Source organism: Microbacterium sp. Leaf288, assembly GCF_001422925.1.
In the GTDB taxonomy this organism is placed as follows: Bacteria; Actinomycetota; Actinomycetes; order Actinomycetales; family Microbacteriaceae; genus Microbacterium.
Window position 1 is genome coordinate 338028 of the sequence record NZ_LMNI01000010.1, and the last position, 57671, is coordinate 395698.

The window sequence follows — 57671 nt, forward strand, 5'->3', positions numbered from 1 at the left end:
GCTTGGGGATCGCGAGGCGGAGGATGTCGCCCGCCGACCCTGCCGCCCGGTCCGCGGCGCGCCGGGCGAGCGCGTAAAGCGGCGGCGTCAGCACCGGCACGGGCGACACGACGGCCTCGAGCTGCGAGAGCGGGCGGTCCGAGGCATCCGGCTCCCCCACCTCGACGAGGAGCGCGTCGACCACTCGCCCGGCGCTGCGCAGGGGCACGCGCACGCGGACGCCCGGCACGGCGTCGGCGACGAGCTCGGCGGGGATCTCGTAGTCGAAGAGGCGGTCGAGCTGCGGCAGGGGCGAGTCGATCAGCACGCGCGCGACGCGCCGCGGGCGCCGCGGCCGATCGCCGGCGCTCGGCTCGTCGTCGTGCACCGCGGTCACGCGGCCGGTGTCAGAGCCCGGCTGCGGCGCGCAGCGCGTCGGCGCGGTCGGTGCGCTCCCACGTGAAGTCGGGCAGCTCGCGGCCGAAGTGGCCGTACGCCGCGGTCTGCGCGTAGATCGGCCGAAGCAGGTCGAGCTGGTCGATGATCGCCTTGGGGCGCAGGTCGAACACGTCGAGGATGGCCTGGGTGATCACGTCGTCGGCCACGCGGCCGGTGCCGAACGTCTCGACGTAGAGCCCGACGGGCTTGGCCTTGCCGATGGCGTACGCGACCTGCACCTCGAGGCGGTCGGCGAGTCCGGCGGCGACGGCGTTCTTCGCGACCCACCGCATCGCGTACGCGGCCGAGCGGTCGACCTTCGACGGGTCCTTGCCGCTGAACGCGCCGCCGCCGTGGCGGGATGCCCCGCCGTACGTGTCGATGATGATCTTGCGGCCGGTGAGGCCGGCGTCGCCCTTCGGGCCGCCGATGACGAACGGCCCCGCCGGGTTGATGTAGTACTTCACGTCGGGCAGCTCGAGCCCGGTCGCCTCGAGCACCGGGTCGATGACCTCGGCACGGACGGCGGCGCGCAGCGCCTTCTGCGAGATGTCGGGGTGGTGCTGCGTCGACAGCACCACGGACTCGACCGTCTTCGGAGTGTGGCCGTCGTACCCGAGCGTCACCTGCGTCTTGCCGTCGGGGCGCAGGAAAGGCAGCTCGCCCGAGCGGCGCACCTCGGCGAGCCGCTCGGCCATGCGGTGCGCCGTCCATGCGGCCATCGGCATGAGCTGCGGCGTCTCGGTCGTCGCGTAGCCGAACATGATGCCCTGGTCGCCCGCGCCCTGCAGGTCATGCGGGTCTTCCGAGCCGTCCTCGCGGCGCTCGAACGCCTTGTCGACGCCGGCGGCGATGTCGGAGGACTGCGCCCCGATCGAGACGCTCACGCCGCATGAGTCGCCGTCGAAGCCGGTGTCGCTCGAGGTGTAGCCGATGCGGTTGACGACGCCGCGCACGATGGCCGGGATCTCGACGTACGCGGAGGTCGAGACCTCACCGGCGACGTGGACGAGCCCGGTGGTGACGAGGGTCTCGACGGCGACGCGCCCGTTCGGGTCGGCGTCCAGGATCGCATCGAGGATCGAGTCCGAGATCTGGTCGCAGATCTTGTCGGGGTGTCCCTCGGTGACGGATTCGGACGTGAACAGACGCAGGTCGGTCATCGGTACTCCAGTTGTCGTGGCTCCGGTCATCGTGGCGTCCGGGCGCCGAGGGCGCGGACACCAGTATGCCCCCGACGACGGACAGGGCCGTCGTCGGGGGCATCGAGGATGTGACGGATTACTCCGCGCGGCGCAGGCGCAGCTTGTCCTCGTGGATCTCGTGCATCGCGATGGTGAGCGGCTTGTCCTCGACGGTCGAGTCGACGAGCGGGCCCACGTTGTCGAACAGGTTCCCCTCGTGGAGGTCGGAGTAGTAGTCGTTGATCTGGCGCGCGCGCTTGGACGCGAAGATCACGAGCTGGTACTTCGAGTCGACCTTCTCGAGGAGGCTGTCGATGGGGGGCTCGATGATGCCCTGGTTCGTTCCGGCCATGGCGAAACCTCCTGGATCGGATGAAAGGAATAGTCGATGGAGCCTCGGGGTGCCGAGGCATCCCACCATTCTACGTGACGGAATGCTCTCAGCGCGCGAGGCGGGCGACCTCGTCGGCCGCGTGGGCGACGTCGTCGTTCACGACCCGGTAGTCGAACTCGCCCTGCGAGGCCAGTTCGGTCTTCGCGGTGCGCAGGCGCCGGGCGCGCTCTGCGGCATCCTCGGTGCCGCGGCCGACGAGGCGCTGCACGAGCTCGTCCCAGCTCGGCGGCAGCAGGAAGACGAGGGTGGCCGACGGGTCGGCCTCGCGCACCTGACGGGCACCCTGCAGATCGATCTCGAGGAGTACGGTGCGCCCCTCGGCGAGGGCCTTCTCGATGGGGCCGCGCGGCGTGCCGTAGCGGTAGGCGTTGTGCACGGTCGCGTGCTCGAGCAGCTCGCCGTCGGCGATCATGCGGTCGAACTCCGCGTCATCGACGAAGAAGTAGTGCTCGCCGTCGACCTCGCCGGGGCGGGGCGCACGCGTCGTCGCCGACACCGACAGCATGATCTCGGGGTGGTGGTCCTTGATGTGGGCGGCCACGGTGCCCTTGCCCACCGCGGTGGGACCGGCGAGGACGACCAGGCGGCTGCGGCCGGCACGGGGCTCGGCCTCGGGCCACCGGCTGTCGAGGAACTGGCGCAGGTCCTCGCGCTGGCGCGAGCCGAGGCCGCCCAGACGCTTGACCGGCGAGATCTCGAGGTCCTGGAGGATGCGGTCGCGCTTGCCCTCGCCGATCGCCGGGATCGCGGTCAGGAACTCGGGCACGCGCATCGCGCCCGCGGGCGACGTGGGCTCGGCGAGGGCGCGCCGCAGGAGCTCCTGCGGCGTGATCACGCGCATCGCGACGTCCTTCTTGAGGGCGGCGCGTTCGCGGCGGGCGGCGACGGCGCGCCGCGAGGCGGCGACGCGGTCGACCTCGGGGGGCCTCCCCTGCGCGCCAGGGACGTGGGGCGGGGCTTCATCAGGGGTTTCCTGAAAAAGGGTGCGCGAATCGGACATATCAATCACCACGGTAGAGAAGGGCGCGCTCGGATATGCGCGCGGCGAGCCGGTCGGGTCCGGCAGCCAGGATGCTGCGGCTCTCAGACGCTACCACCGCTTCCTGCAGGACGCCGAAGCGCTCACCGAGATGACGTGGTTCCGCACCCTGGTGACCGAAGCCCGGGCCGAGGATCGGCGCGACCGGCGCGAACGGCCGGAGGCCGGCATCCGTCCAGTCCACGGTGCCGCCGATGACGAATCCGAGACTCCCCCACTCGCCGTCGGGCGTGGTGCGGGCATTGCGCTCGGAGACCTCGCGGACGATCCCGGCCGAGACCGTGTCGCCGTCCGCGTGGCGTGCGCGCTGCAGTCCGAGCGCCTCGGGGTTGCTGGTCGCGGCGAGGACGAACACGCCCTTGCCGTGGCGCAGGGCGAGGTCGAACGTTCCGTCCAGCGCACCCACGCCGAGGTACGGGCTCACGGTGAGCGCATCGGCCTCGAGCGGCGAGCCGGGCGCGAGCCAGGCCTGTGCGTACGCGTCCATCGTGGTGCCGATGTCGCCGCGCTTGGCGTCCGCGATCACGAGGAGTCCGGCGTCGCGCGCCGCCGCGAGCACGTCCTCCAGCGCGGCGAAGCCCGCCGAGCCGTGCACCTCGAAGAACGAGACCTGCGGCTTGACGACGGCGACCCGGCCCGCGGCGGCCTCGACCACGCGCAGGCCGAACTCGCGCACACCGGCGGCGGAGGCATCCATTCCCCACTCCGCGAGGAGGTGGGCATGCGGATCGATGCCGACGCACAGCTGACCGTGCGTCGCCATCCCCGCGCGGATGCGCTCACCGAATGAGGTCATGCGCCCGCCCGATCGGCTGCGTACTCCTGCAGGCTCTTGACCTTGAAGCCCTCGCGCAGCACCGGCAGGGCGCTGACGGCGGCGCCGAGCACGGCCATCGTGGTGAACAGTGCCTTGTCGCCCGCGACGGCGGCCGCGCGGATCTCGTAGCCGTCGGCGCGGGCGGCGCCGCCGGACGGGGTGTTCACGACGATGTCGATCTCGCCCGCGTTGATCAGGTCGACGATGTTGGTCTCGCCCGAGTCCTGCGTCTCGGAGTACTTGCCCACCACCCGCACGTCGATGCCGTTGCGCGAGAGGATCTCGGCCGTGCCCTCGGTCGCGACGAGATCGAAGCCGAGCTCCTGCAGGCGGTGCGCCGGGAGGATGACGGCGCGCTTGTCGGCGTCGGCGACCGAGATGAACACGGTGCCCGACTGCGGCATGCCGCCGTACGCGGCCTCCTGCGACTTCGCGAACGCGGTCGGGAAGTCGCGGTCGATGCCCATGACCTCACCCGTCGAGCGCATCTCGGGGCCGAGCACCGAGTCGACGGTCTGGCCGTCGCGCGTGCGGAACCGCTTGAACGGCAGCACGGCCTCCTTGACGGCGACGGGGGCGTCCAGCGGGACGCGCGATCCGTCCTGCTCGGGCAGCAGCCCCTCCGCCTTCAGCTCGGCGATGGTGGCACCGGCCATGATGCGCGACGCCGCCTTCGCGAGCGGGATGCCGAGGGCCTTGGAGACGAAGGGCACCGTGCGGCTCGCGCGGGGGTTGGCCTCGATCACGTACAGGACTCCGGCCGAGATCGCGAACTGCACGTTCAGGAGTCCGCGCACCCCGACGCCCTCGGCGATCGCGTGCGTGGCGATGCGGACGCGATCGATGTCGGTGCGACCGAGGCTCACCGGCGGCAGCGTGCACGACGAGTCGCCGGAGTGGATGCCGGCCTCCTCGAGGTGCTCCATGACGCCGCCGATGTACAGCTCGTCGCCGTCGTACAGCGCGTCCACGTCGAGCTCGATCGCGTCGTCGAGGAAGCGGTCCACCAGCAGCGGCAGGCCGGGGCCGATGATCGCCTCGCCGGCGACGCGCACGAAGTAGTCGCGCAGCGCCTCGGTCGAGTACACGATCTCCATGCCACGGCCGCCCAGCACGAAGCTCGGGCGCACCAGGACGGGGTAGCCGATCTCCTCGGCCACCGCGACGGCGCCGTCGACGTCGATCGCGGTGCCGTTGCGCGGTGCGACGAGTCCGGCGTCGTCGAGCAGGCGCGAGAAGAGCTCGCGCTCCTCCGCCAGGTCGATCGCGGCGGGCTTGGTGCCGAGGATCGTGTAGCCGGCCTCCTCGATGCCCTTCGCGAGCCCGAGCGGGGTCTGGCCGCCGAGCTGGCAGATGACGCCCAGGATCTTCCCTGACTGCGCCTCGGCGTGCAGCACCTCGAGGACGTCCTCGAGGGTCAGGGGCTCGAAGTACAGGCGGTCGGACGTGTCGTAGTCCGTCGACACGGTCTCGGGGTTGCAGTTGACCATGACCGTCTCGTAGCCCGCGTCCGACAGCGCGAACGACGCGTGCACGCAGGAGTAGTCGAACTCGACGCCCTGGCCGATGCGGTTCGGGCCCGAGCCGATGATGACGACCTTCGTGCGCTCGGACGGCGTGACCTCGGTCTCGAAGTCGTAGCTCGAGTAGTGGTAGGGCGTCAGCGCCGGGAACTCCCCCGCGCACGTGTCGACCGTCTTGTAGACGGGACGGATGCCCAGACCGTGACGGATGCCGCGCACCTGGGTCTCGCTGTCACCGCGGAGCTCTGCGATCTGGGCGTCGCTGAAGCCGTGCTCCTTCGCGATGCGGAGGGTGGCGGCATCCAGCTCACCCGCCTGGGCGACGAAATCGGCGACCTCGTTGATGAGGACGATCTGGTCGAGGAACCACGGGTCGATCTTGGTGGCCTCGAAGGCCTGCTCCACCGTGGCGCCCTTGCGGAGCGCCTGCTGCAGGACGACGATGCGTCCGTCGGTCGGGGTCTTCGCGATCTCGAGGAGCTCGTCCACCGAACGGGGCTCGTCGCCCCAGTGGAAGCTCGAGCCGCGCTTCTCGAGCGAGCGCAGCGCCTTCTGCAGCGCGGTCGCGTAGTTGCGGCCGATCGCCATCGCCTCGCCGACCGACTTCATGGTGGTCGTCAGCGTGGTGTCGGCAGCCGGGAACTTCTCGAAGTTGAAGCGCGGCACCTTGACGACGATGTAGTCGAGCGTGGGCTCGAAGCTCGCCGGCGTCACCTTGGTGATGTCGTTCGGGATCTCGTCGAGGCGGTAGCCGATCGCGAGCTTCGCGGCGATCTTCGCGATCGGGAAGCCGGTGGCCTTCGACGCCAGCGCCGACGAGCGCGACACGCGCGGGTTCATCTCGATCACGATGATGCGGCCCGTCTTCGGGTCGACCGCGAACTGGATGTTGCAGCCGCCGGTGTCGACGCCGACCGCGCGGATGATGTCGATGCCGATGTCGCGCAGCTTCTGGTACTCGCGGTCGGTGAGTGTGAGCGCCGGGGCGACGGTGATCGAGTCGCCGGTGTGGACGCCCACCGGGTCGACGTTCTCGATCGAGCAGACGACGACCGTGTTGTCGGCGGTGTCGCGCATGAGCTCGAGCTCGTACTCCTTCCACCCGAGGATCGACTCCTCGAGCAGCACCTCGTTGGTCGGCGAGTCGTGCAGACCGGCGCCGCCGATGCGGCGGAGGTCCTCCTCGTCGTACGCGAAGCCCGAGCCGAGGCCGCCCATGGTGAAGGACGGGCGCACGACGAGCGGGTAGCCGAGCTTCTCGGCGCCGGCGAGCAGCTCGTCCATCGTGTGGCAGATCACCGAGTCGGCGACGTCGGCGCCGGCGTCCAGCACCAGCTGCTTGAAGATCTGGCGGTCCTCACCCTTGTTGATGGCCTCGAAGTCGGCACCGATGAGCTCGACGTCGTACTTCTCGAGGATGCCGTGCTTGTGCAGGTCGATCGCGGCGTTGAGCGCCGTCTGACCGCCCAGGGTCGGCAGGATCGCGTCGGGCTTCTCCTTCGCGATGATCGTCTCGATCACACGCCAGTTGATGGGCTCGATGTAGGTCGCGTCGGCGAAGTCCGGATCGGTCATGATCGTCGCCGGGTTGGAGTTCACGAGGATGACGCGGACGCCCTCGTCACGGAGCACGCGGCAGGCCTGCGTGCCGGAGTAGTCGAACTCGCACGCCTGACCGATGACGATCGGGCCGGAGCCGATGACGAGGACGGAGTTGATGTCGTCGCGCTTGGGCATTACTTCGCGGCCTTCTTCTCGAGGTTCGCGACGACCAGGTCGCGGAAGCGGTCGAACAGGTAGTTGGCGTCGTGGGGTCCCGCGGCGGCCTCGGGGTGGTACTGCACCGAGAACGCCGGGATGTCGAGCGCACGCAGGCCCTCGACCACCTGGTCGTTGAGGCCGACGTGGCTGACCTCGACCTTGCCGTAGCCGTTCGGGCTGTCGAACGAGCCCTCGACGGGCGCGTCGACGGCGAAGCCGTGGTTGTGCGCGGTGATCTCGACGCGGCCGGTGGCCTTGTCGAGGACCGGCTGGTTGATGCCGCGGTGGCCGAACGGGAGCTTGTACGTGCCCAGGCCGAGCGCGCGGCCGAGCAGCTGGTTGCCGAAGCAGATGCCGAAGAACGGCAGGCCGTCGTCGAGCACGCCGCGCAGCAGGTCGACGTGGTCGCCCGATGCCGCAGGGTCGCCGGGGCCGTTCGAGTAGAACACCGCGACCGGGTCGATCGCGCGGATGCCGTCGATCGTGACGTCCTGCGGGAGCACGTGCACCTCGAAGCCGCGGGCGGCGAGGTTGTCGACCGTCGCCTGCTTCACGCCCAGGTCGAGCACGGCGAGGTTGCCGATGCGCTCGCCCTGCGCCGGCGTGATCTCGGCCGCGGCCACCGAGACCTGCGCCGAGAGGTTCCGGCCGGCCATCTCGGGGGCCTCGCGCACCAGCCGCAGCTGCTCGTCCGGGTCGATCGTCGCGGCCTCGCCGGAGAAGATCGCGCCGCGCATGCTGCCGGCCGAGCGGATGTGACGCGTGATCGCGCGCGTGTCGATGCCGCTGATGCCGATCACGCCGTCGTTCACGAGCGCGTCGTCGAGCGACTCGTCGGCACGCCAGTTCGACACCACGCGGGAGGGGTCGCGGACGATGTAGCCCGACACCCAGATGCGACGCGACTCGGGGTCCTCGTCGTTCATGCCGGTGTTACCGATGTGGGGTGCGGTCTGGAGCACGATCTGGCCCGCGTACGAGGGATCGGTCAGCGTCTCCTGGTATCCGGTCATGCCGGTGGCGAAGACCACTTCGCCGATGGTCGTGCCGAGGGCGCCGTAGGCGCGTCCGACGTGGCGGGTCCCGTCCTCGAGCACGAGGACGGCCGGGTCGGTCTGGAACAGGGAGGTCATGCGTCGGTTCCCGTCTGGGTCGGGGGAAGGATGCCGGCCACGGCGTCCGCGAGGGCACGGGCCGAGGCATCCTGGGGTCGGAGATAGGAGTCGACGACGGTGCCGTCGTCGAGGCGCCACGCGAGGCGCACGAGGCCGTCGGGCTCGACGACGCGGTCGATCGCGACCGTGGCCTGTGCGACGTCCTCGATGCGCTCGGACGCCAGGAACACGCGGGGCTTGCCGGTGAGATCGAGGGCGACGCCGGCATCGGTGACCGTCACGTCGGAGCGCGAGCGGAAGGCGAGGCCGCCGATGGCGAGACGCTCGAGCGGCTCGCCGTGACGCGTCGTCGCGACGTAGAGCGTCGGGAACGCCGAGAGCGTCGCGGCGCCCGCGGGGATCTCGCCGACGGGCGCGACCAGCGCGGCGTCGCGCCGCGTTCGTCGCCACCAGGCCCACACCAGCACGCCGAGCAGCGCGATGGTGACCGCGACCATGACGCCGAGCGCGGCCTCGCGGGTCATGCGCGCACCCCCGGAGTGTCGAGCAGCGCGCCGTCGGCGACCGTGACGGTGCCCTGGTGCAGGGTCCACCGCACGTCGCCGGGCAGCTCGCGTCCGAGGTACGGCGAGTTCGTGCTGCGGCCGCGCAGGTCGTCGGTCGTGAAGGTGCGGCGCGGCGACGGGTCGTAGAACGCCAGGGACGCCGGCTGGCCCTCTGTGAGCGGGGTGCCGTGGCCGGTGAGCAGGCCGATGCGGGCGGGCTCGCGCGACATGACGCGTGCGACGTCGCCCCAGGTGATGAGGCCCGTGTCGAGCATCGACTGCTGCACGACGCGCAGCGCGCTCTCGAGGCCGACCATGCCGTTCGCGGCCGCGTGCCACTCGCACGCCTTGGCCTCGGCGGGGTGCGGCGCGTGGTCGGTCGCGACGATGTCGATCGTGCCGTCGGCGAGACCCTCGCGCACGGCGAGCACGTCCTCCTCGCGGCGCAGCGGCGGGTTGACCTTGAAGCGGGCGTCGTAGTCGCGCACGAGCTCGTCGGTGAGGAGCAGGTGGTGGGGGGTGACCTCCGCCGTGACGTTCACGCCGCGGCGCTTGGCCCAGCGGATGATCTCGACCGACCCGGCGGTCGAGAGGTGGCACACGTGCAGGCGCGAGCCGACGTGCTCGGCCAGGAGCACGTCGCGCGCGATGATCGACTCCTCCGCGACCGCAGGCCAGCCGGCCAGGCCGAGCTCGGCCGACACGGCGCCTTCGTTCATCTGCGCGCCCTCGGTGAGGCGGGGGTCCTGGGCGTGCTGCGCGATGACGCCGTCGAACGCCTTCACGTACTCCAGCGCTCGCCGCATGATCAGCGGGTCCCACACGCAGAAGCCGTCGTCGCTGAAGACGCGGACCCGCGCGCGCGAGTCGGCCATGGCGCCGAGCTCGGCGAGCCGCTCGCCCTTCTGGCCCACGGTGACGGCGCCGATCGGCTGCACCGTCACGAACCCGGCGGCCTCGCCCAGCGCGAGCTCCTGCTCGACGACGCCTGCGGTGTCGGCGACCGGGGAGGTGTTCGGCATCGCGAACACGGCGGTGTACCCGCCGGCCGCGGCGGCGCGGGAGCCGGTGAGGATCGTCTCGGATGCCTCGTACCCGGGCTCGCGCAGGTGCGTGTGGAGATCGACCAGACCGGGCAGCAGAACCAGGCCGTCGACGTCGATCTCGGTGGCGCCGGCGCGGCTGATGCCGCCGCCGATGGCGGCGATGACGCCGTCCTCGACGAGGACGTCGGCGGCGGTCGATCCTTCGACCAGCGCCCCGCGGAAGAGAAGGGTCTCGCTCATCGGGTGTTCTCCTTCGCTGTGCCGTCCGCGGCGGCGGCATCCGCCGTGGACGTGGTCTCGGCCGGGGTGCGCTCCGCGCCCGCCAGCAGCAGGTAGAGCGCGGCCATGCGCACCGAGACGCCGTTGGCGACCTGCTCGAGCACGGTCGAGCGCGGCGAGTCAGCGGCTTCTGCGGAGATCTCCAGGCCCCGGTTCATGGGTCCGGGGTGCATGACAATGCTATCCGCTCCCAGTCCCTGAAGTCGGCGTGCGTCGAGGCCCCAGCGGCGCGAATACTCCCGTTCAGTGGGGAAATACGCCGCATTCATGCGCTCCAGCTGGATGCGCAGCATCATGAGCGCGTCGGGGCCGGCGGCGATGGCCTCGTCGAGGTCGTACAGCACCTCGACCGGCCAGCCCGACATGTCCTGGGGCACGAGCGTGGGCGGCGACACCAGGGTGACGCTGGCGCCGAGCGTGCTCAGCAGCCACACGTTCGAGCGCGCGACCCGCGAGTGCAGCACGTCGCCGACGATCGTGACCTTGACGCCGGCAAGGTCACGCCCGCGGCTGTCGTCGCGGAAACGGCGCTTGCGGATGGTGAACGCGTCGAGCAGGGCCTGCGTCGGGTGCTCATGCGTCCCGTCGCCGGCGTTGACGACGCCCGCACTGATCCAGCCGCTGGTGGCGAGGGTGCGCGGCGCACCGGAGGCGCCGTGGCGGATGACGACGGCATCCGCGCCCATCGCCTGCAGCGTCTGCGCGGTGTCCTGGAGGGACTCGCCCTTCGAGACGCTCGAGCCCTTCGCGGAGAAGTTGATGACGTCGGCCGACAGGCGCTTCGCGGCCGCCTCGAACGAGATGCGCGTGCGCGTGGAGTCCTCGAAGAACAGGTTGACGACGGTCTTGCCGCGCAGCGTCGGGAGCTTCTTGACCTCGCGCTGCTGCGTGTCGGCCATGTCCTCCGCGACGTCGAGGATGCGCAGGGCGTCCTCGCGGGAGAGGGTCTGGGTGTCGAGCAGGTGCCTCATGACTCGATCGTCACCTCCTCGACGCCGTCGGTCTCGGCGAGGCGCACGTTCACGCGCTCGTCGCGCGAGCTCGGCAGGTTCTTGCCGACGAAGTCCGGTCGGATGGGCAGTTCGCGGTGGCCGCGGTCGACCAGCGTCGCCAACCGGACGGCGGCGGGGCGGCCGATGTCCTGCAGGGCGTCGAGGGCGGCACGGATGCTGCGGCCCGAGAAGAGCACGTCGTCCACGAGGACGACGACCTTCCCGTCGATGCCGCCGGCCGGGATCTGCGTCGGCTGCGGCGCGCGGGTCGGATTGCGGTGCAGGTCGTCGCGGTACATCGTGACGTCGAGCGATCCGACCGGGATGGGGGCGCCGCCGAACTCGGCGACGAGCGCGCCGACGCGGTGGGCGAGGGTGACGCCGCGGGTGGGGATGCCGAGGAGGACCAGTCCTTCGGGGCCCTTGTTGGACTCGAGGATCTCGTGGGAGATCCGAGTCAGGGCCCGGGCGATGTCGGCCTCGTGCAGCACGGTGCGCGTGCTCATCCGCCGCTCCCTTCTCCGCCTCACGGGACGGTGTTAAAGGTTGCTGTGATCGCCGTCCAGTCTACGACACGGCGAAGGCCGGGCCCGAATCGGGTCCGGCCTTCGCCGAGTCGTGCGCGGCGGGTCAGCGGCGCGCGGGTCCGCGCAGCACGCGGGAGGCCACGACGAGCGCTGCCGCGATCAGCACCACGTTCTTGAAGATGTACTGGCCGGTGAGCGTCGGGCCGACCGGGCCGAAGACCTCTGCCGGCAGCAGCACGATCGGCGACAGGATGCCCACGAATGCGAGCGCGAGGACGACGAGGCCGACGCGGGCGAAGGCGCCGCCGGCGATGAGGAGCGCACCTGCGGCGACCTCGATGACCGCCGTGGCGACGAGCGCGGCCTGCCCGTTCACCAGGCCGAACGTGAGCTTCTCCCACGTGCGGCTGACGAGGGCCTCGACCGGGCTCGCGCCGGGGAAGAGCTTGAGGGCCCCGAAGACGAGGAACACCGCGCCGAGGGCGACGCGCAGCGCCGGGATGCTCCAGCGCTGCAGCGAGGCCTTCACGGCGGCCTCGGCGCGGGCCTCCCACTCGAGGAGGGAGTTGAGCGGGTTCGGGCGAGCGGTGGACGCGGGGACGACGCCGCCGGCGCCGTGGATGGGAACGGTGGTCATGGCGTGATTCCTTCGGGTTCTGATCGCCCGCGATCGCGGGCACGGTGATCAGGACCCGCCGCAGACACGGGGTGATACGAACCGGCGCAGATCAGCGCCCACCCCACACAAGACCCGACGGGAGAACGCCGGCCCGTTGTAGAGGATCTACAACGAGCCGGCGTTGCGGGTTCGTCAGGCCGCGGGGGTCGTCGCCGCGCGGTACAGGTCGTCCTCGACCTGGGACGCCCGGATCGGGTGCCCCTGGCTCGTCAGGCACTTCCCGCTCGCGAGGTCCCACTTCCAGTCGTGCAGCGAGCACGTGAGCACGCCGTCCTCGATCTTCCCCGTCTTGGTGAGATCGGCGCGCAGGTGCGGACAGCGGCGCTGCACGATCCAGTCGCCGAGCTGGGCGTCCTCGGTCTGGTCGGTCTGCTCGGCGTACCAGTTCTCGACGTACTCGATGCGGTCCCGCGAGAGGCACTTGAGGAAGGTGGTGAGGAACTCGTTGAACTTGCCGCTGCGGCCGACGGCGAACTGCATCGACAGGAAGATCGAGTTGGACCAGTCGATCTCGTGGTCGGCGATGTTGGTCGAGACCAGATCTGCGGGGATCGTGTACCAGTAGATGCACTCGTCGCCGTCGGCGTACTCGCGCACCTTGGCCTTCGGAAAGTCCACGACCATGTCGAGCTCGCCGATGCGGAAGCGCACCACACCGCCCACGCCGCTGCGGATCGTGCGGGCGCGGCGCAGCAGCGGCTCCCACCACTCCTTGATCGCGGCGAGCATCTCGTCGGGCGCGAGCACGGCCGCGCGCGAGGCCTCCTCAGCGCGGATCTCATCCTGGCGGGAGTCGCGCTGCTCGGCCAGGTACGCCCACTTGTCGTCGAAGATGCGATCGATCTCGGCCTGCGTGTAGAGCGTCTGCGTGACCGAGATCTCGCCGCCGTTCAGCTCCACGACCGTGCCCGGCACGAACTCGTAGCCCTTCTGCTCGGGACGCAGCTGCGCCATGTGCGCGAGGAACTGCCGCTGGTCGGTGAAGATCGAGTCGTCGTCGATGCCGTAGCCGTTGTACTTGAAGAGCTCTTCGCGCAGGAACATCGGCGGCCCCGCCATCGGGAAGACGTGCTCGGCGTCGACCTTCTCGATGTAGTACATCGCGCGCTTGTTCTGCGCGTCGCGCTTGAGCTTGGCGAAGTTCTGCTTGGCGTCCTGAGGGAGGTCGTAGACCATCGGCCACCAGATCGCGCCCGACACCTGCGTGAAGTACGCCTCGGGCTTGGAGAACGACATCAGCTTCTCGAGGTCGAGCGGATGCGAGTCGTTCTGGTTCAGGATGCTGGCGGTGCCGTCGTCGACCGACAGCGACGAATCGCCGATCGGCCCGTCGCTCGGCGCCCGCAGCGGCGTGACCATGACCTTGAGGTCGCCGAACTCCAGCGGCACGCCGGCCTGCGTGTAGACGATGTTGTCGTAGCCGAGGCGGCGAAGATCCTGCTCGAGGTCGTCCGTCGGGTAGTCCGGCAGCAGCACTTTGATGGTCTTCGGCACATGCTTCTGCATGAGCGCCGGGTCGAAGTGGTCGCGGTGGCGGTGGGAGATGTAGAGGAAGTCGGCCTTGCCGTAGGTCGACCAGTCGAGCGCCCGGTTGTCGGGGAACGGGAACCACGACCCGAAGAAGGTCGGCCCGATGACGGGGTCGCAGAGAATGCTTCCTCCCGCCGTCTCGATGAACATTCCGGCGTGGCCGAGGCCCGTGATGCGCATGGGGTTGCCCTCCTGTCGAACCAGACGAGTCTAGGTGAGGCTCGCGGGGCGTACCGGATCGCCCGCCGTGCAAAACCGGATCCGGCCCCGCGGGGGCGGTGCAGGATCAGTCGTCGAAGAGCCCGCGGATGTCGTCGGCGGTGAGCGCCTGCCCGAACAGCGCGTCGTCGTCCATCACCGAGCGGAACAGCCGCGCCTTGCGCTGCTGCAGCGCCATGACCTTCTCCTCGATCGTGCCGTTCGCGATGAGCCGGTACACCATCACGCTGCGGCGCTGGCCGATGCGGTGCGCGCGGCCTGTGGCCTGCGCCTCGGCGGCGGGGTTCCACCACGGGTCGAGCAGGAACACGTAGTCCGCCTCGGTCAGCGTCAGACCGAACCCGCCGGCCTTGAGGCTGATGAGGAACACCGGCGCCTCTCCCCCGCGGAACGCGGCGACGGCGGCGTCGCGGTCGCGCGTCGATCCGTCGAGGTACGCGTACGGGATGCCGCGTGCCTCGAGTTCCTTGGCGACCAGGCCCAGGAACGACGTGAACTGGCTGAAGACGAGGGCGCGGTGCCCCTCGGCCAGTGCCTCGTCGAGCTGTTCGAAGAGCGCGGCGAGCTTGCTCGGGGCGATGCTCGCGTGCGCCGGGTCGACGAGCTCGGGTGCCAGGCTCAGCATGCGCAGGAGCGTCAGGGATCGGAAGACGATGAACCGGTTGCGGTCGAGGTCGTCGAGGAGTCCGAGCACCTTCTGGCGTTCGCGCTGCAGCACGGTGTCGTACAGGGCGCGATGGGCGGCGCCCAGCTCGATGCGCACCTCCTGCTCCTGCTTGGCGGGGAGGTCGGCGGCGACGAGCTCCTTCGTGCGCCGCAGCACGAGCGGACGGATGCGGCGCCGCAGTCGCGCCAGGCGACCGGCGCGGTACTCGCCTCCCTCCTGGTTCTCGGGGACCTTGCCCTTCTCGATCGGCCCCACGTACTCCTCGCGGAACCGCCGGCTCGAGGCGAACAGCCCCGGCGCCGTGAGCGACAGCAGCGCCCACAGCTCGGTGAGGCTGTTCTCGAGCGGCGTGCCGGTCACGGCGAACACGACGTCCGCGGACAGATCCCGCGCGGCGCGATACGCCTTGGTCTGGCTGTTCTTCACGAACTGCGCCTCGTCGAGGATGAGACCCGCCCACGGCACCGCGGCGAACTCGCGCTCGTCGAGGCGGAGCAGGGCGTACGACGTGACGACGATGTCGGCCGAGGCCGCGGCATCCGTCACCGTCGTTCCGCGCTTCGCGCGCGTCGCGTCGACGACCGCGACCCGCAGATCGGGCGTGAAGCGGGCAGCCTCGCTGCGCCAGGTCGAGAGCACCGACGTCGGCGCCACGACGAGGAACGGCCGCGCCTCGCCGGACTCTCGGGCATGGGCGATCAGGGCGAGCAGCTGGAGCGTCTTGCCGAGTCCCATGTCGTCGGCGAGGATGCCGCCCAGGCGGTGCTCCCAGAGGAAGGCGAGCCAGTCGTACCCCGCCCGCTGGTAGGGGCGCAGCTCGGCGTGGAGCGCCGACGGCAGAGGGGTTGCGGGCACACCGTCGGCGTCGCGCAGCGCCTCCACCGTCGCGCGCCAGGACACCGCAGGCTGGGCCTCGTCGGCGAGGTCTTCGAAGTCCGCCCAGAGTGCCGTCTGGTAGCGGCTGATGCGCGGCCCGGTCTCCCACTCCTCGAGCTCGCCGGCTTCGTCGATGAGGTCGCGCAGGCGCTGCAGCGAGGGATGTGAGAGCGAGAAATACGCGCCGTCGCTCAGCAGGATCTTCTTGCGCCCCCGCGACAGCGCTGTGAACAGCGTGCCGAACGGGATGCGGCGGCCGTCGATCGTCACCACGACACCCAGGTCGAACCAGTCCGGATCGTTCGTCTCGACCGTCGTCACGTCGATGCGCGGGTCGCCGGCGAGCTCCCGGTACTGCGGCCGCTCCCCCGAGATCTCGACGCTCACGTCGGCGTCCGCTTCGAGGAGCGGCAACAGGCGCGCCGCGAACTCCGCCGCGTCGAGGCCCGTCAGCGTGTCGGCGGAGGCGAAGTCGGCGGGCGCGTGCCCCTGCCACAGCGACTCGACGCGGCCGCGGATCGCCGTCTCGGCCGCGGCGTCACGATCCGCTCCGGTCGAGTCGAGTCCGAGGAGATCGCCGTCGCCGTACCGCCATGAGAGCGTGTAGACGAGCCGGTGGTTCGGCTCGAAATGCACACGTGCGACGAGCCGCGGCCGAGGCGGCGGGGCGATGTCGAGGCCGGGCGCATCGATCTCGACCCGGCGCGCGATCCGCGGCAGATGGTCGCGGACGAACTCCTCGGCCTCCGGCCCCGGCACGACGACGGCTTCACGCGCCGTGAGGAGCGCGGGAACCGGGTCCGGCAGTTCCACTGCGGCGAGGACGAGGGTGATGCGCTCGCGCTCGGCGGAGAACCGGTACACGCCGGTGCGTCCGACCGGGCGCAGGGCGGCGGCATCCGCGCGCTCGCCGTCGATCGTGACCACGGGCGCGATCTCGAGCCCGCGGCCGGTGCGGTGCGCCTGCACGGTCACCGCCGCCGACGTCGCGAGGGCGACCGCCGCGGTGCGCTTGGTGGGAACGAGCGGCACGCCGCGATCCGCCGCCGCGGCCAGATGCGGCCAGAGCAGGCTCGACTCGATGTCGTCGAGGGTCAGCCACTCCGAGACGTCGGAGAACGCGCCGAACGAGCGGACGTCGCGGCCGATGCTGTGCAGCTCCGCGAACCAGCGCGCCTGCGCGGGGTCGTAGGCGGTGGTCGGCCGGCGCAGCGCGTCCCACGAGACGCCGCCTTTGATCCACGTGTCGGAGCGGGCCGAGCGCTCGAGCGGGCGCAGGCCGACGAGCACGTCCGCCCCGTGCTGGTGCAGGCTCCGCGGCGTCGCCGACTCGACGCGCGCCGGCGCCCAGGTCGACGCGCCGCGCCGAATGCGCTGCCGGAGCTCGACGCCGAGGGCGAGCGCGGTGCGGGCCCGGTCCGCCGGTGCGGCAGGGGTGAACACGTCGCGCCATGACGAGCCGCGGTCGGCGGCAGGTGCCGCGGAGGCGAGGCGGTTGCCCGCGAGAAGGGTCGCGACCGTGTGCTTGCAGTCGAACTGCACCGGGCACGTGCAGGATGTCGCCGCGATGGGGTGATCGACGCGTTGCGGGTCGAGCCGCACGCGGCAGCGGTACGTCCGGCCACCGCTGCCTGCCACCACCGCCTCGATGACCGACGTGAGCGGGTCCCACTCGAGGCGCTCGACGGCGCCGTCGGCGAAGTAGCCGAGGCCGCGCTCGTACGTGCCGCTGTCGACGAACCGGCGGATGTGCCCGGGGTCGACGAACGGAGGGGGTCCGACAGGCGGCGGGGTCACGGCATCCATCCTGCCCGCTCCCGCCGACACCCGGACGGGCGCCCGCTCGTCGTCAGCTCGCGCGCGCGATGCGGGCGAGGACGCCGTGCACGAAGGGGCCCGACTCGTCGGACGAGAACTCCTTGACCAGCTCGACCGCCTCGTCGATCGCGACAGCGGTGGGCACCTCGTCGTTGTAGAGGATCTCCCACGCGCCGATGCGCAGCACGGCACGGTCGACCGCGGGCATGCGGGCGAGCGTCCAGTCCTTCGCGAACGTCGTGATCTGCTCGTCGATGGCGTCCTGGTTGTCGATCACGCCGTCGACGATCTCGCGCGCGTAGAGCCACGAGGCCTGACGTGCGGGCTCGTTCGCCGCGCGCTGGGCTTCGGCGGCGAGGACGGTCGCGGGCGTGTCGCCGCGGACGTCGGCCTGGAACAGGATGTCGAGCGCGCGCTTGCGCGCCTTCGTACGGGCACTCATCTGTCAGCGACCGCCGACGTCAGTTGACGCGGCCGAGGTAGTCGCCCGTGCGGGTGTCGACCTTGACCTTGGTGCCGGTCTCGACGAACAGGGGAACCTGGATCTCGTAGCCGGTCTCGACGGTGGCGGCCTTGGTGCCGGCCGACGAGCGGTCGCCCTGCAGACCCGGCTCGGTGTAGGTGATCTCGAGGACGACGGATGCCGGGAGCTCGACGTACAGCGGGTTGCCGTTGTTGAGAGCGATCTGCACCTGCTGGTTCTCGAGCAGGAAGTGGGCCGCGTCGCCGACCGTCGCCGCGCCGACGTTGATCTGGTCGTAGTCCGCGACGTCCATGAACACGAAGTTGTCGCCGTCGTTGTAGAGGTAGGTGAAGTCGCGGCGGTCGACGTTCTCGATGTCGATCTTCGCGCCGGCGTTGTAGGTGCGGTCGACGACCTTGCCCGAGACGACGTTCTTGAGCTTCGTGCGGACGAAGGCGCCACCCTTGCCCGGCTTGACGTGCTGGAACTCGATGACGTTCCAGAGCTGTCCGTCGATCGACAGGACGACGCCGTTCTTGATGTCTGCGGTGGAAGCCATGAGGGTACGAATCCGTTTCGTTGAAGTGCGTGGAGGCGATCGCTGCCCCGTGAACGAGATCAGGGGTCGGAAATGCCGACGTTCGATTCTACGGGATGCCTGGTCCCCGGCCGATTCGTCAGCCCTCGGCCTGCCCGGTGAGGATGTCGATGAGGCGCGCGACCGCCGTCGCATAGCCGGGCACACCCTCTCCGATCACGTGGACCACGGCGACATCGGCGACGTACGAGTGGTGGCGGAACTCCTCGCGCGCCCTCACATCCGAGATGTGCACCTCGGCCACCGGCAGGGCGACGCCCGAGAGGGCGTCGCGCAGCACGACGGAGGTGTGGGTCAGACCGCCGGGGTTGATGACGATGCCGGCGCAGTCCTGTCGCGCGTCGTGGATCGCGTCGAGGAGGACCCCCTCGTGGTTGCTCTGGACGGCCCGCAGCTCGAAGCCGCGCCGGGCGGCAGCATCCGTCGTCACGCGCACGACGTCCGCCAGTGTCTCGGTGCCGTAGATCCCGGGCTCCCTGGTGCCCAGGAGGTTCAGGTTGGGGCCGTTGACGAGCAGGAGGCGGCGAGGGGCGGTCATGCTCGCACGATATCAGCGCGCGCGGCGCCGGCTCGCTGCGCGGAGAGCCGGACGGGCGCGTTGCCGGCGCCGTACCCGTCGTACCGGCCGCGGCGCTCGACGAACTCGCAGAACAGGTCGCCGACCGTGGCTGTGTAGAAGTGCAGATACTCGCCCTGCGCGTCGCGGTCGAAGACGAGGTCGAGCTCGCGGAGCGTCGCGAGGAACCCGTGGTCGAGGTCGAACCGTGCGGCGAGATCCTCGTAGTAGTTGCGCGGGATCGGCAGCGGGTGCAGGCCCCTCGCCTTGGCGGCGCGCGCGAGCGCCACGATGTCGTCGCACGCGAAGGCGACGTGCTGCGGCATGGCGGCCGGTCGCCCCGACAGGATCGGCGGCGACACGTTGAGCGGGATGCGGATGGAGCCGTCCGGGGATTGGATGACGCGGCTCTGCACGAGACCCTGCGGGCTCGCCACCTCCGTCGAGCTCGCCGTCGGAAGTTCGAGCACCGAGGAGAAGAACAGGATCGCCTCATCGACGACCTGCCAGGGCTGGCCGAGGCTCACGTGGTCGACGGCGGTGATGGGACTGTCGCGCAGCGGTTCGCCGTGCTCGAACTCGGCGGCCCACGTCGGTTCGATCTCGGTGCCGCGCGACGACCAGAAGATCTCGGTGCCGTCCGGCGCGGTGCCGCCGTCGAGCAGCTGCTCCCCCGCGTACGTGCGTCGGTAGGCGAACGGCGTCCCCAGCTCGGCGGCCCGCGCGGTGAGCGCGGCGGCGTCGGGGACGTCGAACCCGACCGCCGCGATGTGCGGGTCGAGGTCGCGGGCGTGCTGCTCGTTGAGCACGACGCGTGCGTCGCCGGCCGTCCACAGCGTGACGGGCTTCGTGCGGTGCTTGCCGCGCGGCGTGAACCCGACCATCGTGAGGAGCGCCTCGATGCTCGAGGTGTCCTCGGCCTTGATCTCGACGAAATCGAATCCGACGGGCGTGCCGGCGTCGGCGAGCGTCTCGAAGTCGGCGGGCGCGGCGCTTCCGAGCTCCCGTGCGACGGCGTCTTCGAGCCAGCGCAGGGACCTCCGCGCGTGGACGGCGGTCCCACTCACGTCGACCTGCCGGAAGGTGTCGTTGAAGACCTCGAGAGACACCGGGCCGTCGTAGCCGGCGCGCACGACGTGGGTGAGGAAGCGCGTCAGATCGAAGCTCCCCTCCCCGGGGAAGAGGCGATGGTGCCGACTCCACGACAGGACGTCCATCGAGAGAGCGGGCGCATCGGCGAGCTGAAGGAAGAAGATGCGGTCGCCCGGGATGTCTTCGATCGCCGCCGGGTCGTGGCCGCGGGAGAGGATGTGGAAGGAGTCGAGGCAGACGCCGACGGCCGGGTGGTCCGCGAGCTGTACGATCCGCCACGCACGACGGTAGTCGTCGATGTACCTGCCCCACGCCAGCGCCTCGAAGGCGATCCGGACGCCGTACTCCTGCGCGAGATCACCGAGCCGGCGAAGCTGGGATGCCGACACCGCGTCGTCGTCGGTCGTCGCGGTCGCCACGTTGCTGCAGCAGAGCACGACGTCGATCCCCAGCCGCCGCATGAGGGAGAACTTCGCTTCCGCGCGCCGCAGCACGTCCTGGAATGCCGGTTCGTCGACTCCCTCGACATCGCGCATCGGCTGATACAGGTCCAGCGTCAGCCCGAGGCGCTCCGCGAGAGCACGCACCTCCTCCGGGCTCTCCGGCGCCGACACGAGGTCGGGCTCGAAGATCTCGACGCCGTCGAAGCCTGCTGCGGCCGCAGCGTGCAGCTTCTCGACGAGCGTCCCGCTCATGCACACCGTCGCGATGGAGGTCCTCATGGCGTCACAATGTACCAGTTGGTACATTGTGACGCACCCCCTCCCTCACGGGCGCCGCGTCTGCCGCCCACTATCCTGGCGATCGTGCCCCCCGTTACCCGCGATGCCGAGCGGACGCGAGCCGAGCTCCTCGCGGTCGCGACAGAGGTGTTCGCCGAGGAGGGGTATTCCGGGGCCCGCGTGGACGACATCGCCGAGCGCACGCGCACGACGAAGCGGATGATCTACTACTACTTCGGCGGCAAGGAGCAGCTCTACCTGGCGGTGCTCGAGAACGCTTACCAGGGCATTCGGGAGGCTGAGCAGGCGATCGATGTGGATCATACGGATCCCGTCGCGGCGATCCGCCGGCTCGCTGAGCTCACGTTCGACCACCACGTGACGCACGACGCCTTCATCCGGCTCGTGGCCATCGAGAACATCCATCGCGGCGAGTTCATCCGGCGGATCGACTCGCTCCGCACGCTCGCCCAGCCCGCGAAGACCCTTCTCGACGAGATCCTCGAACTCGGCCGCGCGGCAGGTGTCTTCCGCGAGGATGTCGACGCGATCGACGTCCACCTCGTCATCAGCGCCTACTGCGTGTTCCAGATCGCCAACCAGTACACGTTCGGCTACCTCTTCGACGTGTCGTTCACCGATCCCGAACGCCGTCGCCACCTGCGATCCCTCATCGGCGACGTCGTCGTCGGCTGGCTCACGAACGCCTCGCGGTAACCGGCGCACCCGCCGTCGCCCGCTCGATCCCGGCGTCGCGTCGTGGTGCCCGTCGAACTCCCGAGACCCGGTCGCGCTTGACATCGACGATCTGTCATGGTTTTCTCTGAACGTACCAGTTAGTACATAGACGTACCGGTCGGACGAAGGAGTGCCATGAGCCAGACACCGCCGTACCTCGTCGGGCTCGTCGGAACGGGCGTGACCCCTTCCCTGACGCCCGCGATGCACATGGCCGAAGCCCGCGCCCTCGGCCTCGACTACGTGTACCGGACCATCGACCTGACGACCCTCGGCCTTGCTCCCGACCAGCTGCCGGACATCCTCGCGTGGGCGCGTCGCCTCGGGTTCGACGCCCTCAACGTCACCCACCCGTGCAAGCGTCTCGTGCTCGAGTACCTCGACCGCGTCGACCCGCTCGCCCAGGCGCTCGGCTCGGTCAACACCGTGCTCTTCACCGACGAGGGGCTCGTCGGTCACAACACCGACACCACCGGCTTCGAGACGGCGTTCCGCACAGGCCTTCCGCGCGCGTCGGTCGATGACGTGACGCTGCTGGGGGCGGGCGGTGCCGGCTCCGCCGTCGCAGACGCCCTGCTCCGCGTCGGGACCCGCCGTCTGTCGGTCGTCGACATCGACGCCGAACGGGCTGAGGAGCTGGCGGCCGACCTGGCGCGTCGGCATGCGGTCGAGGTGCGCCACGCCACGACGGATGCGCTCCCGGACCTCCTCGCGTCGGCCTCGGGGCTGGTGCACTGCACGCCGACCGGTATGAAGGAGCACCCCGGCATGCTGTTCTCCCCCGACCTGCTGCGGCCCGAGCTGTGGGTCGCCGACATCGTCTACCGGCCCCTCGACACCGCGCTCCTGCGCGCTGCCCGCGACGCCGGCTGCGCCACGCTCGACGGCGGAAGCATGGCGGTCCACCAGGCCGTCGACGCCTTCCGCCTCATCACGGGCCACCAGCCCGACCCCGCCCGCATGATCCGCCACTTCCACGACCTCGTTGCGCCGCACCCCGTGCCGGCGTGACACTCACAAGACAAGGACGTCCGATGACCACCACCGCAACGACGCGGAAGACCCCCGTGAAGGCGGCTGTCGCCAGCTTCATGGGCAGCGCCGTGGAGTACTACGACTTCTTCCTGTTCGGCTCCGCCGCAGCGCTCATCTTCCCCACCGTCTTCTTCCCGTCCGACAATCAGGCCGCCCTCGTCATGTCGTTCGCGACGTTCGGCTTCGCCTACATCGCGCGGCCTGTCGGCGCCGTCATCCTCGGCCACTTCGGTGACCGCATCGGTCGGCAGAAGGTCCTCATGTTCACCCTGCTGCTGATGGGGATCTCGACCTTCACGATCGGCTGCCTCCCGGGCTACGAGCAGATCGGCTGGGCCGCCCCGGCGCTGCTGGTGCTGTGCCGGCTCATGCAGGGCCTCTCCGCCGCCGGCGAGCAGGCGGGTGCGTCGTCGCTCACGCTGGAGCACGCGCCCGACGACCGCCGGTCCTTCTTCACGTCGTGGACCCTCACGGGCACCCAGGGCGGCCAGATCCTCGCCGCGCTGATCTTCATCCCGGTCGTCGCGCTCCCTGACGAGATCAAGTACACGTGGGGCTGGCGCGTGCCGTTCTGGCTGAGCGCGGTCGTGGTGCTGGTCGCCTTCTTCATCCGGCGGACGCTGCACGAGACGCCCGAGTTCGAGCAGGCGAAGGCGGAGGGCAGGATCGCACGGATGCCGCTCATCCCGCTTCTGCGCGACCACTGGCGCGACGTGCTCCGTGTCATCTGCTGCGCGTTCATCGCCGCCGTCTCGACGGTGTTCGGCAACCTCGCCATCGCCTACGGCGTCGAGGTCGGGCTCAACGCCGCCATCACGCTCTGGCTCGTCGTCGTCGCGAACTTCGTCGCGATCGGCACGCAGCCCCTGTTCGCCGCTCTGGCCGACCGCATCGGCCGCAAGCCGGTGTTCATCTACGGCGCGCTCTCGTCGGCGGTGTTCATGCCCTTCTACATGCTGTCGATGGGGGCGGGGAACGAGTTCGTGACGTTCCTGCTCGCGGTGCTCACCTTCTCGTTCGGGTACGCCGCTGCGAACGCCGTGTGGCCGTCGTTCTACGGCGAGATGTTCAGCACGCGCGTGCGGTTCTCGGGCATGGCGATCGGCACGCAGCTCGGGTTCCTCATGGCGGGCTTCGCCCCGTCCATCGTCACGGCGCTGGGTGGCGTGCAGGAGGGCGGGTGGGTCGTCATCAGCGTCTTCACCGCGGTGATCTCACTCATCGCGACCGTCAGCGCCCTCACGGCACACGAGTCGAAGAGCATCCCCACGGCCGAGCTCGGCCTCCGCTCCGAGAAGCGCGAGGCGCTCGTGCCGGCTGCCTGAGCCCCGCGGCCGTCGCAGGCCCCGTCCCGCGATGCGGGAGGGGCCTTCGCGGTCATGGCAGCGGGCGCGCCATCACGATCTCGGGACCGATGACGCTGGTGAACGTCTCGCCCGTGGGCACGAAACCCGCCCGGCGATACGCCCCCTGGGCACGGGGGTTGTCCCGGTGCACGTCGAGGCTGAGCCGGGTGAGCCCGAGCGACGTCACCCATTCCGCGGCGGCGGCCAGCAGGAGGTCGATCGCTCCCGTGCCGCGATGAGCCGGGTTGACGTAGACCCCGACGACATCCGCCCGACGGTCGTCGACGAAGCGGCCCAGGTGATCGGTCTGCCCGGTCGCGCGGACGAGCACGGAGAGGCTGCCCACCCACGCGTCGTCCACCACCGCCACGAACTGCGCGGCGGTCTCGCTCCCGGCGGCCAGTTCGGCGCGCTCACGCCAGAACTGCTCCGAGCGGGCCGCGACCTGCGCCGGCGTCTCGAGGAAGGCGATGTTCGCGTCGGGATCGCTCGTGGATTCGAGCCGCAGCTCGCGCACCGCTTGCCACTCATCGGAGCGGACGCGGCGCACGGCCACACTGCTCACCCCGCGACCTCCTGGTACGCGGCGAAGAGCAGCGACTCGTCCGGCGCCTGCAGCACCGTGGGCTTGGCGATGTCGTCGAGCACGATGAAGCGCAGCATCGCGCCGCGGCTCTTCTTGTCGCGCTGCATGGACGACAGCAGCTGGGGCCACGCGCCGGGGCGGTAGCTCGTCGGCAGGCCGAGGGACTCGAGGATGTCGCGGTGGCGCTGGGCGGCGGCATCCGGAAGCCGGCCCGCGAGGCGCGACAGCTCGGCGGCGAACACCATGCCCACGGAGATCGCGGCGCCGTGACGCCAGCGATAGCGCTCGGCGTGCTCGATGGCGTGGCCGAGGGTGTGGCCGTAGTTGAGGATCTCGCGCAGGCCCGCCTCGCGGAGGTCCTCCCCCACGACCCGCGCCTTCATCTCGATGGCGAGCTCGATGGTGCGACGGAACGCGGCGCTCTGCGGGTCGACCGCGTTCTCGGGGTCGGCCTCGATCAGCTCGAGGATCTCGGGGGCCCAGATGAAGCCGGCCTTGACGACCTCGGCGTAGCCGGCGACGCGCTCGTTGCGCGACAGGCTGTCGAGCAGGTCGAGGTCGCAGATCACGGTGCGCGGCGCCCAGAACGCGCCCACGAGGTTCTTGCCCTCGGCGGTGTTGACTCCGGTCTTGCCGCCGACGGCGGCGTCGACCATGCCCAGCACCGTGGTCGGCACCTGTACGACCTCGACGCCCCGCAGCCACGTCGCGGCCACGAACCCGGCGAGGTCGGTCACCGCTCCCCCGCCGAACCCCACGACGGCGTCGGTGCGGGTGAAGTCCGCCTTGCCCATGACCTGCCAGCAGAAGGCGGCCACTTCGATGCGCTTGCCCGCTTCGGCGTCGGGGATCTCGGCGAGAAGCACCTCGCGGTCGGCCATGAGCTGGGCGCGCAGGCGCTCCGCCTCGGCGGCGAGGGTCGGCGGATGGATCACGAGCACCTTGCGCGCGGCGGGCGGCAGCGCCTCGCCGACGGACGACAGGATGCCGTGTCCCACGGTGATGTCGTAGCTCGCGTCTCCGCTCACGGTGATGGTCGTGGCATCCGTCACTTCGGGTCCTCCTGATCGTTCCCGCCACGCACCCACGCGACCAGGGCGTCGACGACGTCCTGCAGCGGACCGGTGGAGGTGTCGAAGGTGATGTCGGCCAGCTCCTCGTAGACGGGCCGGCGTTCTTCGAAGATCGCGGTCCAGCGCTCGATCGCATCGTCGCCGCCCTGCAGCAGCGGCCGGTTCGAGTCGCGGACACGGCCCGCGACGACCCGCGGGGAGACGGTGAGCAGCACGACGCGATGCCCGGCGAGGTCGGCGCGCGTCTCGGGGTTCAGCACGGCGCCGCCGCCCAGCGAGACCACCCCGCCGCTCGCGAGCCCTTCGACCACGGCGGCGCGCTCGGCGGCGCGGAACTGCGCCTCACCGCGCTCGACGAACAGCTGGTCGATCGGCCCGTGGTCGCGGACGACCGCGGCGTCGGTGTCGAAGAACGGAAGGCTCAGCGCGCGCGCCACCTTCTTGCCGATGCTCGTCTTGCCGGCCCCCATGGGACCGATGAGCACGACGGCGTCAGAGGGCGAGGTCATGGTCGGCGAGGCCGGCGTCGCTGGCCGCGGCACTGCGCAGTGCGTCGGGGATCGCCGCGAGGTAGCCCTCGATGTTGCGGCGCGTCTCGGCGACGCTGTCGCCCCCGAACTTCTCGAGCACGACGTCGGCCAGCACGACCGCGACCATCGCCTCCGCGACGACTCCCGCTGCGGGCACGGCGCACACGTCGGAGCGCTGGTGGTGGGCCGAGGCGGCGTCGCCGGTGGCGACGTCGACCGTGCGCAGCGCCTTCGGCACCGTGGCGATCGGCTTCATGCCGGCGCGCACGCGCAGCACCGTGCCGGTCGACATGCCGCCCTCGGTACCGCCTGCCTTGTCGCTCGAGCGCGTGATGCCGTCGTCGGCGACGAACAGCTCGTCGTGCGCGGCGGAGCCGCGGCGGCGCGTGGTCTCGAAGCCGTCGCCGACCTCGACGCCCTTGATGGCCTGGATGCTCATGAGCGCCTGCGCGAGCTTCGCGTCGAGGCGGCGGTCCCAGTGCACGTGCGAGCCGAGTCCCGGGGGCAGCCCGTAGGCGAGCACCTCGACGATGCCGCCCAGCGTGTCGCCGTCCTTGCGGGCGTCGTCGACCTCGGCGACCATGGCCGCGCTCGTGGCGGCGTCGAAGCAGCGCAGCGGGTCGGCGTCGAGCGCGTCGACGTCGTCGGGAGTCGGCAGCGCCGAGCCCTCGGGGACCTGCACCGGGCCGATCGACAGGGTGTGGCTGACGAGACGGATGCCGAGCTCGGCCAGGAACGCTCGTGCGAGTGCGCCGAGGGCGACCCGGGCGGCGGTCTCGCGGGCGCTCGCGCGCTCGAGGATCGGGCGAGCTTCGTCGAAGCCGTACTTCTGCATGCCGACGAGGTCGGCGTGACCGGGGCGGGGGCGCGTGAGCGCGGCGCCGCGTCCGCGCGACTTCTCCGTGAGGTCCGCGGGCTCGGCGCTCATGACCTCGACCCACTTCGGCCATTCGGTGTTGCCGATGCGCAGCGCGATGGGGCTGCCCAGGGTCGTGCCGTGCACGACGCCGGACGAGATCGTGAGCTCGTCCTCCTCGAACTTCATCCGCGAACCGCGGCCGTAGCCGAGCTTGCGGCGCGCGAGATCCGCCTGGATCGCGGCGCGGGAGATGGGGACGCCCGCAGGCAGGCCCTCCATGACGGCGACGAGTTCGGGGCCGTGCGATTCGCCGGCCGTGAGCACGCGGAGCATTGGTCCAGTCTCCCACGCCCCGGGGGGCCGTTACGCCGCGGCGTGCTCGCCGAGCGCGTGGCGCATCGCCTCCAGCGCCTCCGCCTCGCGATCGAGGGGCGTGTCGGAGTCGCCGTGCCGGAAGATCCGGATCTGCAGCAGAGCCTGGTGCAGCAGCATCCCGAGTCCCGAGCGGGCGGTGCCGCCGGCGCGCTCCCACGCGGCCGACAGCGCGGTCGGCCAGTGTCCGTACACGACGTCGAGAAGGTGGCCGCCGGAGCGGGCGAGGGCGTCGGCCGCGGCATCCGGAACCGGTGCGTCGCCCGGAAGCGTCGCGATCGTGAGCGGCACGTCGGCACGAACGGATGCGGCGAACGGCGTGGCCGTCACGGCGATGCCGATGCGGCGGCCGAGGTCGGCGAGCGGCGCGACGGCTTCGGGGCGGCGGGCGACCACGTCCACCTCGCGGGCGCCGAGCTCTCCGAGTGCGACCAGGGCGGAGGTCGCGGTGGCGCCGGCCCCGACGATCCGCGCCCGCGGCGCCGTCATGATGCCGTCGTCGGCGAGGGTGCGGACGATGCCGCCCACGTCGGTGTTGAAACCGCGGGCGCCGTCGGCGTCGAGCAGCAGCGTATTGACCGCGCCGGTCAGCTCGGCGCGGCGGTCGAGCACCGCCGCGGCCGCGAACGCGACCCCCTTGAGCGGCATCGTGAGCGAGAGGCCCCGCCAGGCGTCGTCGAGCCCGGCGAGCTCGCCGGCGAAGGACCCCTCGTCCACCCGGCGGCGTCCGTAGGTCCAGTCGAGCCCGAGAACGTCGTACGCCGCGGCGTGCAGCTGCGGCGAGCGGCTGTGCGCGATCGGGTCGCCCCAGACCTCCAGGCGCGACGCGTGGGGGTTCAGCACCCCTGGTCCGGGTTGTCGCGGCACCACTGCTGCCACTGCTCGACGTACTTCAGATGCTCGCTGTAGGTCGAGCTGAACTGCGTCTCGCCGGTGAGAAGGTTCACCGTCACGAAGTAGAGCCAGGGGCCGTCCGCCGGATGCATCGCGGCGTCGATCGCAACGTCTCCCGGGTTGGCGATCGGGCCGACGGGCAGTCCCGTGTGGACGTAGGTGTTCCACGGGTTGGGATCGTTGAGGGCCTCCTCAGACGAACTGACCGTCCCGTCGTGCATCTCGCCGTAGCCGTACTGCGCCGTGGAGTCCATCTGGAGCTTGCCGAATGTCTCCTGGTTGTTCGCGTCCAGCCGGTTGAGGATGACGCGCGCCACCTTCTGCATGTCGGCCCCGGAGCTGGCCTCACGCTGAACGACGGAGGCCGTCGTGAGGATCTCCTGGCGCCGCTCGACAGGCACACCGGCGGCGTCGAGCGACTGGAGCGTGCGGTCGACGAGCGTCTGGATGGCCGACTGCGCGGTGACCGTCGGGTCGAAGGTGTAGGTCGCCGGGAAGAGCCAGCCTTCGAGTGGCTGTCCACCTGCCGCGACGACGTCCGGGGCTGCGGGCACGCCGTACGCCGACGAGTCGGCAGCCGCCGCGGTGAGCTCTTCGAGCGGGATGCCGGTGCCCTCCGAGATCCGTGCAAGCGTCTGCTCGACGGTGTAGCCCTCGGGGATCTGGGCGGTGAACTCCTGCTTGTTGGCGGGATCCATGAGCGCGGCGAGGGCTGCTTCGCTCGTCATCTGCTTCTGGAGCTTGTAGACGCCCGGCTGAAAGGTGGGGTTCTGCCCGCTCGTGATGAGGAAGTCGTAGAACGCGTCGGGCGTCTTCGTCACGCCCGCGTCGTACAGCGACTGCGAGATGGGCGAGCCGGTGTCGCCCTGGGCGATCGTGACGAACGTCTCGCCGTTCGCCAGCCCCGCTTCGTAGTCCTTGGGCTCTTCCCAGCCCATCACCTCGCGGATCTTGTCTTCGTAGGTGTTCCAGACGTACAGGCCGCCGGCCGCGATGCCGCCGAGGATCAGCAGCACGACGCCGAGCGCGATCCAGCCGCCGATGCGCCGGCGCTTCTTGTTCGGCGGCGGCGGGGCGTGCCCGATCTCGCTCGTGGACGCCGATCCGCTGAAGAGGTCCTCGAGCGAACCGGTGGAGGGCGCGGGCTCGTCGGCCGCGTCCCGCGCGTGCCCCGCGGATGCAGCAGCCGCCATCGAGGTCGCGGGAGCGGCTGCGGGCGCCGCCCCTCCGCGGCTGTACGGCATCGCCGGGCTGACGCCCGCCGACGCGAAGATCCACGGGTCGTCCTCGACGGGCGACGCGACGTCGATCGGCTCCGTGGTCGGGCGCGGGGTGCGCAGCGGCACCGGCTGGAAGCCGCTGCCCTGCGCCGGCTGGGCGGCGGAGGCCGCGGCGGGAGCGGTGGCAGCGGTCCCAACAACGGGCGTGGCGCCGGTGATGAGCGATTCCCACGTGGCGGCCGGGGCGGCGGGCGTCGCCGGTGCCGCGGGAGCGGCAGCCGGCGTCGTCGGCGTCTGGCCCGTCGTCGCCTGTCGCGCGGCGGCCTCGCGGGCGGCGCGGCGCGACGGGGGTACGGCGTCGCCGTCGGGCGATGAATCGGGCATCAGGCGGGCTCCTGGGGGACGGGGGTTCCGGGAGGTCGTCCGGTGCTCTTCTCGACGTCGAGCGCTTGCTGGAGCAGGACGACCGCGGCGACCTGGTCCACGATGTTACGCGACGAACGCTGGGTTCTGCCCGAACTGCGCAGTGCCGCGTGTGCAGAGACCGTGGAGAGCCGTTCGTCGACGAGGCGCACGGGGAGCCCGGAGGCCGCCGCCAGCGCCGCAGCGAAGTCCCGGGCGTCCTGTGTCGACGCCGTGTCTTCGCCCCGCATGTTCAGCGGCAGGCCGACGTAGAGCTCGACCGCCGAATACTCGTCGGACAGCGCCACGATGCGGGGCACCGATGCCTCGTCACGCGGCACCGTCTCGACCGGAGTGGCGAGCAGACCGTCGGGGTCGCACTTCGCGACCCCGACCCGGGCCTTGCCCACATCGATGCCGAGCCGCGTGCCGCGCCTGAAGCCGCTCACGCGCCGAGGGCGTCCTTCACCGAGACCAGTGCCGCGGGCAGGGCCGTAGCATCCGTTCCACCGCCCTGGGCGACGTCGTCGCGGCCACCGCCGCCGCCGCCGAGCACACCGGCGGCGCCCTTGGCGAGGACGCCCGCCTTGGCGCCCGCTGCGCGGGCCGCGTCGTTGGTGGCGACGATCACGACGGGGCGCTCGTTCACGACCGCGCCGAGCGCGACCACCGCGGCCTCGGAGCCGAGGCGCTCGCGCACCTGCAGCGCCAGCGAGCGGACGTCGTCGGCGGATGCGGCGTTGCCGAGCGACTCGGCGACCACGACGGTGTCGCCGACCCGCGTCGCCGTGGCAGCGAGGGCCGGGAGCCGGTCGCCGAGGGCCTTGGCTTCGAATGCCGCGATCTTCTTCTCGGCGGCCTTGAGGCTCGCCTGCAGCTCGGCGATGCGCGCGGGCAGCTGTTCGCGCGGCGCCTTGAGCGAGGTCGTGAGCTGCGACACGAGGGCGCGCTCGGCCGCGAGGGAGCGGAAGGCGTCAAGACCGACCAGCGCCTCGACGCGGCGGTTCGACGCGCCCACCGACGATTCGCCGACGAGGTTGATCAGCCCGATCTCGGCGCTCGTCGACACATGCGTGCCGGCGCAGAGCTCCCGCGACCACGGGCCGCCGATGTCGACCATGCGCACGGTGTCGCCGTACTTCTCGCCGAACAGCGCCATCGCACCGAGCGAGCGCGCCTCGTCGAGCGGCAGGACGCGCGTCGTCACCTCGAGGTTGTCGCGCACCGCGTTGTTGGCGATCTCCTCGATCTCGGTCTTGGTCTCGTCCGACAGCGACTGGCCCCACGAGAAGTCGAAGCGCATATAGCCGGCGCGGTTGAGCGATCCGGCCTGCGTCGCGGTCTTGCCGAGCGTGTCGCGGAGCGCGGCGTGCACCAGGTGCGTCGCGGAGTGCGCCTGACGGGCGGCGCGGCGGTTCGCAGCATCCACCACCGTCGTCGCCGCCTGACCGACGCCGACCTCTCCCGTCGACACCTCGACGGTGTGGCTGATGAGTCCCGGCACCGGCTTCTGCACGTCGAGCACCTCGAGCTCGTAGCCCGGTCCGACGATGACGCCCTTGTCGGCGACCTGGCCGCCCGACTCGGCGTACAGCGCGGTCTCGGCGAGGATCACCTCGGCGATCTGGCCGACGCTCGCGCGGTCGACCGACACGCCGTCGACGAGGATGCCGAGCACCTGCGACTGGGCCTCGAGATCGGTGTAGCCGGTGAAGACGGTCTCGCCCTGCGCCCGCAGGTCGCGGTACACGCTCGTGTCGGCGAGCTGGCGCTTGCGCGCCCGCGCGTCGGCCTTGGCGCGCGCGCGCTGCTCCTGCATGAGGCCGTCGAACGCCGCGCGGTCGACACTGAGGCCCGCTTCTTCGGCGATCTCGAGCGTCAGGTCGATCGGGAAGCCGTACGTGTCGTGCAGCAGGAACGCCTCGGCGCCGGTGAGGGTCGTGCCGCCGGAGGCCTTCGTCTCGGAGAGCGACTCGTCGAGGATCGACTCCCCCGCCGCGAGGGTGCGCAGGAACGTCGCCTCTTCCGCGAGGGCGTACTGCGAGATGCGGGCCCAATCGGTCTCGACGACCGGGTAGGCGGCCCTCATGGCGTCGCGCGATGCGGTGAACAGCACCTCGAACGTCGGCCCGTCGACGCCGAGCAGGCGCATCGACCGGATCACACGGCGCATGAGACGGCGCAGGATGTAGCCGCGACCGTCGTTCGAGGGCGTGACGCCGTCCGACATCAGCATGAGCGACGAACGGACGTGGTCGGCGACCACGCGGAAGCGCACGTCGTCGTCGTGGTTCGCGCCGTACGTGCGACCTGACAGTTCGACAGCCTTGTCGAGCACCGGACGCACCTGGTCGGTCTCGTACATGTTGTCGACGCCCTGCTTGATGAAAGCGATGCGCTCCAGACCCATGCCGGTGTCGATGTTCTTGTTCGGCAGCTCGCCGACGATGTCGAAGTCGTACTTCGAGCGCACGTTCGTGATCTCGTACTGCATGAACACGAGGTTCCAGATCTCGACGTAGCGGTCGTCGTCGGTCGCAGGGCCTCCGTCGATGCCGTACTCGGGGCCGCGGTCGAAGAAGATCTCCGAGCAGGGGCCCGCGGGTCCCGGCAGGCCGGTGCTCCAGTAGTTCGTGTCCTTGCCGAGGCGCTGGATGCGCTCCTCGGGCAGGTCGGTGAGCTTCAGCCAGAGGTCGTGGGCCTCGTCGTCCTCTTCGTAGACGGTGACCCACAGGTCCTTCTGGTCGAAGCCGAGCCCGCCGTCGGCCTCGGGCGATGTCAGCAGATCCCACGCGTAGCGGATCGCGCCTTCTTTGAAGTAGTCGCCGAACGACCAGTTGCCCAGCATCTGGAAGAACGTGCCGTGACGCGGGGTCTTGCCGACCTCTTCGATGTCGTTGGTGCGGATGCACTTCTGGTTGTCGGCCGCGCGCGGATACGGCGCAGGCACGTCGCCCGACAGATACGGGATGAACGGCACCATGCCCGCCACGGTGAACAGCAGCGCCGGGTCGTCGGTCACCAGCGATGCCGAGGGGACGATGGTGTGGCCGTTCTTCTCGAAGTAATCGAGGAAGCGCTGTGCGATCTCGGCGGTCTTCATGCGGGTCCTTGCGTGTGCGTGCGAATGCGTGCGTGTTCGGGGAGTGTGGCGGGGTTCGAGCGTGCCGGCGGCGCGCCGCCGCCGGGGCGTCTCAGTCGGCGATCTTGCGGGCCGCGTCGTCGACGGCGTCGGCGACGTTCCCGACGGCGTCGGCCGCTGCCGCCCGTGCGCTCGACGCGGCGTCGGCGGCGGCATCCCTCACGTCGTCGACGAGGCCGGCGAAGCGGGCCTCCTGTTCGCGGTACGCGTCGCCCATGCGGTCGGTGAACTCCGTGATGCGGGCGTCGACGTCAGCGAGGATCTCGTGGCCGCGCGGGTCCTTGTTGACCAGGTGGGCGAGAACGAAACCGCCGGCGATGCCGAGCAGGAACCACAGGAGGTTCTTCATGTCACCACTTCCTCGCGGGCCGCCGGGGCGCGGCATCCACCCATCGTATGCGGAAACGACGAAGGGCGTCGGGTCTCCCCGACGCCCTTCGCGTGTTCGCAGAATTATCGAGCTGCGTAGTACTCGACGACGAGCTGGACGTCGCAGACCACGGGAACCTCGGCGCGCTTGGGGCGACGCACGAGACGGGCCTGGAGCTTGTCGAGCTCGACCTCGAGGTAGCCCGGAACGGGCGGCAGGACCTCGGCGTGACCGCCGAGCGCTGCGACCTGGAAGGGCTCGATGCCCTCGCTCTTGGCCTTGACGTGGATGAGCTGACCCGGCTTCACACGGAACGACGGGCGGTCGACGAGCTGGCCGTCCACGAGGATGTGGCGGTGCACGACGAGCTGGCGCGCCTGCGCGGTGGTGCGGGCGAAGCCGGCGCGCAGCACGAGGGCGTCGAGACGCATCTCGAGCTGCTCGACGAGGTTCTCACCCGTCAGGCCCTGGGTGCGACGGGCCTCGTTGAACTGGATGCGCAGCTGCTTCTCGCGAATGCCGTACTGCTCGCGCAGACGCTGCTTCTCGCGGAGGCGGACGGCGTAGTCGCTGTCCTGCTTGCGCTTGGTGCGGCCGTGCTCACCCGGCGCGTAGGGGCGCTTCTCGAGGTACTTGGCTGCCTTGGGGGTCAGCGCGATGCCGAGGGCGCGGGAGAGGCGGACCTTGCGGCGGTCCTGGGACTTCGTTGCCACGAAGCGTTCCTTTCGATGACGCGGCCGTGTCTTTCACGGCCCGCGGACGTATCGCCCTGTCTTCGCCCTGTCCGGACTGCACGCCGGGGCATGCCGGAAGGTAGGTCAGGAAGAGAGGGGATGCCCGAAAACTGCGTTTCGAGCCCCTCAACCCTACCAGACGCGCGGCCGGGCCTTCATGAGAGGGCGATGACCAGCGTCGACGCGGCGAGCACGATGCAGACAGGCGTCATCGTGAGGCGCTCGGCGCGGCTCCGCGAGAGGGCGTTCATGAGGATCCCGACGGCGAAGTACGCGAACAGCACCCAGGTCAGGATGCGCACGGCGATGCTATCGCCGCCCGACAGGATCCCGGCTCGGCTGAGGAGCACCGCGGCGAAGCCGGCGTAAAGGAGGACGGATGCGGCGCTGGCGATGCGCAGACCGCGCGGCAGCACGCGATGCGCCCCGCCCCAGACGAACCTGCCCCACGGAGCCCCGGCCGCGACGCAGATCTGGAGCACCGCGAGCGCCCCGAGCACGAGGCATGCGACGAGGGCGGCGAGGGGGGCGAGAGCGATGGCGGCTACCTCCACACGAACACCGCCACGAGGAACAGCGCGTAGGTGATTCCGGCAGCGACGGCGATCGCGTTCGACAGCCGGCTCCACCTGGCGCGCACGGTCGCGATCGCGAACGCGACGGTCAGCAGCACCCACACCAGTGTGTGCCCGCCGTCGATCACCGCGGCGCGCAGTCCCGTCGCCTCGGCGACCTCGACGCCGTCGCCGATGGTGGCGAACACCACCGCGACGACGAGGGCGACGGCCGTCGCCGCGCCGAACAGTCCGCGCGCACGGGGCGGCTGTCTCTCGCTCATGCCTGCCCTCCTACTTCGTCGATCCACTGGCGCAGCAGGGCGTGCGAGCGCAGCCCGTAGTCGAGCGTCGCGCGCTGGAACGTGAAGACCCGGCGCGCGTCGTCGTCGAGACCCGCGCTCCGCGCATCGACGTCGTCCGCGAGCGCCCGAAGGATCCCGGTGGAGCTGTCGATGTGCGCACGGATGCCGCGGACCACGGCCGAGCGATCCTCGGGCGCCTCGAGCCGCCCCAGCAGGAAGACCTTCGCGAGCACGATGGTCTCGGCATCCGTTCCGTCCGCGATGGGGGCGAGCATGAACGCGCGCCACCGCTGCCTTCCGTCGTCGGTGATCGCGTGGACTTTGCGGCCGCGTCGGCTGTCGTCGGCATCCGCGACGACGACCGCGCCGTCGGCGGCGAGGTGCTGGAGCGCACGCTGGATGCTGCCGGAGCTGGCGCTGTAGAAGAGCGAGATGCCGGCGGCGAACCGTTTCTGGAGGTCGTAGAGCGACAGGGGCCCGCTCAGGAGCAGGCCGAGGATGACGAACTGCACGGGGCCCCCTTCGATCGACGCCCCCACAATATCCCTCTGAGGGATATCAATCTACCCCTGAGGGATATCGCCGCCCGCCTGGGTCGCTCAGCCGCCGTCGAGGATGCGACGGATCTTCTCGAGACGTGCCTGGACGTCGCGCTCGGCTCCGAGCGCCTTCGGCTCGTAGTAGCGCCGGCCGCGCAGTTCGTCGGGCAGGTACTGCTGCGGCGCGATGCCGATCTCGGCATCGTGCGGATACACGTAGCCCTTGCCGTGACCGAGGCGCTTCGCCCCCGGGTAGTGAGCGTCGCGCAGGTGTATCGGCACGCGGCCGAAGCCGCCCGAGCGCACGTCGGCGATCGCCGCGTCGATGGCGAGGTAGGCGGCGTTCGACTTCGCGGTGGTCGCGAGGTACGCCGTGGCCTCGGCGAGCGGGATGCGGCCTTCGGGCATGCCGATGAACTGCACCGCGTCGGCGGCGGCGACGGCGATCGGCAGCGCCTGAGGGTCGGCGAGCCCGATGTCCTCCGCGGCCGAGATGATGAGGCGCCGGGCGATGAACCGCGGGTCCTCCCCCGCCTCGATCATGCGGGCGAGGTAGTGGATCGCGGCATCCACATCCGATCCCCGGATCGACTTGATGAACGCGCTGATGACGTCGTAGTGCTCGTCGCCCTGACGGTCGTAGCGCAGCAGTGCGCGGTCGACGGCCTGCGCGACGTCGTCGGCCGAGATCTCGGGGGTGGCGGCCTCGTCCTGGTCGTCGTCCTCATCGGGAATGGCGAGGGATGCTGCGGCCTCGAGTGCCGTGAGCGCACGCCGCGCGTCGCCGGAAGCGAGCCGCACGAGTGCGGCGCGCGCCTCGTCCCCCAGCACGACCGCGCCGGACAGTCCGCGGGCATCGGCCACCGCGCGGTCGAGGAGCATGCCGAGGTCTTCGTCGGTGAGCGGCTTGAGCGTCAGCAGCAGCGACCGTGACAGCAGGGGCGAGATCACGGAGAACGACGGGTTCTCGGTGGTCGCCGCGATGAGCACCACCCAGCCGTTCTCGACGCCGGGCAGGAGCGCGTCCTGCTGCGCCTTGGTGAAGCGGTGGATCTCGTCGAGGAACAGGATCGTGGACTGGCCGTACAGATCGCGCTGCGTCAACGCCTCCTGCATGACCTCGCGTACGTCGCGCACGCCGGCGGTCACCGCCGAGAGTTCGACGAACCGGCGCCCCGAGGAACGGGCGATCGCCTGGGCGAGCGTCGTCTTCCCCGTGCCCGGTGGGCCCCACAGGATGACCGACGTCGCTGCGCGGGCCGCGGCATCCGGATTCGCGAGGGTCACCAGCGGAGACCCCGCCCGCAGCAGATGCGACTGCCCCGCGACCTCTTCCAGCGAGGTCGGGCGCATGCGCACCGCGAGAGGCGTCAGCCCCTGGAAGAGCGCAGTCGGACCGTTCACCTCACCAGGCTATCCCCCGCTCATGACACGGGATCCGCGGCGGTTTGGCCGCCGCGGTGCGGGCCCGTAGGATCAAGCCGCCCGGGCGCTGCCTGGCACGAGGCGCATGCGCCCGACACGAACGGAACGAGGAGGTCACGTGGCGACCGGTGGCAAGGACCGTGACGCACGGGCTGCGCGGGAGCGCACGCGGCTGTACGAGGCGCGACGTCAGTTCCACGAGGACCAGGCGCGCCGTCGCACGCGCGACAACCTGATCGCGGGCATCGTCGGCGGCGTGCTCGTGCTCGGCCTGATCGGCGCCCAGACGCTGTACTTCGTGGCCGGACCCGGTGCCCCCGCACCGTCGCCCTCGTCGACACCGACGCCGACCGCGACGACGCCGGAGCCGACCCCGTCGGCGACGACGACGCCGGAGCCGAGCGCGACCCCGACGCCCACGCCCTGACATCTCGGGTCTCGCGCCGCAACCGCATCTCAGGCGGGGCATCCGCCGTACTAGGCTGTGAGCCGTCCTACTCCCTACAGACGGCGCGAGCCGCGATGAGGTGCAACCCGTGACTGCCGCAGCAGACTTCCAGCCCGAGACCGACGCCCCCGAGACCGCCGGGGCCGACGAGAACCAGACACCGGCCGTCGATGACGACGCCGCCACCGCGACGGATGTCACGGCGGACGCGGATGCCGCGGCGCCTGAGGAATCCGAACCCGCCGACGACGCTCCGGCCGGCGACGCCGCCGAGACGGAGCAGCCGTCGGACGAGACCCCGGCTGAAGAGTCCGCTCCTGCGGACGTCGAGGTCGAGGTCGTCGAGGTCGACGTGGTGGAGGTCGTCGAAGACTCCGAGGTCGTGGCCGTCGAGGTGATCGAGGTCGCCGAAGTCGTCGAAGACGGCGAGGTCGTGGCCGTCGAGGTCGTGGACGTCGTCGTGGAGGCTCTGCCCTCCGCCGACGAGCCGTGGGGCCGCGTCGACGAGGACGGCACCGTCTCGGTCCGCGAGGCCGACGGCTGGCGAGTCGTCGGGCAGTACCCCGACGGGTCGGCCGAAGAGGCGCTCGCCTACTTCGAGCGCAAGTACACCGACCTCGCGAGCGAGGTGACGCTCCTGGAGGTGCGCCACCGCCGCGGCGGTGCCTCCGCCTCCGACCTGCGTTCGACCGCGCGCACGATCAACGGCAAGCTCGACGGAGCTGCTGCCGTCGGCGACCTCGCGAGCCTCGTCGCCCGCGTCGCCGCGCTCACCGAGACCCTCGCGGCCGAATCGGCGACCGAGGCCGTCGCGGCGCGCGAAGCCGTCGACGACGCGGTCAAGGCGCGCACCGAGCTGGTCGACAAGGCCGAGGCCCTGGCCGCCCGCGACCCGCGCACCGTGCAGTGGAAGCAGGCGACGGCCGAGCTCAACTCCCTCTTCGACCAGTGGCAGTCGCAGCAGCAGAACGGTCCGCGCCTGCCGAAGTCGACGGCGCAGCAGCTCTGGAAGCGATTCCGTGACGCGCGCGCCACTGTCGACAAGCACCGCCGCGCGTTCTACGCCGAGCTGGACGAGGCGCACAAGGACGTCCGCGACCGCAAGACGCGCCTCGTCGAGAAGGCGGAGGCCCTCGCGCCCAAGGGCGAGGACGGCATCCCCGCCTACCGTGAGCTGCTCGACCAGTGGAAGACCGCCGGTCGCGCCGGCAAGAAGGTCGACGACGCGCTGTGGGCCCGCTTCAAGGCCGCCGGCGACGCGCTCTACGGCGCGCGGATCGAGCGCGAGGCGGCGGACGCCGAGGCCTCCCGCGAGAAGATCGACCTCAAGCGCGCTCTCCTCGAAGAGGCGAAGGCGGTCGGCGACGAGCGCGACATCGCGAAGGCCCGCTCGATCCTCACCGGGATCCAGCGCCGCTGGGACGAGATCGGCCGGATCTTCCCGCGCGACACCGAGCGTTCGCTCGACGACGAGCTGCGTCGCGTCGAGAACGCGCTGCGCACCCGCGAGGACGCCGACTGGAAGCGCAACGACCCGGAGCAGAAGGCCCGCGCCAACGACATGACGCGCCAGCTCACCGACGCGATCCAGAAGCTCGAGGACGAGCTCGAGGCCGCGAAGAAGTCGGGCGACAAGAAGGCGATCGCGAACGCGACCGATGCGCTCGAGGCCCGCCGCACGTGGCTGAAGGCACTCGGCGGCTGATCAGCCCCGTCTGAGCCGAGTCGAACCCGGTCGTCGCGTCCGCGACGACCGGGTTCTCCACAATCGGCCGGCTGCGGCATCCACGGATCATGCGGGGTGCGGCAGACTGCCCCCGTGCGATCGCCCTTCCTCTACTTCGCCGATGAGCGGCTCTCGCGCGCCGAGCTGACGGCTGCATGCCTCGACGGCGACCTCGTGGCGCTCGGCGACGCGTACATCCCCGCCGACGCCGTCGAGACGGCGGCGCTGCGCGCAGGCTCGCTCGCCGAGACCCTCGGCGACACGCTCGCGGCCACCCACCTGTCGGCGGCCTGGGTGCACGGCGGACTGCCGCTGCCTCCGTCACGCCATACCGTGCAGCGCGGGGTGCCGCGCCGCCTCCACGTGCGACCGGACCGCCGCGTGGTCTACCGCGATCTGCAGGTCCCTGGTGACGATCTCCAGCTGGTCGGCGGCGTGCTCGTCACGACGCCGGAGCGCACCCTCGCCGACCTCGCACGCGTGGGCGACGACGAGCACACCGAGGCGGCGCGCCTTCTCGCGGAGATCGACGCGGATGCCGCGTACGAGGCGATCGCGCGGCTGGAGGCGGGTGCGCTCCCCCACAAGCGTGCGGCGCTCGCGTGCCTCCGGGCGCTCGTCGAAGAGCGTCAGGACGAGGTGACGCGGTACACGTCGTAGACGGCGTCGATGCGCCGCACGGCGTTGAGCACGCGGTCGAGGTGGACGATGTCGCCCATCTCGAACACGAACCGGCTGAGGGCCAGCCGGTCGTTGGAGGTCGAGACCGTCGCCGAGAGGATGTTGACGTGGTGCTCGCTGAGCACGCGTGTGACGTCGCTCAGAAGCCCCGATCGGTCGAGCGCCTCGACCTGGATCTGCACGAGGAAGACGCTCTTCGTCGTGGGTGCCCACTCGACCTCGATGAGCCGCTCCGGGTCCTCCATGAGCGACTTGACGTTGGTGCAGTCGGCGCGGTGCACCGAGACGCCGCTGCCGCGCGTGACGAACCCGACGATCTGATCGCCGGGCACCGGTGTGCAGCACTTCGCGAGCTTGACGAGGATGTCGGGCGCGCCGCGCACCAGGATGCCGGAGTCGCCGTTGCGGGGGGCGCGGGCCCTGCCGACGACCGGCAGGTCGATCGGACCCGTGGTGGTGTCGTTCGCCGCGACCAGCGCGGTGACCTTCTCGAGGACCGACTGGGTCGAGACGTGGCCCTCGCCGACCGCGGCGTACAGCGCTGAGACGTCCTCGTAGCGCAGCTGATGGGCGACCTCGGTGAACGAGTCCTGGCTCATCAGCCGCTGCAGGGGCAGGTTCTGCCGGCGCATCGCCCGGGCGATCGACTCCTTGCCCTGCTCGATCGCCTCCTCACGGCGTTCCTTCGTGAACCAGCCGCGGATCTTGTTGCGGGCGCGGGTGCTGCGCACGAATCCGAGCCAGTCCTGGCTGGGGCCGGCGTCGGGGTTCTTCGACGTGAACACCTCGACGACGTCGCCGCTCTTGAGCTCGGACTCGAGCGGCACCAGGCGCCCGTTGACCTTTGCGCCCATCGTGCGGTGCCCGACTTCGGTGTGCACCGCGTAGGCGAAGTCCACGGGCGTCGCGCCGGACGGAAGGCCGATGACCCGCCCCTTCGGCGTGAAGACGTAGACCTCCTTGGCGCCGATCTCGAAGCGCAGCGAGTCGAGGAACTCGCCGGGATCTGCGGTCTCGGCCTGCCAGTCGGAGATGTGGGCGAGCCACGCCATGTCGGTGTCGTCGGACTTGTAGTCCGACTTGCCGCCGTTCATCTGCTCCTTGTACTTCCAGTGTGCAGCGACGCCGTACTCGGCCTGCTGGTGCATCTCGTGCGTGCGGATCTGGATCTCGACGGTGCGGCCTCCGGGGCCGATCACGGTCGTGTGCAGCGACTGGTAGAGGTTGAACTTCGGGGTCGCGATGTAGTCCTTGAAACGCCCGGGAAGCGGGGTCCATCGTGCGTGGATCGCGCCGAGGACGGCGTAGCAGTCGCGCACGCTCCCCACCAGCACACGGATGCCGATGAGGTCGTAGATGTCATCGAACTCGCGGCCGCGGACGACCATCTTCTGGTAGACGGAGTACAGCTGCTTGGGGCGCCCCATGACGCGGCCGCGGATGCGGAGCTCCCGCAGGTCGCTGTCGACCGCGTCGATGACGTTCTGCACGTACTGCTCGCGCTGGGGGGTGCGCTGCTTCACGAGGCTGTCGATCTCGGCGTACAGCTTCGGGTGCAGTACGGCGAACGACAGGTCCTCGAGTTCGGACTTGATCGCCTGGATGCCGAGCCGATGCGCGAGCGGCGCGTAGATCTCGAGCGTCTCGGTCGCCTTCTTGCGCGACTTCTCGGGCGGGACGAATCCCCACGTGCGCGCATTGTGCAGGCGGTCGGCGAGCTTGATCAGCAGGACCCGGATGTCGCGCGACATCGCGACGATCATCTTGCGGACCGTCTCGGCCTGCGCGCTCTCGCCGTACTTGACCTTGTCGAGCTTGGTCACGCCGTCCACGAGCATGGCGACCTCGTCGCCGAACTCGCTCGTGAGCATCTCGAGCGAGTACTCGGTGTCCTCGACGGTGTCGTGCAGGAGCGCGGCGGCGATCGCACGCGGCCCGAGCCCCAGATCCGCCAGGATCTGCGCCACCGCGAGCGGGTGCGTGATGTACGGCTCGCCGCTCTGGCGCAGCTGGCCGGTGTGTGCGGTGTCGGCGACCGAGTACGCGCGCTCGACGATCGACAGATCGCCCTTCGGATGGTGCGTGCGCACCGTCCGCAGGAGCTGCTCGACGTCGTCGCGGCGCGCTGACCTCGAGAAGATCCGAGGGACGAGGCGCCGCAGCGACGAGGACTGGGCGGGGGGGACGGTCTCGGTCACTCGATCCCCTCCCCTCCGCTGGACCTCACAATCCTACGCCCGCGCGGCGGACCCTCAGGCCGGGGTGCCCGCCAGCTCGCGGGCCGCCGCGACGCGCGCGTCGCGTGCCTTGATGGCCGGCTCGTTCTCGCGCAGGAGCGAGTACAGCGGCGCCGCGACGAAGATCGTCGAGTAGGCGGCCACGATCGTTCCGACGAAGATCGACAGCGACAGGTCGGTGAGCGTCTGCGCACCCGCCCAGATGACGCCGATGAACAGGATCGCGCCGGTCGGGAGGATCGCCACGACGGTCGTGTTGATCGAGCGCACCAGGGTCTGGTTCACCGCGAGGTTCACCGAGTCGCCGAACGTGCGCCCGGACACCTCGCCGTCCTCGCTCGTGTTCTCCCTGATCTTGTCGAAGACGACCGTGGTGTCGTACAGCGCGTACGAGAGGATCGTCAGGAAGCCGATCACGGCGGCGGGCGAGATCTCGAAGCCGAACAGCGCGTAGACGCCGATCGTGATGATGAGCACGTCCAGGAGGCCGATGATCGCCGAGGCGGACATCTTCCACGTCCGGAAGTACAGCGCCAGGATGATCGCCGTCAGTGCCAGGAAGATCGCGAGACCCCACAGCGACTGCCGCGTCACGTCGGCTCCCCAGCTGGGGCCGATGAAGGCGTAGCTGACTTCGCTCTCGGGCACGTTGTACGTCTCGGCCAGGGCCGCAGAGATCTCGCGGCTCTCGGCATCCGTCACCTGGTCGGTCTGGACGCGCACCGCGTCGTCGCCGATCGTGACGACCTTGGTGGTCGCGTCCGGGACGACCGAGTGGACGGCGTCGGTGGCGAGCGACTGGTCGATCGGCGCGGCGACGCCGCTCACCGTGAACTGCGATCCGCCCGTGAACTCGATCGAGAACTGGATGGGGCGCAGCAGCGGCACGAGGGCCGAGCCGATGACGAGGATCGCCGCGATGAGGAACCACAGGCGGCGGCGGCCGACGAAGGGGAACGACGTCTTGCCGGTGTAGAGGTCGTTGCCGAACTGGCTCATGGAGCGCATCAGTCGTCTCCCTCCTTGACGTTCGTGCCGGGTTTCGCGCTGTCGGCGGCGGCCAGCTCGGCCTGCTTCCGCTCGGCGATGGTCTGGCGACGTGCGGCTTCACCGCGGGACTTGACGTTGCGGCGACCCGCGGCGCCGGTGGCCAGCACCGGCTCGCGGAATTGCGCGCGACCGCGATAGACGGCGCCGAGCGCGGTCGGGTCGAGTCCGGACAGCGGATGCCCCGACCCGAAGAACCGCGTGCGGGCCAGCAGCTGCAGCACCGGGTGCGTGAACAGGATGAAGATCAGCACGTCGATCGCGGTCGTGAGACCGAGCGTGAAGGCGAAGCCCTTCACCGTGGAGTCCGCGAGGATGTACAGCACCACGGCGGCCAGGATGTTGATCGACTTCGAGATGTAGATCGTGCGCTTGGCGCGGCCCCAGCCGTCCTCGACGGCACCGGTGATCGACTTGCCGTCGCGCAGCTCGTCTCGGATGCGTTCGAAGTAGACGATGAAGGAGTCGGCCGTGAAGCCGATCGTCACGATCAGACCCGCGACACCGGCGAGCGAGAGGCGGAAGCCCATGCGCCACGCGAGGATGCACAGCGTGACATAGGTCAGCACCGCCATCACCGCGAGGGAGGCGATGATGATGAAACCCAGCGCGCGATAGACGATGAGCGAGTAGATCGCCACGAGCAGCAGACCGATCAGACCTGCGATGAGGCCGATCTGCAGCTGCTGCGAGCCGAGCGTCGCGGAGATCGAGTTGGAGCTCTCGACCGTGAAGCTGAGCGGCAGCGCGCCGTACTTCAGCTGGTCGGCGAGGACCTTCGCGGTCTCCTGGGTGAAGCTGCCCGTGATGCTCGGCTTGCCGTCGAGGATCACGCCGTTCATCGACGGAGCCGACAGGACGTAGCCGTCGAGCACGAACGCGAACTGGTTCAGCGGGGCCTGCGCACCGTAGAGGCGCTGGCTGATCTCGCCGAAGGTCTGGGTGCCCTCGCCGTCGAACGAGAGGTTGACCGCCCACAGGCCGTTGTTCTGCTGCACGCCGAAGGTCGCGTCGTCGATCGACGAGCCGTCGAGCTCGACCGGGCCGAGGATGTACTTGACCGTGCCGTCGGCGTCACACGTGATGAGCGGCTCGTCGGCCGGCGCATTCGCGGGATCGTTCGCGGGATCGGCGCAGTCGTACGCCTGGAACTCCGCCTGCAGGGCCGGCGTGATCCACGCCAGGTCGCTGCCGTTGGTCGGCGAGGTGGTCGGCGTCGCCTGCAGCGACGGGTCGGGCGTCGGGTACGGCGTCGCGTTCCCGTCCTCGCCGACGAAGGTGTTCGCCGGCGCCCCCGCATACAGCACGGCGCGCAGCTGCAGCTGCGCCGATGCCTCGATGCGGTTGCGGGTCTCCTCGTCGGCCTGACCGGGGATCTGCACCACGATCTGGTTGCCGCCCTGCGTGGTGACATCGGCCTCGCCGACGCCCGAGGCGTCGACGCGCTGGCGGATGATCGTGACCGCCTGCTGCATCTGCTCGTCGGACGGAGCTGCGCCGTCCTCGGTCTGCGCCTCCAGGACGATCTGCGTGCCGCCCTGGAGGTCGAGCGCGAGCGCGGGGGTCCACGAGCTCTGCCCGAACACATACACGCCGAGCGCGTTGATGCCGAACAGGAGTGCGGTGATCGCGAGGAGTCCGGTCAGCGCGCGCCATGCATGCCGGACGGGGGTGGAAGTCGCCACGTCTTTGCTTTCTTGAGAGCCCGAACGGGCGAACGGAGGGGCGTCAGCCCTGCGACTTGGTGCCGGTCTCGGCGTCGGGGTCGGTCTTCTCCTTGCCGGCGGCCGAGCTCTGGTCGTCGCTGATCGAGGTGATGTCGCCGTTGGCGACGCCCTCGGCGTACTCGGCGTGGCTCTCCTCGGCTGCGAGGTACTCGTCCTCCGTGACCGCGTGCTCGCCGGGGTTCACGACCCGCAGGATCGCCTGGCTGTGCACCTTGATCTCGACACCGGGCGCGAGCTCGACGATCGCGGGCTGGTCGAGGTTGTCAGGGTCGTACGACACGATCGTGCCGTAGAGGCCGCCCTGCAGCAGCACTTCGGAGCCGGGCACCGTCTGGCGGGCCTTCTGCTCCTGCTCCGCCTTCTGCTTCTGCATACGACGGCGGGAGCTCCAGAACATGAAGACGAGGAGCACGACCAGCAGGATGATGAGGCCGTAATTGCTCAGGAAGGAAGCGAAGTCCATGGAGCTGGAAGCACCTTTCGGGTCAGGCAGGCGCCAGGGCGGCACTGCCTTGCAGGGAGGGATGGGGTGTAAACCTCCAGCGATTATAGGTCATCGAATCCGAGCACCGAGTCGGCCAGCGGCACCCCCAGGTGGGCGTAGGCCTCGGGCATGGCGATGCGCCCGCGCGGGGTGCGCCCCATGAAGCCGATCCGCACGAGATACGGCTCGACGACCGATTCGATCGTGTCGGGCTCCTCACCGACCGCGACCGCGAGCGTGCTGAGGCCGACGGGTCCGCCCCTGAATCTCCTGACGAGCATGTCGAGAACCGCGCGGTCGAGCCGATCGAGCCCGATCCGGTCCACGTCGTAGAGGTCGAGTGCGGCGTCGACCGCCGCGATGTCTGCGCCGGTGCGCCCATGGACGACGAGGTAGTCGCGCACGCGGCGCAGCAGGCGGTTCGCGATGCGGGGCGTTCCCCGCGAGCGACGTGCGATCTCGGCGCGGGCGGCGGGAGGCAGCGAGACTCCGAGCATGACCGCGGAGCGCTCGATGACCCGCTCGAGCTCCTCGGGCTCGTAGTACTCGAGGTGGGCGGTGAACCCGAAGCGGTCGCGCAGGGGGTTGGGCAGCAGGCCCGACCTCGTCGTCGCGCCGACGAGGGTGAACGGCGACAGGTCCAGCGGGATGCTCGTCGCGCCCGCACCCTTGCCCACCATGATGTCGATGCGGAAGTCCTCCATCGCCAGGTACAGCATCTCTTCCGCAGAGCGCGCCATGCGGTGCACCTCGTCGATGAAGAGGACCTCGCCGGGCGTGAGGCTCGACAGCAGCGCGGCGAGGTCGCCGGCGTGCTGGATCGCGGGTCCGCTGGACAGCCGCAGCGGGCGCCCGCTCTCGTACGCGACGATCATCGCGAGCGTGGTCTTGCCGAGCCCGGGAGGGCCGGAGAGCAGGATGTGATCGGCGGGCCGCTGCTGGATGCGGGCCGCATCGAGCAGCAGCTGCATCTGACCGCGCACCTTCTGCTGCCCGACGAACTCGGCCAGTGACATCGGGCGCAGCGCGCCCTCGATCGCGAGCTCCGCCTCGTCGACGGGCTCTTCGGCTTCGCGCACGTCAGCCACTCACCGTCTCCTTCCGGGCGGGGCCGAGCGTCGCGAGCGTGCGGCGCAGCAGTGCCGGCACCGACGATCGGTCGGACTCGGGTGCGTCGGCGGCAACGTTCTCGACGGCTTCGACGGCCACGCGCTCGGACCAGCCGAGGCCGACGAGGGCCTGCACGACCTGTGCCGGGATCGCGGTCGGGCCCGCAGCATCCGCCCCTCCGGAACCGGCGGGACGCGTCACCGCGATCTTTCCGGCCAGCTGCACCACGATGAGCTTCGCCGTCTTCGGGCCGATGCCCGAGACCCGACGGAACGGGGCGTCGTCGTCGGCGGAGACCGCGTCGGCGATCTGCGGGACCGTGAGCGTCGCGAGTACTCCCAGCGCCGACTTCGGGCCCACGCCGGTGACGCCGAGCAGCTGACCGAACACGACGAGCTCTTCGCGGGTCTCGAAGCCGAACAGCGAGAGCGCGTCTTCGCGGACGATGAGCGTCGTGTGGAGGGTGACGGTGTCGCCCAGGTGCGTGGTGCGCGCGACCTGCGGGGTCACGGCGACGTGGAGGCCGACTCCCCCGACCTCGACGACGACCGCATCCGCATCGACGTGCACGGCGGTGCCGCGGACTGAGGAGATCATGCGTCGAGCCTACGGTGCGGTTCGGACGTTTGTTCGAGCGACACGCATCGCGGTGTGCGGGATCACCGACGGGCGAGTCGCTCCGCGTCGGCCCAGGCGCGCTGTGCGGGGGTGAGCGGACCGGATGCCGCCGTCTGCGCCGGCGCGCCGCGCCAGGCGTGGCAGAGGGCGAGCGCGAGGGCGTCCGCCGCGTCGGCGGGCTTGGGGAGCTCGTCCAGTCGCAGGACCCGCGCCACCATGGTCTGGACCTGGCGTTTGTCGGCGTTGCCGTACCCCGTGATCGCGGCCTTCACCTCGGACGGGGTGTGCGTGGCGGCGGCGATGCCCCGCTCTCCCGCGACGAGCAGCGCGATGCCGCTGGCCTGGGCGGTCCCCATCACGGTCGCACGGTTGTGCTGGGCGAAGACCCGCTCCACCGCGACGACATCGGGCTCGTGCGCGTCCACGACAGCGCGCAGGCCCCGCGCGATGACCGCGAGCCGCTCCTCGATCGGAGCGCCCGGATCGGACCGCACGACGCCCACGTGCACCAGCACGGCGGACCGGTCGGGAGCGACGTCGACCACGCCGACACCGCAGCGCGTCAGGCCCGGATCGATTCCGAGCACGCGCAGCCGACCGCGGGAGGATGCCACTCCTTCACGCTAGGCGAGGAAGACGGATGCTGCGGCCAGGCGCGCTGGCCGCGGCATCCCTATGCATTCCTCAGTCCTCGTCGTTCTCGAGCTCGGCCTGCACCTCGGCGGTGAGGTCGAAGTTGCTGTAGACGTTCTGGACGTCGTCGCTGTCTTCGAGGGCGTCGATGAGGCGGAAGACCTTGCGTGCGGTGTCGGCGTCGACCTCGACCTTGAGGTTCGGCACGAACTCGACGTCCGCCGATTCGTACTCGATGCCGGCGTCCTGCAACGCGGAGCGGACGGTCACGAGGTCGGTGGCCTCGGTGATGACCTCGAAGCCCTGCGCGTGCGGCTCGACCTCTTCGGCACCGGCCTCGAGCACGGCGAGCATGACGTCGTCCTCGCTGGTGCCCTCGCCGCCCACGACGATGACGCCCTTGCGGGTGAAGTTGTAGGCGACGCTGCCGGGGTCGGCCAGCGTGCCGCCGTTGCGGGTGAGCGCGGTGCGCACCTCAGCCGCGGCGCGGTTCTTGTTGTCGGTCAGACACTCGATCATGAGGGCGACGCCGTTGGGCCCGTATCCCTCGTACATGATCGACGAGTATTCGACGGACTCGCCGCCGATGCCGGCGCCGCGCTTGATCGCGCGGTCGATGTTGTCCTTCGGGACCGACGTCTTCTTCGCCTTGAGCACGGCGTCGAACAGGGTCGGGTTGCCCTGCAGGTCGGGTCCGCCGAGCTTGGCGGCGACCTCGATGTTCTTGATGAGCTTCGCCCACGACTTGGCACGGCGGCTGTCGATGACCGCCTTCTTGTGCTTGGTCGTGGCCCACTTGGAATGCCCGGACATGGTCCTCCTGAATTCACGCTCGTCGGGTGCGGGCGTGTGAACGCCTCGTCCGACGGACTAGTTTATCCCCGCTCTACAGCGCGAACTCGAAGCCGAACCGCGACGACAGCAGCGCGACGAGGTCGCGCGGGACCTTCGTGAGGTACGCGGGGGCGGGGGCGAGCGTCTCGGCCGAGCCGATGAAGGGGAAGTAGACGGGGCCCTCGGTGAGCGCCTCCACCCGGTCGCGCACCGAGACGATCTCGCTGCCGACGCGACGCAAGCTCGGCAGGGTGATCGGCGAGGCGAGACGCAGGGTGTCGCTGATGGGCATGCGCCAGTGGGGCAGGTCGTCGCCGCGGCGATCGCGGGTCTCCTCCCCCAGCGGGCCGAGCACGCGGCCCCATGCGGCGATGCCGGGCACCGGCAGGGTGCGATCCCAGACGAACAGGGTGTCGCCGGGCTCGGTGAAGCCGACGAGCTCGTGGGACCACTCGAACCGGCGATCATCCGCGGCCTTCGGAGCCGAGAGCGCATCGCCGACGATGCCGCGCGACGGGGCGATCATCCAGTAGCGCTCCTCCGGGTGCTCGCGCCACCAGTCGTTGATCGTCATGATTCCGAATCTACCCCGACGCGTCGTTCCCGCCCCGTCACCGGGCCCGCTCGCGGACCATGTCGAGCAGGAGGGCGTGGAAGCGGTGCTCCCCCGTCATCTCGGGGTGGAACGAGGTCCCGAGGAGCGAGCCCTGCCGCACCGCGACGACGCGGCCGTCGTCGAGTGCGGCGAGGCGCTCCACACCGGCGCCGGCCTGCTCGACCAGGGGCGCGCGGATGAACACCGCGTGGACCGCCGGCTCGCCCAGCGCCGGGATGTCCAGGTCCACCTCGAAGGAGTCGACCTGGCTGCCGAAGGCGTTGCGGCGCACCGTCACGTCGAGGCCGCCGAACGTCTGCTGGCCCTCGATGCCGTCGGTGATGCGGTCGGCGAGGAGGATGAGGCCGGCGCACGTCCCGTACACCGGCATCCCCGCGGTGATCGCCGCCCGCAGGGGCTCGCGCATGCCGAAGGCGCGGGAGAGCTTGTCGATGACACTCGACTCGCCGCCGGGGAGCACCAGCCCGTCCACCCCGGCGAGTTCCTCGGGGCGGCGGACCTTCGTCACATCGGCGCCGAGGTCCGTGAGCACGCGCACGTGCTCACGGACGTCGCCTTGGAGTGCGAGGACGCCGACGCGCGGCGTCGTCACCAGCCGCGCTCAGCGAGCCGGTGCGGCGCGGGAAGGTCGGCGACGTTGATGCCGACCATGGCCTCGCCGAGCCCGCGCGACACGTCCGCGATCACCTGGGGGTCGTCGTAGAACGTGGTCGCCTTGACGATGGCCGCGGCACGCTGTGCGGGGTTGCCCGACTTGAAGATGCCCGAGCCGACGAACACGCCGTCGGCGCCCATCTGCATCATCATCGCGGCGTCCGCGGGAGTGGCGACGCCACCCGCCACGAAGAGCACGACCGGGAGCTTGCCGGTCTCGGCGATCTCGGCGACGAGGTCGTACGGGGCCTGCAGCTCCTTGGCCGCGACGTACAGCTCGTCCTTGGTCATCGAGCGCAGCACATTGATCTCGCTCGTGATCTTGCGGATGTGCTTGGTGGCCTCCGACACGTCGCCGGTGCCCGCCTCGCCCTTCGAGCGGATCATGGCGGCGCCCTCGTTGATGCGGCGCAGCGCCTCGCCGAGGTTGGTGGCGCCGCAGACGAACGGCACGGTGAAGTTCCACTTGTCGATGTGGTTCACGTAGTCGGCGGGCGAGAGCACCTCCGACTCGTCGATGTAGTCGACACCGAGCTCCTGCAGCACCTGGGCCTCGACGAAGTGGCCGATGCGCGCCTTCGCCATGACCGGGATCGAGACGGCCTCGATGATGCCGTCGATCATCTCGGGGTCGCTCATGCGCGAGACGCCGCCCTGCGCACGGATGTCGGCGGGCACGCGCTCGAGGGCCATGACGGCGACGGCGCCGGCGTCCTCGGCGATCTTCGCCTGGTCGGGGGTGACGACGTCCATGATGACGCCGCCCTTGAGCATCTCGGCGAGGCCGCGCTTCACGCGGTCGGTTCCCGTGTCGGCAGTGGTCACGAGGTTTCCCTTCGATCGGAGCGCGGGACGCGCAACGGGTGAGGACAATGCGGGTATTGGCCTAGGCCAAAAGATAGCATGGGCTGGGCCGTACACTCGGCGGGGCGGGACGTCATCGGAAGGGCGGGTATGGATCTCGACATCAGCGGGCGATCCGCCTCCGAGATCGCCGACAGCCTGCGGGCGCGCATCGAGCGCGGCGATCTGCATCCGGGCGACCTCCTGCCGCCTGTGCGCGTGCTCGCCGACGAGCTCGGGGTGAACCGCAACACCGTGGTCGCCGCGTATCGCCAGCTCACCCAAGCGGGCGTGATCGTCACGCGAGGCCGCGGGGGCACGCGCGTGGCCGACCCTTCCCCCGTCGCCCAGGAGGGCTTCGCCGCGGGGAGCGTGCTGCGCGACGTCGGCACCGGCAATCCCGATCCCGAGCTCATCCCCGACCTCTCCGGCGCGCTCGCGGCGATGGCCGGGCGGCCGGTCCTGTACGGCGAACCGGTCATCGATCCCGGTCTGGAGCGCTGGGCGCTGGACTGGATGCGCGACGATCTCGCACCCGCCGCCGATCCGCGCCTCACGATCACCAGCGGCGCCGCGGATGCCGTCGAGCGGCTGCTCGCACAGGCGCTCACGCGGGACGACGCCGTCGCGCTGGAGGATCCGTGCTTCCTCACCAGCATCCACACCGTTCGGATCGGCGGCTACCGCCCCGTCCCCGTGCCCGTCGACGACGAGGGCATGACGGTCGCGGGACTGCGTGCCGCACTCGAGCAGGGTGTGCGCGCGGTGGTCCACACACCGCGCGCGCAGAATCCGACGGGCGCCAGTCTGTCCGCGCGCCGCGCAGAAGAGCTGCGCACCGTGCTCCGGGACCACCCGTACGTGCTCGTGATCGAGGACGACCACTTCTCGCTCCTCTCGCGGCAGCCGTTCCACTCGCTCATCGCTGCCGGCCACCGCCGGTGGGCGCTCGTGCGATCGGTGTCGAAGTTCCTCGGACCCGACATGTGCCTGGCGGTGACGGCATCCGATCCCGAGACCGCCGAACGACTCGCGATGCGCCTGACCCCCGGCACGACGTGGGTGAGTCACCTGCTGCAGCGGCTCACGCTCGCGTTGGTGACGGATGCTGCGACCATGGCCGCGATCGAGGGCGCGGGTGCGCACTACGCCGCGCGCAACGCCGCGTTCGTCGAGCGGCTCTCGACAGAGGGCGTGCCGGCGGACGCGGGTGACGGGCTGAACCTGTGGATCCCCCTGCCCGTGCCCGCCCGCGCGGTGTCGGAGCAGCTCATGCGCCGCGGCTGGCTGGCGCGCGCCGGCGACGACTTCGTCCTCGGTGAGAGCGGGCCGTCTCGCCGTCTCCGCCTCACGGTGCATGATCTCGACGACGTCGACGCCGAGCGGCTCGCCGTCGACGTGGCCGCGGCCGTGCGTGCCGCCGGTGGACGGCTCGTCACGCGCGAAGTGGCATGATCGAGCGGTGAAGATCCTCTCGATCCAGTCCGCAGTCGCCTACGGCCACGTCGGCAACTCCGCCGCCGTCTTCCCGCTGCAGCGCATCGGCGTCGAGGTCATGCCGGTGTACACGGTCAACTTCTCGAACCACACCGGCTATGGCGCGTGGCGCGGCCCGATGATCAGTCCCGATGACGTGCGCGACGTCGTCCTCGGCATCGAGGACCGGGGCGTCTTCCCCCAGATCGACGTGGTGCTGTCGGGATACCAGGGCGGCGAGGGCATCGCCGACGTCATCCTCGACACCGTCGCGCGGGTCAAGCAGGCCAATCCCGCCGCGATCTATGCGTGCGACCCGGTCATGGGCAACGCGAAGTCGGGCTGCTTCGTGGCCCCCGCGATCCCGGTGCTGCTGCGTGATCGCGTCGTGCCCGCCGCAGACATCATCACCCCCAATCAGTTCGAACTCGGCTTCCTCACCGAGACCGACCCGTCCGACCTCGACTCCACCCTTGCCTCGGCCGATGCCGCGCGCGCGATGGGGCCGAGCACGGTGCTGGTCACGAGCGTCGAGCGTCCGGACCGCCCCGAGGGCACGATCGAGATGCTCGCCGTGACCGACGACGGCGCGTGGATCGTGCAGACCCCGCACATCCCGATGAAGGCCAACGGCTCGGGCGACGTCACGGCGGCGCTGTTCACCGCGCACTACCGCCGTACCCGCGACGCGGCCGACGCGCTCGCCCGCACGACGTCGAGCGTCTACGACCTGCTCGAACGCACCCACGCCTCGGGTGAGCGCGAGCTGCAGCTCGTCGAGTCGCAGGACGCCTACGCGAACCCGCGTCTGCAGTTCGAGGTCACGCAGGTCCGCTGAGCGCGTGGACGGATGCTGCGGGTCGCCCCCATCCGTCCCCCTGGCCTCACGCGTGCCAGGCGTCCCACACCGCGCGGCGCACGTCGCCGAGCAGCTGCGGCAATGCCTTCGTCTTCGCGATGATGGGGAAGAAGTTCGCGTCGGACGCCCACCGCGGGACGATGTGCTGGTGCAGGTGCTCGTCCACGCCGGCCCCGGCCACATGGCCCTGGTTCATGCCGATGTTGAACCCATCGCAGCGCGAGATCTGACGAAGCACGCGCATGCCCTGCTGCGTCAGCGTTCCGATCTCGGCGACCTCTTCGTCGGTCGCCTGGTCGTACGTCGCGATGTGGCGGTACGGGCACACGAGGAGGTGTCCCGAGTTGTACGGGAAGAGGTTGAGGAGCGCATAGGCGGTGTGGCCGCGGAAGACGATGAGGCCGTCCTCGTCCGACCTGCGGGGCGCCTCGCAGAACGGGCAATCGTGGCGCAGCACCTCGGGGCCGGCCTGGATGTACGCCATCCGGTGCGGTGTCCAGAGGCGCTGGAACTCGTCGGGGACCCCGGCGAGCGTCGCGGCGTCGACGAGCGCCGGGTCTGCGGCATCCGTTCCCGGCACCGCCGACCCGGCCTCGTCGACGGAGCTCACGCGAAGTCCTCCGCCGTGTTGACGAGCGCGTGCGATGCGATCGCCTCGCGGACGCGGCGGACGGCGTCGGCGATCGGCACGCCGTTCTCCTGCGAGCCGTCGCGGAAGCGGAACGACACGGTGCCGCCCGCCTGGTCCTGCGCGCCCGCGATGAGCTGGAGCGGCACCTTCTGCGTGGTGTGCGTGCGGATCTTCTTCTGCATGCGGTCGTCGGAGTGGTCGAGCTCGGCGCGGACGCCCTCGGCCTTCAGCTGGTCGATGACCTCGCCGAGGTAATCCGCGAAGTCCTCCGCGACGGGGATGCCGACGACCTGGACGGGCGACAGCCACACCGGGAACGCGCCCGCGTAGTGCTCGAGCAGGATCGCGAAGAACCGCTCGATCGAGCCGAAGAGCGCACGGTGGATCATGATCGGCCGCTTCTTCTGGCCGTCGCGGTCCGTGTACTCCAGCTCGAAGCGCTCGGGCAGGTTCGGGTCGACCTGCACGGTCGACAGCTGCCACGTGCGTCCGATGGCGTCGCGGGTCTTCAGGTCGATCTTGGGACCGTAGAAGGCGGCCTCGCCGGGCACCTCAGTGAGCTTCAGGCCGCTCGCGACCGCGACGTTGCGGAGGGCATTGGTGGAGTAGTCCCAGAACTCGTCCGAGCCGATCCACTTGTCCTTCTCGTCGTCGCGCATCGACAGCTCGAGCTCGAAATCGTCGAGACCGAAGTCGCGGAGCATCGAGATGACGAATTCGAGGACGCGGGTCGCCTCCTCCTCCAGCTGCTCGGGGGTGACGAACAGGTGCGAGTCGTCCTGCGTGAAGCCGCGCACGCGGGTGAGGCCGTGCAGGGCGCCCGACAGCTCGTTGCGGTAGACCGTGCCGTTCTCGGCGAGGCGCATCGGCAGGTCGCGGTAGCTGCGCGCGCGCTCCTTGTAGATGAGGATGTGCATCGGGCAGTTCATCGGCTTCAGGTAGTAGTCCTGGCCGTGCTTCGTGATCTCGCCGCGCTCGTCGCGCTCCTCGTCCATCACGATGGGCGGGAACATCCCCTCCTTGTACGTGACGAGGTGGTTCGAGGTGAGGAACAGGTCCTCCTTCGAGATGTGCGGGGTGTACACGTAGGTGTAGCCGCCCGCGATGTGGCGACGGCGCGCGTGCTGCTCCATCTCGCCGCGCACGACGCCGCCGCGCGGATGCCACACCGACAGGCCGGAGCCGATCTCGTCGGGGAACGAGAACAGGTCGAGGTCTTTGCCGAGCTTGCGGTGGTCGCGCTTGGCGGCCTCCTCGAGGCGGCTCTGGTAGGCGCGCAGCTCGTCCTTGGTCGGCCACGCGGTGCCGTAGATGCGCTGGAGCTGGGGGTTCTTCTCGCTCCCGCGCCAGTAGGCGCCGGCGATGCGCTGCAGCGCCCAGCCGTTGCCGATCATGCGGGTGTTCGGCAGGTGCGGCCCGCGGCACAGGTCTTTCCAGACCGTCTGGCCGTCGCGGTCGACGTTGTCGTAGATCGTGAGCTCGCCGGCGCCCACCTCGACCGAGGCGCCCTCGGTCTTCTCGGCTCCCCCGCCCTTCAGACCGATCAGCTCGAGCTTGAACGGCTCGTCCACGAGCTCGACGCGCGCCTCCTCGTCGCTGACGACGCGGCGGACGAAGCGCTGGCCCTCGCGGATGATGCGCGCCATCTCCTTGTCGATGGCCTTGAGGTCCTCGGGGGTGAAGGGGTGCTCCACGCCGAAGTCGTAGTAGAAGCCGTCGGTGATGGGCGGGCCGATGCCGAGGTTGGCCTGCGGGTTGATGCGCTGGACGGCCTGGGCGAGGACGTGCGCCGTCGAATGGCGCAGGATCGCGAGGCCGTCGGGGCTGTCGATGGTGACGGGCTCGACGGCATCCGTCTCCTCCACCACCGTCGCGAGGTCTTTCAGCTCGCCGTTCACGCGCAGCGCGACCACGGAGCGGTCGGGGAACAGGGCGAAGCCGTCGGCGGGATAGGGCACAGCGTCAGTCACGGAAACTCTCCTGGGAATGGCTCGGATTCAAGGCTACTCAGCTTCGGGCGCACGACGCGCCCTGCCCGCTCAGGCGCCGAGCGTTCGCGTGTCGGTCGTGTGTGCCGTTGCGGCGGTCGACCAGACGAGTTCCACGCGACGAGTCTAGCCAGTGGTTCTCGCGGGCCGGGTATCAGGGGTGCCCGACGTCGCTCCTGAAGATCGTGACGAGAGCGCGTGCCGGGCAATATGCTGACTCCGTCGTCGCCCGTGGGCCGGTCCCGCCTCGCCGCGACGATCTCCGTACGGCTGACGCTGGGGGGTCGAGATGAGCGAGCACGAAGCCGCATCGACGGCGACGGATGCCTCGGAGGAGCGCGTTCGACGGCCGCTGCGCTGCGGCGAGCCGACGATCTACGAGTTCGACACCGAAGACGCCGTGCTGCTGAGGCTCACGCGCTTCGAGGGCGGTCGCAAGGGGCCGGTCATCCTGTCCCCCGGGTTCGGCACGTCGGCGTTCGCGTACACGATCGACACGACCGACACGAACTTCCCGGAGTACCTGTACGAGCGCGGCTACGACGTGTGGGTGCTCGACTACCGTGCGAGCCCCGCGCTGCCTTCCGGAGGCACGCAGTTCACGCTCGACGACATCGCCGCCTACGACTACCCCGCCGCGGTCGCGAAGGTGCGTGAAGTGTCGGGGGCGGACTCGGTGCAGATCGTGGCGCACTGCGTCGGATCGCTCACGATGCTGATGGCGCTCGGGCTGGGCCTGGAGGGGGTGCGCTCCGCGGTGGCGTCGCAGGTCACCCTGCACCCGCGGGGAGGCACGCTCAACGAGCTGCGCGCGGGGATCTACGCCGGGAACATCCTGCAGGCGCTGGGCTTCGACACGCTCACCACCGAGTTCGACGACGACCCGTCGTGGGGCGAGACGCTGTACGACAAGGCGCTCGCCGTCTACCCCGCCGGCGATGAGCCCTGCGACCGCCCGTTCTGCCGGCGCGTGATGTTCATGTACGGCGAGGTGTACGACCACGCGCAGCTGAACGACGCGACGCACGACCACCTCGAGGAGGCGTTCGGCGTGGCGAACATGACCACGCTGCGCCACATCACCAGGATCCTCCGCGCGGACCACGCCGTGAGCGCCGACGGCGACCACGACTACCTCGACGACGTGTCGGGCCTCCGCGTGCCGATCGCGTTCCTCCATGGGGCCGACAACCGCCTGTTCCTCCCCGAAGGCAGCGAGATCACCTACGACGTGCTGCGTGAGCGCAACGGCGACGAGCTCTACACGCGGGACGTGATCCCCGGGTACGCCCACATGGACTGCTTCATCGGGAAGGATGCCGCGCGCGACGTCTATCCCGTGATCACCGGCCGGCTCGACCGGCACAACTGACACGAGAACGAGGAGAGCGCCATGACATCGATCGACCCGTCCCCGGCCGAGGCCACGGCTTCCGCGACCCACCCGGCGCTCGCCGACCTCGCCGCATACCCGTTCCTCTCCGCGCTGACCGAACGGCGCACGAGGCGCATCCCGAGGGGCTTCTCGGTCAACGCCGGCCCACTCAGCCACGAGAGCCACAACGCTCCCGCGCCGCTGAGCAAGCTCGAGGAGGCGATCCTCATCACGTGCGTGACGGGGATCACCGGCATCACGACCCACGACGGCCCACTCGTCGAGAACAACGGGCTCGACGAGCTGGGCACGCCGTTCCTGAACATCATGGCCCGCACCGGCAGCAGCGCCGACAACGCGCAGGCCACGCACTTCTTCATGATCAACGACGACGGCATCTTCCTGCTCCGCGCGCCCCGCGGCGAGCGCGCCCTCGAGCTCCTCAAGGATCTGCCGCCGAGGTGGGGCGACTGGAGCGAAGCCGACTGGATCGGCGCGGCCGATGAGTGCCTGGTGCGCGTGTCGGACCGCCGACTGGACTTCCCGCGCGAGTGGCCTTACTACCTCGGCTGGAACAACCAGGCGTCCAACGCCCCCGGGACGACGATCTTCTTCCCGGTCGTCGACTGCACGTGGCAGTACATCAACGCGATCATCATCCTGCTCACCGAGCCCGGAGGCATGCGTCCGCTGTTCCTCGA

The 57671-nt window shown here is 70.4% G+C and carries 55 protein-coding genes (2 of these 55 cut by a window edge); 10 read left to right on the forward strand and 45 right to left on the reverse strand.

What is annotated here, in order from left to right:
- From ASF40_RS05790 to ASF40_RS05875, 18 genes are all read right to left on the reverse strand, one after another.
- Positions 1-376: the 5' end (the start) of a hypothetical protein gene (locus ASF40_RS05790; RefSeq protein WP_082496895.1), read on the reverse strand. It extends 1646 nt beyond the left edge of the window; the window shows 376 of its 2022 coding nt (coding positions 1-376); the start codon lies at positions 374-376; its stop codon lies beyond the left edge, outside the window.
- Positions 377-386: 10 nt separating this feature from the next.
- The gene (gene metK / locus ASF40_RS05795) at positions 387-1580 is read right to left on the reverse strand and encodes a methionine adenosyltransferase (protein ID WP_056367265.1); all 1194 of its coding nucleotides are present in this window, start codon (positions 1578-1580) and stop codon (positions 387-389) included.
- Between the two features lie 118 nt (positions 1581-1698).
- Entirely contained in the window at positions 1699-1953 is a 255-nt protein-coding gene (rpoZ, locus tag ASF40_RS05800; protein ID WP_018170775.1) for a DNA-directed RNA polymerase subunit omega, read from the reverse strand.
- A gap of 88 nt (positions 1954-2041) precedes the next feature.
- Positions 2042-2995, reverse strand: a complete 954-nt coding sequence (gene gmk, locus ASF40_RS05805) for a guanylate kinase (protein WP_056367266.1) — start codon at positions 2993-2995, stop codon at positions 2042-2044.
- A 1-nt stretch (position 2996) separates the two neighbouring features.
- Positions 2997-3830, reverse strand: a complete 834-nt coding sequence (pyrF, locus tag ASF40_RS05810) for an orotidine-5'-phosphate decarboxylase (RefSeq protein ID WP_056367267.1) — start codon at positions 3828-3830, stop codon at positions 2997-2999.
- The gene (carB, locus tag ASF40_RS05815) at positions 3827-7111 is read right to left on the reverse strand and encodes a carbamoyl-phosphate synthase large subunit (protein ID WP_056367268.1); all 3285 of its coding nucleotides are present in this window, start codon (positions 7109-7111) and stop codon (positions 3827-3829) included. The genes pyrF and carB overlap by 4 nt, the downstream gene beginning before the upstream one ends.
- The gene (gene carA / locus ASF40_RS05820) at positions 7111-8268 is read right to left on the reverse strand and encodes a glutamine-hydrolyzing carbamoyl-phosphate synthase small subunit (RefSeq protein ID WP_056367269.1); all 1158 of its coding nucleotides are present in this window, start codon (positions 8266-8268) and stop codon (positions 7111-7113) included. Before carA ends, carB begins: the two co-directional genes overlap by 1 nt.
- Complete coding sequence (locus tag ASF40_RS05825; protein ID WP_056367270.1) at positions 8265-8774, reverse strand: PH-like domain-containing protein; 510 nt, start codon at positions 8772-8774, stop codon at positions 8265-8267. The genes carA and ASF40_RS05825 overlap by 4 nt, the downstream gene beginning before the upstream one ends.
- On the reverse strand, positions 8771-10081 hold the full coding sequence (locus tag ASF40_RS05830; RefSeq protein ID WP_056367271.1) for a dihydroorotase: 1311 nt from the start codon (positions 10079-10081) through the stop codon (positions 8771-8773). Before ASF40_RS05830 ends, ASF40_RS05825 begins: the two co-directional genes overlap by 4 nt.
- Positions 10078-11091 carry an aspartate carbamoyltransferase catalytic subunit gene (locus tag ASF40_RS05835; RefSeq protein ID WP_056367272.1) on the reverse strand — a complete coding sequence of 338 codons (1014 nt, stop codon included), beginning with the start codon at positions 11089-11091 and terminating at the stop codon, positions 10078-10080. Before ASF40_RS05835 ends, ASF40_RS05830 begins: the two co-directional genes overlap by 4 nt.
- Entirely contained in the window at positions 11088-11618 is a 531-nt protein-coding gene (gene pyrR / locus ASF40_RS05840) for a bifunctional pyr operon transcriptional regulator/uracil phosphoribosyltransferase PyrR (RefSeq protein ID WP_056367273.1), read from the reverse strand. The genes ASF40_RS05835 and pyrR overlap by 4 nt, the downstream gene beginning before the upstream one ends.
- 124 nt (positions 11619-11742) lie before the next feature.
- Complete coding sequence (locus ASF40_RS05845) at positions 11743-12276, reverse strand: hypothetical protein (RefSeq protein WP_056367274.1); 534 nt, start codon at positions 12274-12276, stop codon at positions 11743-11745.
- 174 nt (positions 12277-12450) lie between these two features.
- Complete coding sequence (locus ASF40_RS05850) at positions 12451-14028, reverse strand: Rieske 2Fe-2S domain-containing protein (RefSeq protein WP_056367275.1); 1578 nt, start codon at positions 14026-14028, stop codon at positions 12451-12453.
- A gap of 106 nt (positions 14029-14134) precedes the next feature.
- Complete coding sequence (locus ASF40_RS05855) at positions 14135-17407, reverse strand: DEAD/DEAH box helicase (RefSeq protein ID WP_235560144.1); 3273 nt, start codon at positions 17405-17407, stop codon at positions 14135-14137.
- A 52-nt stretch (positions 17408-17459) separates the two neighbouring features.
- Positions 17460-17870 carry a transcription antitermination factor NusB gene (nusB, locus tag ASF40_RS05860; protein ID WP_056367276.1) on the reverse strand — a complete coding sequence of 137 codons (411 nt, stop codon included), beginning with the start codon at positions 17868-17870 and terminating at the stop codon, positions 17460-17462.
- A 19-nt stretch (positions 17871-17889) separates the two neighbouring features.
- Positions 17890-18450, reverse strand: a complete 561-nt coding sequence (efp, locus tag ASF40_RS05865; protein WP_056367277.1) for an elongation factor P — start codon at positions 18448-18450, stop codon at positions 17890-17892.
- Between the two features lie 118 nt (positions 18451-18568).
- On the reverse strand, positions 18569-19027 hold the full coding sequence (aroQ, locus tag ASF40_RS05870; RefSeq protein ID WP_056367278.1) for a type II 3-dehydroquinate dehydratase: 459 nt from the start codon (positions 19025-19027) through the stop codon (positions 18569-18571).
- Positions 19024-20859, reverse strand: a complete 1836-nt coding sequence (locus tag ASF40_RS05875) for a bifunctional sugar phosphate isomerase/epimerase/4-hydroxyphenylpyruvate dioxygenase family protein (RefSeq protein ID WP_056367279.1) — start codon at positions 20857-20859, stop codon at positions 19024-19026. Before ASF40_RS05875 ends, aroQ begins: the two co-directional genes overlap by 4 nt.
- Positions 20860-20943: 84 nt before the next feature.
- Between ASF40_RS05875 and ASF40_RS05880 the strand changes: the two genes are divergently transcribed.
- The 3 genes from ASF40_RS05880 (at position 20944) to ASF40_RS05890 (ending at position 23957) form a co-directional block, all read left to right on the forward strand.
- A complete protein-coding gene (locus ASF40_RS05880; RefSeq protein ID WP_235560145.1) occupies positions 20944-21576 on the forward strand; it encodes a TetR/AcrR family transcriptional regulator in 633 nt (210 codons plus the stop codon).
- Between the two features lie 156 nt (positions 21577-21732).
- A complete protein-coding gene (locus ASF40_RS05885) occupies positions 21733-22608 on the forward strand; it encodes a shikimate dehydrogenase (RefSeq protein ID WP_056367280.1) in 876 nt (291 codons plus the stop codon).
- Positions 22609-22631: 23 nt separating this feature from the next.
- The gene (locus ASF40_RS05890; protein WP_056367281.1) at positions 22632-23957 is read left to right on the forward strand and encodes an MFS transporter; all 1326 of its coding nucleotides are present in this window, start codon (positions 22632-22634) and stop codon (positions 23955-23957) included.
- A 52-nt stretch (positions 23958-24009) separates the two neighbouring features.
- Here ASF40_RS05890 and ASF40_RS05895 read toward each other — a convergent pair whose 3' ends face one another.
- The 14 genes from ASF40_RS05895 to ASF40_RS05960 form a co-directional block, all read right to left on the reverse strand.
- On the reverse strand, positions 24010-24543 hold the full coding sequence (locus tag ASF40_RS05895) for a GNAT family N-acetyltransferase (RefSeq protein ID WP_056367282.1): 534 nt from the start codon (positions 24541-24543) through the stop codon (positions 24010-24012).
- Positions 24540-25616, reverse strand: a complete 1077-nt coding sequence (gene aroB / locus ASF40_RS05900) for a 3-dehydroquinate synthase (protein ID WP_056367283.1) — start codon at positions 25614-25616, stop codon at positions 24540-24542. Before aroB ends, ASF40_RS05895 begins: the two co-directional genes overlap by 4 nt.
- Positions 25613-26146, reverse strand: a complete 534-nt coding sequence (locus ASF40_RS05905; protein WP_056368251.1) for a shikimate kinase — start codon at positions 26144-26146, stop codon at positions 25613-25615. The genes aroB and ASF40_RS05905 overlap by 4 nt, the downstream gene beginning before the upstream one ends.
- The gene (aroC, locus tag ASF40_RS05910; RefSeq protein WP_056367284.1) at positions 26130-27359 is read right to left on the reverse strand and encodes a chorismate synthase; all 1230 of its coding nucleotides are present in this window, start codon (positions 27357-27359) and stop codon (positions 26130-26132) included. The genes ASF40_RS05905 and aroC overlap by 17 nt, the downstream gene beginning before the upstream one ends.
- 30 nt (positions 27360-27389) lie before the next feature.
- Positions 27390-28241 carry a shikimate dehydrogenase gene (locus tag ASF40_RS05915; protein ID WP_056367285.1) on the reverse strand — a complete coding sequence of 284 codons (852 nt, stop codon included), beginning with the start codon at positions 28239-28241 and terminating at the stop codon, positions 27390-27392.
- On the reverse strand, positions 28235-29896 hold the full coding sequence (mltG, locus tag ASF40_RS05920) for an endolytic transglycosylase MltG (RefSeq protein WP_056367286.1): 1662 nt from the start codon (positions 29894-29896) through the stop codon (positions 28235-28237). Before mltG ends, ASF40_RS05915 begins: the two co-directional genes overlap by 7 nt.
- Positions 29896-30363: a Holliday junction resolvase RuvX gene (gene ruvX, locus ASF40_RS05925; protein ID WP_056367287.1), complete on the reverse strand. Its 468-nt coding sequence runs from the start codon at positions 30361-30363 to the stop codon at positions 29896-29898. The genes mltG and ruvX overlap by 1 nt, the downstream gene beginning before the upstream one ends.
- A complete protein-coding gene (gene alaS / locus ASF40_RS05930; RefSeq protein ID WP_056367288.1) occupies positions 30360-33017 on the reverse strand; it encodes an alanine--tRNA ligase in 2658 nt (885 codons plus the stop codon). Before alaS ends, ruvX begins: the two co-directional genes overlap by 4 nt.
- A gap of 91 nt (positions 33018-33108) precedes the next feature.
- Positions 33109-33405, reverse strand: coding sequence for a hypothetical protein (locus ASF40_RS05935; RefSeq protein WP_056367289.1), 297 nt, complete (start codon positions 33403-33405; stop codon positions 33109-33111).
- A 104-nt stretch (positions 33406-33509) separates the two neighbouring features.
- On the reverse strand, positions 33510-34139 hold the full coding sequence (gene rpsD, locus ASF40_RS05940; RefSeq protein WP_056367290.1) for a 30S ribosomal protein S4: 630 nt from the start codon (positions 34137-34139) through the stop codon (positions 33510-33512).
- A 176-nt stretch (positions 34140-34315) separates the two neighbouring features.
- Positions 34316-34714, reverse strand: coding sequence for a hypothetical protein (locus tag ASF40_RS05945; RefSeq protein WP_235560146.1), 399 nt, complete (start codon positions 34712-34714; stop codon positions 34316-34318).
- Complete coding sequence (locus tag ASF40_RS05950; protein ID WP_056367291.1) at positions 34705-34998, reverse strand: hypothetical protein; 294 nt, start codon at positions 34996-34998, stop codon at positions 34705-34707. Before ASF40_RS05950 ends, ASF40_RS05945 begins: the two co-directional genes overlap by 10 nt.
- Positions 34995-35531: a PadR family transcriptional regulator gene (locus tag ASF40_RS05955; protein ID WP_056368254.1), complete on the reverse strand. Its 537-nt coding sequence runs from the start codon at positions 35529-35531 to the stop codon at positions 34995-34997. Before ASF40_RS05955 ends, ASF40_RS05950 begins: the two co-directional genes overlap by 4 nt.
- 87 nt (positions 35532-35618) lie before the next feature.
- The gene (locus ASF40_RS05960) at positions 35619-36911 is read right to left on the reverse strand and encodes a replication-associated recombination protein A (protein ID WP_056368256.1); all 1293 of its coding nucleotides are present in this window, start codon (positions 36909-36911) and stop codon (positions 35619-35621) included.
- A 190-nt stretch (positions 36912-37101) separates the two neighbouring features.
- Between ASF40_RS05960 and ASF40_RS05965 the strand changes: the two genes are divergently transcribed.
- From ASF40_RS05965 to ASF40_RS05975, 3 genes are all read left to right on the forward strand, one after another.
- Positions 37102-37410 (forward strand): dioxygenase, encoded by a 309-nt coding sequence (locus ASF40_RS05965; protein WP_157549450.1) that lies wholly within the window; start codon positions 37102-37104, stop codon positions 37408-37410.
- Between the two features lie 481 nt (positions 37411-37891).
- Positions 37892-39136 (forward strand): DUF349 domain-containing protein, encoded by a 1245-nt coding sequence (locus ASF40_RS05970; protein WP_056368257.1) that lies wholly within the window; start codon positions 37892-37894, stop codon positions 39134-39136.
- A gap of 114 nt (positions 39137-39250) precedes the next feature.
- Positions 39251-39817 carry a hypothetical protein gene (locus ASF40_RS05975; protein WP_056367293.1) on the forward strand — a complete coding sequence of 189 codons (567 nt, stop codon included), beginning with the start codon at positions 39251-39253 and terminating at the stop codon, positions 39815-39817.
- On the opposite strand, the gene ASF40_RS05980 is transcribed toward ASF40_RS05975, so the two are convergent.
- The 11 genes from ASF40_RS05980 to pdxS all read right to left on the reverse strand — a co-directional run bounded on the left by ASF40_RS05980 (position 39787) and on the right by pdxS (position 50623).
- Positions 39787-42036: a RelA/SpoT family protein gene (locus tag ASF40_RS05980; RefSeq protein ID WP_056367294.1), complete on the reverse strand. Its 2250-nt coding sequence runs from the start codon at positions 42034-42036 to the stop codon at positions 39787-39789. The genes ASF40_RS05975 and ASF40_RS05980 overlap by 31 nt on opposite strands.
- A 54-nt stretch (positions 42037-42090) precedes the next feature.
- A complete protein-coding gene (gene secF / locus ASF40_RS05985; RefSeq protein ID WP_056367295.1) occupies positions 42091-43083 on the reverse strand; it encodes a protein translocase subunit SecF in 993 nt (330 codons plus the stop codon).
- Positions 43083-44807, reverse strand: coding sequence for a protein translocase subunit SecD (gene secD, locus ASF40_RS05990; protein ID WP_056367296.1), 1725 nt, complete (start codon positions 44805-44807; stop codon positions 43083-43085). Before secD ends, secF begins: the two co-directional genes overlap by 1 nt.
- 43 nt (positions 44808-44850) lie before the next feature.
- The gene (locus ASF40_RS05995) at positions 44851-45312 is read right to left on the reverse strand and encodes a preprotein translocase subunit YajC (protein ID WP_056367297.1); all 462 of its coding nucleotides are present in this window, start codon (positions 45310-45312) and stop codon (positions 44851-44853) included.
- A gap of 83 nt (positions 45313-45395) precedes the next feature.
- Entirely contained in the window at positions 45396-46421 is a 1026-nt protein-coding gene (gene ruvB, locus ASF40_RS06000) for a Holliday junction branch migration DNA helicase RuvB (protein ID WP_056367298.1), read from the reverse strand.
- Entirely contained in the window at positions 46414-47040 is a 627-nt protein-coding gene (gene ruvA / locus ASF40_RS06005) for a Holliday junction branch migration protein RuvA (protein ID WP_056367299.1), read from the reverse strand. The genes ruvB and ruvA overlap by 8 nt, the downstream gene beginning before the upstream one ends.
- A 62-nt stretch (positions 47041-47102) precedes the next feature.
- Positions 47103-47675 (reverse strand): crossover junction endodeoxyribonuclease RuvC, encoded by a 573-nt coding sequence (ruvC, locus tag ASF40_RS06010; RefSeq protein ID WP_235560147.1) that lies wholly within the window; start codon positions 47673-47675, stop codon positions 47103-47105.
- A gap of 70 nt (positions 47676-47745) precedes the next feature.
- Entirely contained in the window at positions 47746-48507 is a 762-nt protein-coding gene (locus ASF40_RS06015) for a YebC/PmpR family DNA-binding transcriptional regulator (protein WP_045302545.1), read from the reverse strand.
- A 73-nt stretch (positions 48508-48580) separates the two neighbouring features.
- The gene (locus ASF40_RS06020) at positions 48581-49102 is read right to left on the reverse strand and encodes a hypothetical protein (protein WP_056367300.1); all 522 of its coding nucleotides are present in this window, start codon (positions 49100-49102) and stop codon (positions 48581-48583) included.
- A gap of 37 nt (positions 49103-49139) precedes the next feature.
- On the reverse strand, positions 49140-49736 hold the full coding sequence (pdxT, locus tag ASF40_RS06025; RefSeq protein ID WP_056367301.1) for a pyridoxal 5'-phosphate synthase glutaminase subunit PdxT: 597 nt from the start codon (positions 49734-49736) through the stop codon (positions 49140-49142).
- Positions 49733-50623 (reverse strand): pyridoxal 5'-phosphate synthase lyase subunit PdxS, encoded by an 891-nt coding sequence (gene pdxS, locus ASF40_RS06030; RefSeq protein ID WP_056367302.1) that lies wholly within the window; start codon positions 50621-50623, stop codon positions 49733-49735. Before pdxS ends, pdxT begins: the two co-directional genes overlap by 4 nt.
- 129 nt (positions 50624-50752) lie before the next feature.
- Here pdxS and ASF40_RS06035 point away from each other — a divergent pair, with 129 nt between their 5' ends.
- Complete coding sequence (locus tag ASF40_RS06035; protein ID WP_056367303.1) at positions 50753-52096, forward strand: aminotransferase class I/II-fold pyridoxal phosphate-dependent enzyme; 1344 nt, start codon at positions 50753-50755, stop codon at positions 52094-52096.
- A gap of 7 nt (positions 52097-52103) precedes the next feature.
- Entirely contained in the window at positions 52104-52955 is an 852-nt protein-coding gene (pdxY, locus tag ASF40_RS06040; RefSeq protein WP_056367304.1) for a pyridoxal kinase PdxY, read from the forward strand.
- Between the two features lie 46 nt (positions 52956-53001).
- Here pdxY and ASF40_RS06045 read toward each other — a convergent pair whose 3' ends face one another.
- Positions 53002-53556, reverse strand: coding sequence for an HIT family protein (locus tag ASF40_RS06045; RefSeq protein ID WP_157549555.1), 555 nt, complete (start codon positions 53554-53556; stop codon positions 53002-53004).
- 26 nt (positions 53557-53582) lie between these two features.
- On the reverse strand, positions 53583-55577 hold the full coding sequence (thrS, locus tag ASF40_RS06050; RefSeq protein ID WP_235560148.1) for a threonine--tRNA ligase: 1995 nt from the start codon (positions 55575-55577) through the stop codon (positions 53583-53585).
- A gap of 307 nt (positions 55578-55884) precedes the next feature.
- Between thrS and ASF40_RS06055 the strand changes: the two genes are divergently transcribed.
- Positions 55885-56967: an alpha/beta fold hydrolase gene (locus ASF40_RS06055; protein ID WP_056367307.1), complete on the forward strand. Its 1083-nt coding sequence runs from the start codon at positions 55885-55887 to the stop codon at positions 56965-56967.
- Between the two features lie 21 nt (positions 56968-56988).
- On the forward strand, positions 56989-57671 hold the beginning of the coding sequence (locus ASF40_RS06060) for a hypothetical protein (RefSeq protein WP_056367308.1). The gene runs 775 nt beyond the window's last position; only the first 683 of its 1458 coding nucleotides appear in the window; the start codon lies at positions 56989-56991; its stop codon lies beyond the right edge, outside the window.

Excerpts from the sequence above, each read along its gene's own strand:
- nusB (WP_056367276.1), bottom strand. The coding sequence starts at position 17,870 with ATGAGTGCCCGTACGAAGGCGCGCAAGCGCGCGCTCGACATCCTGTTC.
- ASF40_RS05935 (WP_056367289.1), bottom strand. The coding sequence starts at position 33,405 with ATGAAGAACCTCCTGTGGTTCCTGCTCGGCATCGCCGGCGGTTTCGTT.
- ASF40_RS06020 (WP_056367300.1), bottom strand. The coding sequence starts at position 49,102 with ATGACGATCAACGACTGGTGGCGCGAGCACCCGGAGGAGCGCTACTGG.
- ASF40_RS06015 (WP_045302545.1), bottom strand. The coding sequence starts at position 48,507 with ATGTCCGGGCATTCCAAGTGGGCCACGACCAAGCACAAGAAGGCGGTC.
- ASF40_RS06055 (WP_056367307.1), top strand. The coding sequence starts at position 55,885 with ATGAGCGAGCACGAAGCCGCATCGACGGCGACGGATGCCTCGGAGGAG.
- ASF40_RS05830 (WP_056367271.1), bottom strand. The coding sequence starts at position 10,081 with ATGAGCGAGACCCTTCTCTTCCGCGGGGCGCTGGTCGAAGGATCGACC.
- rpoZ (WP_018170775.1), bottom strand. The coding sequence starts at position 1,953 with ATGGCCGGAACGAACCAGGGCATCATCGAGCCCCCCATCGACAGCCTC.
- gmk (WP_056367266.1), bottom strand. The coding sequence starts at position 2,995 with ATGTCCGATTCGCGCACCCTTTTTCAGGAAACCCCTGATGAAGCCCCG.
- metK (WP_056367265.1), bottom strand. The coding sequence starts at position 1,580 with ATGACCGACCTGCGTCTGTTCACGTCCGAATCCGTCACCGAGGGACAC.
- secF (WP_056367295.1), bottom strand. The coding sequence starts at position 43,083 with ATGCGCTCCATGAGCCAGTTCGGCAACGACCTCTACACCGGCAAGACG.
- aroC (WP_056367284.1), bottom strand. The coding sequence starts at position 27,359 with ATGCTCCGCGTGCTCACGGCCGGCGAATCGCACGGCCCCGAACTCGTC.
- ASF40_RS05835 (WP_056367272.1), bottom strand. The coding sequence starts at position 11,091 with ATGAGGCACCTGCTCGACACCCAGACCCTCTCCCGCGAGGACGCCCTG.
- pyrF (WP_056367267.1), bottom strand. The coding sequence starts at position 3,830 with ATGACCTCATTCGGTGAGCGCATCCGCGCGGGGATGGCGACGCACGGT.
- mltG (WP_056367286.1), bottom strand. The coding sequence starts at position 29,896 with ATGCCCGATTCATCGCCCGACGGCGACGCCGTACCCCCGTCGCGCCGC.
- ASF40_RS05890 (WP_056367281.1), top strand. The coding sequence starts at position 22,632 with ATGACCACCACCGCAACGACGCGGAAGACCCCCGTGAAGGCGGCTGTC.
- ASF40_RS05850 (WP_056367275.1), bottom strand. The coding sequence starts at position 14,028 with ATGCGCATCACGGGCCTCGGCCACGCCGGAATGTTCATCGAGACGGCG.
- ASF40_RS05995 (WP_056367297.1), bottom strand. The coding sequence starts at position 45,312 with ATGGACTTCGCTTCCTTCCTGAGCAATTACGGCCTCATCATCCTGCTG.
- ruvA (WP_056367299.1), bottom strand. The coding sequence starts at position 47,040 with ATGATCTCCTCAGTCCGCGGCACCGCCGTGCACGTCGATGCGGATGCG.
- alaS (WP_056367288.1), bottom strand. The coding sequence starts at position 33,017 with ATGAAGACCGCCGAGATCGCACAGCGCTTCCTCGATTACTTCGAGAAG.
- ASF40_RS05960 (WP_056368256.1), bottom strand. The coding sequence starts at position 36,911 with ATGCGCCCGACCTCGCTGGAAGAGGTCGCGGGGCAGTCGCATCTGCTG.
- efp (WP_056367277.1), bottom strand. The coding sequence starts at position 18,450 with ATGGCTTCCACCGCAGACATCAAGAACGGCGTCGTCCTGTCGATCGAC.
- ASF40_RS05845 (WP_056367274.1), bottom strand. The coding sequence starts at position 12,276 with ATGACCACCGTTCCCATCCACGGCGCCGGCGGCGTCGTCCCCGCGTCC.
- ASF40_RS05825 (WP_056367270.1), bottom strand. The coding sequence starts at position 8,774 with ATGACCCGCGAGGCCGCGCTCGGCGTCATGGTCGCGGTCACCATCGCG.
- carB (WP_056367268.1), bottom strand. The coding sequence starts at position 7,111 with ATGCCCAAGCGCGACGACATCAACTCCGTCCTCGTCATCGGCTCCGGC.
- ASF40_RS06035 (WP_056367303.1), top strand. The coding sequence starts at position 50,753 with ATGGATCTCGACATCAGCGGGCGATCCGCCTCCGAGATCGCCGACAGC.
- pyrR (WP_056367273.1), bottom strand. The coding sequence starts at position 11,618 with ATGAGCACGCGCACCGTGCTGCACGAGGCCGACATCGCCCGGGCCCTG.
- ASF40_RS05950 (WP_056367291.1), bottom strand. The coding sequence starts at position 34,998 with ATGAGCGAGAGACAGCCGCCCCGTGCGCGCGGACTGTTCGGCGCGGCG.
- ASF40_RS05885 (WP_056367280.1), top strand. The coding sequence starts at position 21,733 with ATGAGCCAGACACCGCCGTACCTCGTCGGGCTCGTCGGAACGGGCGTG.
- aroQ (WP_056367278.1), bottom strand. The coding sequence starts at position 19,027 with ATGACCGCCCCTCGCCGCCTCCTGCTCGTCAACGGCCCCAACCTGAAC.
- ASF40_RS05905 (WP_056368251.1), bottom strand. The coding sequence starts at position 26,146 with ATGACCTCGCCCTCTGACGCCGTCGTGCTCATCGGTCCCATGGGGGCC.
- ASF40_RS05875 (WP_056367279.1), bottom strand. The coding sequence starts at position 20,859 with ATGAGGACCTCCATCGCGACGGTGTGCATGAGCGGGACGCTCGTCGAG.
- carA (WP_056367269.1), bottom strand. The coding sequence starts at position 8,268 with ATGACCTCCCTGTTCCAGACCGACCCGGCCGTCCTCGTGCTCGAGGAC.